This window comes from Pseudomonas sp. SJZ080, assembly GCF_007828295.1.
Classification (GTDB): domain Bacteria; phylum Pseudomonadota; class Gammaproteobacteria; order Pseudomonadales; family Pseudomonadaceae; genus Aquipseudomonas; species Aquipseudomonas migulae_A.
Window position 1 is genome coordinate 1 of the sequence record NZ_VIUK01000018.1, and the last position, 57671, is coordinate 57671.

The 57671-nt window shown below is 57.0% G+C and carries 47 protein-coding genes and 1 pseudogene (1 of these 48 running past the window's edge); 31 read left to right on the top strand and 17 right to left on the bottom strand.

Annotated elements, in window-relative coordinates; genetic code table 11:
- Nucleotides 1-134: 134 nt before the first annotated feature.
- Complete coding sequence (locus FBY04_RS21460) at nt 135-563, top strand: hypothetical protein (protein WP_145316750.1); 429 nt, start codon at nt 135-137, stop codon at nt 561-563.
- Nucleotides 564-956: 393 nt separating this feature from the next.
- Here the strand turns inward: FBY04_RS21460 and FBY04_RS21465 are convergent, their stop codons facing one another.
- The 5 genes from FBY04_RS21465 to FBY04_RS21485 all read right to left on the bottom strand — a co-directional run bounded on the left by FBY04_RS21465 (nt 957) and on the right by FBY04_RS21485 (nt 7661).
- Entirely contained in the window at nt 957-2321 is a 1365-nt protein-coding gene (locus tag FBY04_RS21465) for a DNA-processing protein DprA (RefSeq protein ID WP_145316752.1), read from the bottom strand.
- Nucleotides 2321-4396, bottom strand: a complete 2076-nt coding sequence (locus FBY04_RS21470) for a RecQ family ATP-dependent DNA helicase (protein WP_145316754.1) — start codon at nt 4394-4396, stop codon at nt 2321-2323. The genes FBY04_RS21465 and FBY04_RS21470 overlap by 1 nt, the downstream gene beginning before the upstream one ends.
- A gap of 450 nt (nt 4397-4846) precedes the next feature.
- Nucleotides 4847-5182 carry a DUF6527 family protein gene (locus FBY04_RS32810; RefSeq protein WP_145316756.1) on the bottom strand — a complete coding sequence of 112 codons (336 nt, stop codon included), beginning with the start codon at nt 5180-5182 and terminating at the stop codon, nt 4847-4849.
- Complete coding sequence (locus FBY04_RS21480) at nt 5182-6579, bottom strand: ThiF family adenylyltransferase (RefSeq protein ID WP_145316758.1); 1398 nt, start codon at nt 6577-6579, stop codon at nt 5182-5184. Before FBY04_RS21480 ends, FBY04_RS32810 begins: the two co-directional genes overlap by 1 nt.
- Nucleotides 6576-7661, bottom strand: coding sequence for a multiubiquitin domain-containing protein (locus FBY04_RS21485; protein ID WP_145316760.1), 1086 nt, complete (start codon nt 7659-7661; stop codon nt 6576-6578). Before FBY04_RS21485 ends, FBY04_RS21480 begins: the two co-directional genes overlap by 4 nt.
- A gap of 538 nt (nt 7662-8199) precedes the next feature.
- Between FBY04_RS21485 and FBY04_RS21490 the strand changes: the two genes are divergently transcribed.
- Together FBY04_RS21490 and FBY04_RS21495 are read left to right on the top strand one after the other, a co-directional pair.
- Nucleotides 8200-8499: a helix-turn-helix domain-containing protein gene (locus tag FBY04_RS21490; protein ID WP_178118307.1), complete on the top strand. Its 300-nt coding sequence runs from the start codon at nt 8200-8202 to the stop codon at nt 8497-8499.
- A gap of 2 nt (nt 8500-8501) precedes the next feature.
- Nucleotides 8502-9386, top strand: a complete 885-nt coding sequence (locus FBY04_RS21495; RefSeq protein ID WP_145316764.1) for an ImmA/IrrE family metallo-endopeptidase — start codon at nt 8502-8504, stop codon at nt 9384-9386.
- A gap of 311 nt (nt 9387-9697) precedes the next feature.
- Here the strand turns inward: FBY04_RS21495 and FBY04_RS21500 are convergent, their stop codons facing one another.
- From FBY04_RS21500 to tssI (FBY04_RS21525), 6 genes are all read right to left on the bottom strand, one after another.
- On the bottom strand, nt 9698-12898 hold the full coding sequence (locus FBY04_RS21500) for a type I restriction endonuclease subunit R (protein WP_145316766.1): 3201 nt from the start codon (nt 12896-12898) through the stop codon (nt 9698-9700).
- Complete coding sequence (locus FBY04_RS21505) at nt 12898-14271, bottom strand: restriction endonuclease subunit S (RefSeq protein ID WP_145316768.1); 1374 nt, start codon at nt 14269-14271, stop codon at nt 12898-12900. The genes FBY04_RS21500 and FBY04_RS21505 overlap by 1 nt, the downstream gene beginning before the upstream one ends.
- Entirely contained in the window at nt 14268-16247 is a 1980-nt protein-coding gene (locus tag FBY04_RS21510) for a class I SAM-dependent DNA methyltransferase (RefSeq protein WP_145316770.1), read from the bottom strand. Before FBY04_RS21510 ends, FBY04_RS21505 begins: the two co-directional genes overlap by 4 nt.
- An 894-nt stretch (nt 16248-17141) precedes the next feature.
- A complete protein-coding gene (locus tag FBY04_RS21515; RefSeq protein ID WP_145316772.1) occupies nt 17142-17537 on the bottom strand; it encodes a DUF6124 family protein in 396 nt (131 codons plus the stop codon).
- A 385-nt stretch (nt 17538-17922) separates the two neighbouring features.
- A complete protein-coding gene (locus tag FBY04_RS21520; protein ID WP_008030682.1) occupies nt 17923-18609 on the bottom strand; it encodes a DUF2931 family protein in 687 nt (228 codons plus the stop codon).
- Nucleotides 18602-22021: a type VI secretion system tip protein TssI/VgrG gene (gene tssI / locus FBY04_RS21525; protein ID WP_145316774.1), complete on the bottom strand. Its 3420-nt coding sequence runs from the start codon at nt 22019-22021 to the stop codon at nt 18602-18604. The genes FBY04_RS21520 and tssI (FBY04_RS21525) overlap by 8 nt, the downstream gene beginning before the upstream one ends.
- A gap of 675 nt (nt 22022-22696) precedes the next feature.
- On the opposite strand from tssI (FBY04_RS21525), the gene tssA reads away from it, so the two are divergent.
- Genes tssA through FBY04_RS21560 form a run of 7 tightly spaced genes read left to right on the top strand, consistent with a single transcriptional unit; the run spans nt 22697 to nt 28633 of the window.
- A complete protein-coding gene (gene tssA, locus FBY04_RS21530) occupies nt 22697-24253 on the top strand; it encodes a type VI secretion system protein TssA (protein WP_084317728.1) in 1557 nt (518 codons plus the stop codon).
- Between the two features lie 32 nt (nt 24254-24285).
- Nucleotides 24286-24789: a type VI secretion system contractile sheath small subunit gene (tssB, locus tag FBY04_RS21535; protein ID WP_046045012.1), complete on the top strand. Its 504-nt coding sequence runs from the start codon at nt 24286-24288 to the stop codon at nt 24787-24789.
- 25 nt (nt 24790-24814) lie between these two features.
- The gene (tssC, locus tag FBY04_RS21540) at nt 24815-26290 is read left to right on the top strand and encodes a type VI secretion system contractile sheath large subunit (RefSeq protein WP_017341541.1); all 1476 of its coding nucleotides are present in this window, start codon (nt 24815-24817) and stop codon (nt 26288-26290) included.
- A gap of 14 nt (nt 26291-26304) precedes the next feature.
- Nucleotides 26305-26712 (top strand): type VI secretion system baseplate subunit TssE, encoded by a 408-nt coding sequence (gene tssE, locus FBY04_RS21545; protein WP_145316776.1) that lies wholly within the window; start codon nt 26305-26307, stop codon nt 26710-26712.
- 10 nt (nt 26713-26722) lie between these two features.
- Entirely contained in the window at nt 26723-27247 is a 525-nt protein-coding gene (locus tag FBY04_RS21550) for a PAAR domain-containing protein (RefSeq protein ID WP_145316778.1), read from the top strand.
- 10 nt (nt 27248-27257) lie between these two features.
- A complete protein-coding gene (locus tag FBY04_RS21555) occupies nt 27258-28229 on the top strand; it encodes a DUF6402 family protein (protein ID WP_145316780.1) in 972 nt (323 codons plus the stop codon).
- A 2-nt stretch (nt 28230-28231) separates the two neighbouring features.
- Nucleotides 28232-28633: a hypothetical protein gene (locus FBY04_RS21560; RefSeq protein WP_145316782.1), complete on the top strand. Its 402-nt coding sequence runs from the start codon at nt 28232-28234 to the stop codon at nt 28631-28633.
- Between the two features lie 102 nt (nt 28634-28735).
- Here the strand turns inward: FBY04_RS21560 and FBY04_RS32405 are convergent, their stop codons facing one another.
- Nucleotides 28736-28885 carry a hypothetical protein gene (locus FBY04_RS32405; protein ID WP_178118308.1) on the bottom strand — a complete coding sequence of 50 codons (150 nt, stop codon included), beginning with the start codon at nt 28883-28885 and terminating at the stop codon, nt 28736-28738.
- A gap of 35 nt (nt 28886-28920) precedes the next feature.
- Between FBY04_RS32405 and FBY04_RS21570 the strand changes: the two genes are divergently transcribed.
- The 19 genes from FBY04_RS21570 (at nt 28921) to FBY04_RS21660 (ending at nt 53271) form a co-directional block, all read left to right on the top strand.
- The gene (locus FBY04_RS21570; protein ID WP_145316786.1) at nt 28921-29346 is read left to right on the top strand and encodes a hypothetical protein; all 426 of its coding nucleotides are present in this window, start codon (nt 28921-28923) and stop codon (nt 29344-29346) included.
- A gap of 115 nt (nt 29347-29461) precedes the next feature.
- Nucleotides 29462-31249, top strand: a complete 1788-nt coding sequence (tssF, locus tag FBY04_RS21575; RefSeq protein WP_145316788.1) for a type VI secretion system baseplate subunit TssF — start codon at nt 29462-29464, stop codon at nt 31247-31249.
- The gene (gene tssG / locus FBY04_RS21580) at nt 31213-32220 is read left to right on the top strand and encodes a type VI secretion system baseplate subunit TssG (RefSeq protein ID WP_084317736.1); all 1008 of its coding nucleotides are present in this window, start codon (nt 31213-31215) and stop codon (nt 32218-32220) included. Before tssF ends, tssG begins: the two co-directional genes overlap by 37 nt.
- Before the next feature lie 13 nt (nt 32221-32233).
- Nucleotides 32234-34882, top strand: a complete 2649-nt coding sequence (gene tssH, locus FBY04_RS21585; protein ID WP_084317737.1) for a type VI secretion system ATPase TssH — start codon at nt 32234-32236, stop codon at nt 34880-34882.
- A 10-nt stretch (nt 34883-34892) separates the two neighbouring features.
- A complete protein-coding gene (locus tag FBY04_RS21590) occupies nt 34893-36410 on the top strand; it encodes a sigma-54-dependent Fis family transcriptional regulator (RefSeq protein WP_084317738.1) in 1518 nt (505 codons plus the stop codon).
- 93 nt (nt 36411-36503) lie between these two features.
- Complete coding sequence (locus FBY04_RS21595; RefSeq protein ID WP_008030659.1) at nt 36504-36644, top strand: hypothetical protein; 141 nt, start codon at nt 36504-36506, stop codon at nt 36642-36644.
- 17 nt (nt 36645-36661) lie between these two features.
- Nucleotides 36662-37858 carry a type VI secretion system-associated FHA domain protein TagH gene (gene tagH, locus FBY04_RS21600; protein WP_145316790.1) on the top strand — a complete coding sequence of 399 codons (1197 nt, stop codon included), beginning with the start codon at nt 36662-36664 and terminating at the stop codon, nt 37856-37858.
- A 5-nt stretch (nt 37859-37863) separates the two neighbouring features.
- Entirely contained in the window at nt 37864-38364 is a 501-nt protein-coding gene (gene tssJ / locus FBY04_RS21605) for a type VI secretion system lipoprotein TssJ (RefSeq protein WP_084317740.1), read from the top strand.
- Nucleotides 38365-38366: 2 nt separating this feature from the next.
- Nucleotides 38367-39698, top strand: a complete 1332-nt coding sequence (gene tssK, locus FBY04_RS21610) for a type VI secretion system baseplate subunit TssK (RefSeq protein WP_008030656.1) — start codon at nt 38367-38369, stop codon at nt 39696-39698.
- A 5-nt stretch (nt 39699-39703) separates the two neighbouring features.
- Nucleotides 39704-40579 (top strand): type IVB secretion system protein IcmH/DotU, encoded by an 876-nt coding sequence (gene icmH, locus FBY04_RS21615; RefSeq protein ID WP_017341530.1) that lies wholly within the window; start codon nt 39704-39706, stop codon nt 40577-40579.
- Between the two features lie 13 nt (nt 40580-40592).
- Nucleotides 40593-44132, top strand: coding sequence for a type VI secretion system membrane subunit TssM (gene tssM, locus FBY04_RS21620; RefSeq protein ID WP_145316792.1), 3540 nt, complete (start codon nt 40593-40595; stop codon nt 44130-44132).
- Nucleotides 44132-44860: a PP2C family serine/threonine-protein phosphatase gene (locus tag FBY04_RS21625; RefSeq protein ID WP_145316794.1), complete on the top strand. Its 729-nt coding sequence runs from the start codon at nt 44132-44134 to the stop codon at nt 44858-44860. The genes tssM and FBY04_RS21625 overlap by 1 nt, the downstream gene beginning before the upstream one ends.
- Nucleotides 44857-45873, top strand: coding sequence for a serine/threonine-protein kinase (locus tag FBY04_RS21630; protein ID WP_178118309.1), 1017 nt, complete (start codon nt 44857-44859; stop codon nt 45871-45873). The genes FBY04_RS21625 and FBY04_RS21630 overlap by 4 nt, the downstream gene beginning before the upstream one ends.
- A gap of 28 nt (nt 45874-45901) precedes the next feature.
- A complete protein-coding gene (tssI, locus tag FBY04_RS21635; RefSeq protein WP_145316796.1) occupies nt 45902-47968 on the top strand; it encodes a type VI secretion system tip protein TssI/VgrG in 2067 nt (688 codons plus the stop codon).
- 11 nt (nt 47969-47979) lie between these two features.
- On the top strand, nt 47980-48786 hold the full coding sequence (locus FBY04_RS21640) for a DUF4123 domain-containing protein (protein WP_145316798.1): 807 nt from the start codon (nt 47980-47982) through the stop codon (nt 48784-48786).
- Nucleotides 48787-48905: 119 nt separating this feature from the next.
- Complete coding sequence (locus FBY04_RS21645) at nt 48906-49352, top strand: DUF3304 domain-containing protein (RefSeq protein ID WP_256667109.1); 447 nt, start codon at nt 48906-48908, stop codon at nt 49350-49352.
- A complete protein-coding gene (locus FBY04_RS21650; protein WP_145316802.1) occupies nt 49337-49897 on the top strand; it encodes a DUF3304 domain-containing protein in 561 nt (186 codons plus the stop codon). The genes FBY04_RS21645 and FBY04_RS21650 overlap by 16 nt, the downstream gene beginning before the upstream one ends.
- A gap of 189 nt (nt 49898-50086) precedes the next feature.
- Nucleotides 50087-50668 carry a DUF3304 domain-containing protein gene (locus tag FBY04_RS21655; RefSeq protein ID WP_145316870.1) on the top strand — a complete coding sequence of 194 codons (582 nt, stop codon included), beginning with the start codon at nt 50087-50089 and terminating at the stop codon, nt 50666-50668.
- On the top strand, nt 50653-53271 hold the full coding sequence (locus FBY04_RS21660) for a DUF2235 domain-containing protein (protein ID WP_145316804.1): 2619 nt from the start codon (nt 50653-50655) through the stop codon (nt 53269-53271). The genes FBY04_RS21655 and FBY04_RS21660 overlap by 16 nt, the downstream gene beginning before the upstream one ends.
- A gap of 190 nt (nt 53272-53461) precedes the next feature.
- Here FBY04_RS21660 and FBY04_RS21665 read toward each other — a convergent pair whose 3' ends face one another.
- Nucleotides 53462-53842 carry a DUF6124 family protein gene (locus FBY04_RS21665; protein ID WP_145316806.1) on the bottom strand — a complete coding sequence of 127 codons (381 nt, stop codon included), beginning with the start codon at nt 53840-53842 and terminating at the stop codon, nt 53462-53464.
- A 333-nt stretch (nt 53843-54175) separates the two neighbouring features.
- Here FBY04_RS21665 and FBY04_RS21670 point away from each other — a divergent pair, with 333 nt between their 5' ends.
- Nucleotides 54176-54559 carry a helicase gene (locus tag FBY04_RS21670; protein ID WP_084317752.1) on the top strand — a complete coding sequence of 128 codons (384 nt, stop codon included), beginning with the start codon at nt 54176-54178 and terminating at the stop codon, nt 54557-54559.
- A gap of 47 nt (nt 54560-54606) precedes the next feature.
- Here the strand turns inward: FBY04_RS21670 and FBY04_RS21675 are convergent, their stop codons facing one another.
- Entirely contained in the window at nt 54607-55371 is a 765-nt protein-coding gene (locus FBY04_RS21675) for a Fic family protein (RefSeq protein ID WP_145316808.1), read from the bottom strand.
- The gene (locus FBY04_RS21680) at nt 55368-55625 is read right to left on the bottom strand and encodes a hypothetical protein (protein WP_084317754.1); all 258 of its coding nucleotides are present in this window, start codon (nt 55623-55625) and stop codon (nt 55368-55370) included. The genes FBY04_RS21675 and FBY04_RS21680 overlap by 4 nt, the downstream gene beginning before the upstream one ends.
- A gap of 96 nt (nt 55626-55721) precedes the next feature.
- Here FBY04_RS21680 and FBY04_RS21685 point away from each other — a divergent pair.
- Nucleotides 55722-55835, top strand: a pseudogene (locus FBY04_RS21685) (helicase); the annotation flags it as partial.
- A gap of 77 nt (nt 55836-55912) precedes the next feature.
- Here the strand turns inward: FBY04_RS21685 and FBY04_RS21690 are convergent.
- Nucleotides 55913-57313, bottom strand: a complete 1401-nt coding sequence (locus FBY04_RS21690) for an aminoacyl-tRNA deacylase and HDOD domain-containing protein (RefSeq protein WP_145316810.1) — start codon at nt 57311-57313, stop codon at nt 55913-55915.
- Between the two features lie 78 nt (nt 57314-57391).
- A protein-coding gene (recG, locus tag FBY04_RS21695; RefSeq protein WP_084317756.1) for an ATP-dependent DNA helicase RecG crosses the window boundary here: on the bottom strand, nt 57392-57671 show its end. It continues 1796 nt past the right edge of the window; 280 of the gene's 2076 nt are visible here — the last part of the coding sequence; the start codon falls outside the window, past its right edge — the gene reads right to left on this strand; it ends in the stop codon at nt 57392-57394.

Sequence of the window (57671 nt, forward strand, 5' to 3'; positions counted from 1 at the left end):
TTTGAATTCTTCGGGATAACGCTGGTTGCTCATGGCACCTCCTAATGGGCCTCATTTTAAGGCTTGGAGGTGTCTACGAAACTAGGGGCGATTCACGTTGAAGTAGTCATCGCTGAACTGAGGAAAATATTGAGATGAGCCTCGAATCTATCAAATCACTTGTTGACGAACTGACGGCTCTTCACATCAGTCGAGGCGTTCAGCCTAGCGATCTCATCGACAACGTGTTTGAAGACGCATATGTCGATTCAGCGACCCGTAAGACGTTGGGGGGCATGGTGTTTGAGATTACGTTTCTGGAAAACGACGAAGACGAGCGTCCTGTCAAAGTGATGATGCGGTACACCTACGACAGTAATCGTTACCTTGTTCTCATAGAGCAGAAGGTGGCAGCCAAGAGATATGCCACTCAGTGGGATCGTGGGGTTTCAGTCCGGCAGCGAGTTGAGAAACTTGAGACCATGTTGGTAGCCAAGCTTCCACGGGACAAGGTTGCTGACATACTTTCCACCATCCCAGATGACTTTGTGGCCATGTTCCCTCGGCTGAAGCTCGTCGCTTAATCTTTGTAGGGGCCTGCCCACCAAAGCCTGCAGAGCGTTAAATCTACTTGCGCATGTGGTCTCCCGCACCATCCGGGAGATCACCGCGGGCGACGATCAGCCAAACGTCCCTTGACCTAAGGGATCTGGTAACACAGATACCAGTTTTCTCTGCCTTGCCACGCTCCCTAGACCATGCCGACCGGCGTTGCGATGAGCTCGCGTATTCAGGCTGATTCACAGGCGTCTCCGGTCTAGGATGACGATACGGCCTTTGGCAAGATGCCGTGCCATAAACTGAGGACTGGTGCTTTGGCCCTACACAAAAAAAAGGATCGTAGGTGCGGAGTATGGCCTCTTCGAAGAGATAGAGCTGATCCACCAGCTTCACTGCGGGCGACAACGCCTGTACCACTACTTGAATAACTCCGAATGTTTAACGACGTAACCTACAGGTTTCTTCTGTTTTTCGATTACACCTTCGTCAACGAGACGTTGAAGCCATACTTTAACTTGACCGCTTGTTACATTTAAGGCTGCGGCGATATCAGCGTCTTTAGTCGGCGTCTTTAGTAGTTTTTTAATCAGGTCTCTAACAGTCGCAAAAAGTAAGTCCGCGTGATTCAGTTCCACTTCGGGGGCTGGCATTACTGCTTCAGCAATTACGTTAAGTTTAGGCTCCACTGCGCTTCTGTCAGTTCTTGAACTTTCAGGTGTCAAGGGCTCATGCGACACCTCAAGCGATGTGCGCGGCTCCGTCGTCGCCCGAGGATTCGGCGCATTTTCAATTTCATCAGAGGACGACAATGAGAGTCCTGGCTGCTGAGGCACCTCAGAAATAGAAACCTTGATAGCGAATATTTGGTTAAGAGATTCGGCATCCCGAGGGTTCGGCCAGAGTGTCGCCCCCCGACCACCCAGAGCATCAAGGCCGGCCGAGGGGGCACCCGTCGACCGAATAAATACAGGCACATATTGCAGCTTATCCAGTTGCTCCACAGCACCAGCCCACGTCCCGCCTTTATTAAGGTCCGTGTTAACTACCAAGGATGCATCGGCAAGCGCATAAATGAGTTTATTACGCTGCATAGCATGACCGACGTTGAACCCAGCATTAGGATCATATGCAGAAACGAGAACTAAATTACCATCACGCAGGGAGTTTCTTTCCTCGCGGCTCATAGCCGTTCGCTCTAAGTTTTCCGCGAGAACACCAATAACCTTGCCACCCGACTGCAATGCACCCCGCATAGCAGCCAGATCAACCCCCTTGGCCCCTCCTGAGATAAGCGTTCTGTTGGCACTAGCTGCTAGCCGGCCTATGAACATGGTGTAGTCGACCAATGCATCGTCAATTTTTCTCGACCCGACGACAGCGAGCCCACCAGTTTCAAGTAGAGAAATGTCACCACATCCGTAGAGTACTGCTGGTGCATCAGAACGAAGACGAGCTTTAAGGCGTCGCGGATACTCTGGGTCAGCACGACTGATGACCCAGATAGCCCGCGCCTGCCACCTCTCGACTACCTGGCTCAACAAGAAGCCCCGCCCTAACAAGCGTTGTAGTCGACTTTCATCAGCAACTGGCCGACATAGACGAAGAATCTCAGTGGACTCTGCAGTAAGAAGATCGGCAGGCTGCTTCTGGATTTGATGTAAATGACTAGCTAAACGCTTATATTCTGCCGGTGATAGTAAGTCTGGTGATTGCACACCACGCCCAACAATTAGCGGTGCAGTGAGCAGCAGTATCGCCTGCGTATTGGGTGAAAGAGACATCATTCATCGTGGCCAGTTAGTGAAAGGGCCATCGGCCAAACTTCATCGCAACCGGCGTCTCGTAACAGCCAGGCTGCGACAGTTAGAGTCCATCGAGAGTTGACGATGTCGTCAACCAAAAGCACCGGTCCCTTGGGAATTATCTGATCGATTTTAAGAGACCCATCAATGTTGCGGGCCTGCTGAGTAGAGTTTGCCATGGTTTTTTGCTCTGGCCTGTCTTCCGTCTTCGCGAGGACATTGTAAAACGGTAGACCTAACGCGCTGGCTAGTCTTTTCGCAAAATTGGGTACGATCTCTGGGTGCTTCAGAGACGGAATTGCAGCAACCCATTCTGGTGCAGGATTTGGCCCCCAGCTTTTAATCATTTCGACACATGCCTGAACGAGTTCATCGGAAAAATAGCCGTGAAGATATCTGTTATCTCGCACAATGCTGCCCCAGCCAGCGTCTCCCCATACACAAAGAGCTTTACCGGGACTCGCTTGACGATTGGCAGGAATCAGCCCCCTTACGCCATACAATGGCATCCCTCCGTCAGGCCACTTTTTGCGAGGCTCAATGTGGAGACTCGTACGCCGCAGGAAGGCGACCGCAGCTTTGACGAGGTCAGGATTCACCGCACTAGGCAGTGGGGGTAAAGCTGGCCTGTTGACCGTGCCAGGAACTCCATCCAACGCATCAATCAAAAACGCCATATGTTCGCCGAATGGTAACCTGACATAGTCCTTCATCTGTTGGTGTTCGTCCTGTCGCAGTGCGGTAAGCCGCTCCGCGCGATCCCAAAAACCTTGGTTCAGGCTTGCCGCTGTAAGTTGCCACTTAGCACCCTGCTTCGCGATAGGTGCTGGAGCTTCCAGTGAAAGCAACGCCACAGTTTTTTCGACCCGTCCCTTACTCAAATTGACTTCGCTGAGTATCTCCGGAACAGACAAGCCACCAGGTGCATTTTCAAGCGCTCCTAGAATTTCAGCGACCTCCTCTTGCGTTGGAAAAGCGCTACGAATAAACCAGTCGGTGATTTCAGTCTCCTCCTCTCCACTGAGCAGTACACCGTACGCAGCATTCAACGCACGCCCCGCACGACCAACTTGCTGGTAATAGGCGACCACAGAACCTGGCATTTGGTAATGGATCACAAACGCCAGATCGGGCTTGTCGTAACCCATACCTAATGCCTGGGTGGCGACAAGAGCCTTAACTTCGTTGTTAGACAGGGCTTGCTCAAATTCCTCCCGACGATCGCCAGTCTGCCCTGTATAGGCTTCGACGATAAAGCCGCGAGATTTCAACCATCCCGTCACTAGGAGGGCATCTCGCACGGTCAATGTGTAAATTATGCCGTGCCCATCCAATGCGGCCAATCGCTCAGCAAGCCATGCAAGACGCTCTTCCTGACGAGGAAGGCAGATTGTCTGTAACGCAAGCGATGCACGATTTAGGTCTCCACAGACAACCTCGATGTTGGGACCAAGCACCGCCTTTAAGTCTTCCATAACCCGATTGTTCGCGGTAGCGGTGGTAGCAAGCAAGCGAAGGTTGGGAGGCATAATTTTGACCATCCGCTCCAGCAATCGATAGTGTGGACGGAAGTCATGCCCCCAATCGGAGATGCAATGCGCCTCATCGATAACTAGGAGGGAGATTTGCGCAGCGATAAGCGCCAAGACCTGGGTACGGAAACGCTCATTAGCGAGGCGTTCGGGTGAAATCAGGAGGATATCAATGCTACCGCCAACAAGCTGGCGCTCAATTTTTGCCCAGTCTTCCGTGTTGTCTGAGTTAATCGTGGCCGCTCGGACTCCCATTCGCTCTGCCGCTACTACCTGATTTCGCATCAGAGCCAGCAATGGCGAGATCAATAACGCGGGTCCAGCACCAGCTTCTCTTAGCAGCCTCGTAGCAATGAAATATACGAAGCTCTTTCCCCAACCGGTTTTCTGAACGACTAACAAACGCCCCTTACCCTCAACAATGTGGCGTATAGCTTCTTCTTGGCCTTCCCGGAAGGTGGCATCGAGTCGCCCCGAACCTAAACGTAGGAGCTCCAGAGCACGCGCCGCATTATATTCCATGGTATTGCTCTCCTTTTACTGTCACTTGGGTAATTCCTGATCCATTGAGCAAGGTTCGAGATGCGTCATCTACGACACCCTACTGATTACTCATTTGGAACTGTTTACTCACAACGGTTGAATGCCTGGAACCCTCGCCGCCCCGCATACCCTACCAGAGCGTATCGGGCGAAGTAGGTCAACTTTTGAAGCGGCGTTTTTGCACAGGCGTACTTCGTCACGAATGCGATACTTCACCGTGACGAGTGCTTTCGACTGGAGTCACCTTTTGAACACTTTCTGCGCGTCACGAAGGGCCGAAATGAAACCAAAACCGGCGGTCACACGCGCAGAAAGTGGAAGGAGACAGAGATCTCAGTTGACGACCACGCTCTAGGGGCACTATCCGAGGTTTCCCTAAAACACCGGCGGCGGAAACGAAATTACCCTTGGGCGTAAAGAGACAGCAAATCATACCCATATAATCCTGCCGCCTCTCACCCAAAAGTGCGATTCGCACCCGCTCTTCAGCCAGACGGAAGGATGCAGTGACGGACGTCCCAGTAGATCTATGCTGCATGTCCATCTTGGTTTTACATCCTGGGGCAACAACAGCTCTATTGTCCTACCGCATCCACAGGGGCATTTGAAACCTACGCACCAATCCTCGGAGCCATCCCTGACAAGAACCAGCTCGCGAAACGGCATCTGCTTAGGGAGCACGTCCCCCTCGACAACCCGCAACCCTCGTGCGGGAAGCAGGCTATCGATCCAACGATAGAGACGTCTCTTGCTTGCGCGGAACATTAGAAGCCACCCGAAAGGTCAGCGATACCAAGAAGAGGCTCTGCCGCTCCCAGCGCAAGCCCAGAATCTGGAGTGTGCCGAAAGCCGCTCTCTGCGGTAAATTCCTGTTCCGCCTCCCTGAACTTGATCAAAGTACGCGCGTAATTGGCGTTTGATTCCTCCCGCATTGGGAATGCGCGAGCGAGGAACTCCATCACACAGGTTGATGCCGCCAACATGTTCAGCGAGATCACGGCGGGAGCTTCTTCGTGAAAGCCTTGGATGTATCCGTGCTGAAGCTGTTGTTGATATACCTCAGGGTTTGCAGCTCGCAGGCTTTCCGCGCGAAGCGACTCGCCGGTATAGACCTCACGATCGGCGAGCGAGGCGCCACCAGGTTTCACGTAGTCGATGCGGCCATAAACGCCGGCAATCGTCATGCCCACGGCCTCAACCTTCATGGTAGGAATCAACACGCCTACATCGAAGAGTGGGATGAGAAAACGGCTGGCTAGTCTATCGGCGATCATCCTGGCAAACCGCGTATCTACACAGCAGAACAGGATGTCTGCATCGGCGGCAGCCAATACTGCCTCACGCGTGCCCACCGACTTGGAAACTGGGTATGCGACCCCTTTACCCCGGACACGCTCGATGGCATCGGCGAACATCTCTACCTTAAAGGCTGAAGACTCGGCGTCAGCCGTCGTGCTGTTCAATATCCTGTTGAGATTTCGCGGCTCAACCCGATCGTGGTCGATCAGGATGATCTCGCCAAAGCCCAACCGTGTGACTTGCTCGGCAACAACAGAGCCAGTACCGGAAACCCCAATCACCGCCACGCTGAGCTTCGAGAGCGCCTGCGTCATCTCGCTTGTGAAAGCCAAGGGCACTCTGGACTTACCGTCGATGAGTGCACAGCCATCAATGCCGTTGAAGTACAAGCGGATGTCATCCCCTATCACCGAGACCAGTGCAATATCGGTAGGACACTGCGAAGCATCGTAGAGCCGGGCCGCAATGGTGCCATCAGGAATCATGATGGCAGAACCATGGATCACCTCTACACCAGCGAAAAGCGAGCGCATCGTTATACGATCGCTTTCGTCATCCAGCTCCGAAAAGCCCAAGAAGCCGCCTGGATGAGAGTGGATAAGCATAATCGACAACTGGGCTGCTTCACTCTCACTGATCGCCCGCTCAAGGTAGTCGCCAGGCCAACGCAAAAAGTCTCCCCTTCTCTCGCATACATCATACGGTACCGAGATCATGGATTTTGCGATCAGCTTGGTGCGTTTGCCTTCATAGCGAGTGCAAAGAACAATTGCCGCTGCTTCCAAACCGTCCCCCGGGAACAGATGCTCCCGGAGTGCGGTGTGCAGGGCTTCGGTCATGACGAACGTCGCCCCGGTTTTCATTGGCCAACCTCCTTGTGAAGGCAGCCTTCAACAAGTGCCATTTGGGAGATGACGTTGTCGGCTTGCGGGTTCCAGGGCGTGATGGTGCGGTGGCGAGACCATCCCTGAAAAACAACACCATCAATCTGTGCAGTCAGTTGCACATTCGGAGGTAGCACGCCTGACATCAGCGACACGTGCGGATAGATATAAAAGCTGTCCAACGGCTCCACTGGATAACCTGGCAAAACCTGCAGCGCGAGCTGAACATGTCGATGGCTGTACCCGGCTGGCAACTCAAAGTCATGGATCAACAAGTAGCGCAGGCCGTCCGTGCCAATGCAGGTTTCCCAACGCAGCCCCAACTGATTGAGGTAGGCCACGTCCAGCGGCAGCAAGTTGAAAACACGGCGGGGAGCTGCAGCAGCTTCACCGTTGCCGACATCTTTTGGAGTGAACCGCAGTTTCTCGATGCCTGGGGTACGAAGGTCGATGGTGTCGTCAATGGCCACGTCTTGCGAATTGTGGCCTTGGACGGTAAGGGTGATTTTCCAATGGAGCGAGAGATCGATCCCGGCACGTTGAGCCGCTTCACGAACAGTCACTTCATACTTGTCGAACTCAAGCGGCACACCCTGCACCTTGAGCTTCCAGGTAGCTTTACGGCTCACAAAGCGCTCGATGCCCTCATCGCCCAGATTGATTGTTTCCGTGTCTGCGAGTTCGCGATCCGGTTCGTCTTCGAGTTGCTGCAGGAGACGCATGTTCTCAGCAACCTGCGCCAACTTGCGGATGGTGCTCCCGTTGATGATCCGACATGGCCACTCGTAGCGCTGCCCATCAACAGCCAAGAAATACGTGCGATCAGACTCTGCGACGATGAAGCGACGGGACGTTTCAACCAAATTAACGATCTCGTCAGGGCGGATGTTTTCAAACACACCGGATGGCAGCGCCTGCAGAACTATTGCCATCTGATCTGGGCTAAAGCCACCAGCACGCGCAATCTGTGTGCCTATCGGGGTGCCGTCATTGATGAGCACCGGTTTGAATTCCAGATCCAAGCCTGCGATGAAAATGTGTTTCTGGTTTATTTCGTTCATAACAGTATCTCCACGCGCTCACTTGGAAACGCGATTAGGTGCCCTGACGGGCTTTTTAGGTATGTCAGAGCACCGAGCAGCCTTGACTGCCCGATGGCGCATGAAGATACTGAATCTGTGCTTGCATACTTCATGCACTTGCTGGGACGCAATTGCAGTTGCGTTTCCCAGCACCCCCCATTTCGTTAGAGCGTTACGTTTTTTCTTCGCTAGGCAACCCCCTTCCTTTTTCGCCGTTTAGTCTTTCGCCCATTAGTCGCGGTGTTACCTTCCAGCTCCCAAAAGGCCTAATCTCATTATTTGGCCGAGCCACGCTGCCATTCAGTTGTTAGTGAACGAGCTAGAACCAGGCAGTCGCCGCGGGCGGCTGTATCTGATGAGGTCCTGTAAAACGAACGGTTGAGTGTGTCTGTACCGAACGATGACTGAACTCTGCGCCTGAACTTAACACCCTGTCAAGAGGGTTTTAATTGTTCGGTACAGTGGTACACTGACTAAACGACTTAGGGAGGTAGGAACGTTGGCATCTAGCCTTGGAATGAAAATCGCCGCCCGGAGGCGAGAACTGGGTATATCTTTGGATCGCTTAGCGGAGCTGACCGAATCCAGCAAAAGTTACCTGTGGGAGCTTGAGAACCGGGACAAGCCAAACCCCTCACTGGACAAAGTGAACAAGATTGCGCTCGCACTGAACATCACGACGGAAATGCTGCTGGGAAGTTCTACTGAAAATCCCGAGGCGGAGACCGACAGCGCTTTTTTCAGGAAGTATCAGGCGCTTGAAGAAGCGGACAAAAAACGCCTTCGCAAGATTGTGGACGATTGGTGGGAGGACTGAAGATGCGCAAGAGCCCGAAGAGCGAGGCGAACAAAATCACCACTGTCCTTCGCACACTCGGGGTCGACCAATTTCCGGTCAAGGTACGAGACGTCGCGCTGGAGTACTCAAAGGCCGTATGCCCTCAGGAGCCCATAACCTCCATTAGGCCGGTACCGATTCCCAATTTCGAGGGAATGCTGAAGAAAAGTCCCAAGGGCGATCAATGGATCATCGGCGTCAACGAGGATGGTGCTTCCTCAGGGCGCATCAATTTTACGATTGCTCATGAGTTCGCTCACTACATCCTTCACCGTGACCTACAGCAAGACTTCCGGTGTGTGCAGAGGGATATGCACACTTGGGATGCACTCGGGAAGAAAATCGAAATGGAAGCCGATGTCTTTGCTTCGTATCTGCTGATGCCGGCCGACGATTTTCGAAACCAGATCGACGGCCATGAGCTTTCTATAGAGCTTCTCAGACATTGCGCAGACCGCTACGACGTATCTCTTACTGCCGCAGCATTAAAGTGGCGAGAGCTTGCGCCGGGGCGTGTGATTGTTTTCTCAGCGAAGGAGGGCTTTCTCGACTGGTCATCCTCCAATGAACGTGCTTTCAAATCCGGAGCGTATTTCGCTACAACGAAGCAAACCATTGAAGTGCCTGCATCCTCATTGCTTTCACACGCTACTCGTTTGGCCTCGGGGCAAGTCGCAAGAATTGACGCCAGGGTTTGGTTTCCGTCAGAGCCTGAGGGTCTAGAAATCGTGGAGCATGCTTTCGTGGTTAAAGGCGATGGGTTTGACTACACGCTCGGTATCTTGATTCTGCCGGATAATGATCGCACTGAAGTTGAGGACGAGGACCTTCTCTCCCCACTTACCGGTAATATGAGCTTTCGGTGACCCTGGCTCAGTTGTCCCAGCTATCGTTAACGGATTGACCGCTATTGGCCGATTCTGTTGAAAAAGTCGGTCTGCCCAAACTGCCTGATCATTGACTGGTGAAGATGCCTTTTTTGCACGCTGCTACGTGAAATCCGAGTCCGGAAGCCTCTGCCAAAAGTAAAGATTTCAATCTCGGACGCGTACTTTTCTGATGCGCAAACCATGGCCGACTTTTTCAACACAATCGGCCGATTGCTGTCGGTGACGAAGGGCAGAAATCGGCAAAAAGTAGATGTCGGCGCCTATTTCGTTGATGCGATTATAATGTTTCAGGCATCGCGCAAGCCGGATTCATCGAGAACGGCTGCCGATTTCAGCATCTTCAAAATCACCAAGGCAAAAGCACGGCTCTTGGTCTCGTTATCCAGCACTTCCAGCGACAGCTTCTCGTGGTCGGTCATTGCATCCAGTACGGTGTCCAGAACACGCTTGGGGAACAGGCCGTGCATTACTTGATCCACCGAGTGATTATTCACCTGCGCCATCACATCTTCTTGGCGGCTAATGCGTTGTGCGATGCCGGTGAGGAACTGCAGCTGGTCGTCATCGCTCACCTCGGCACCGAAGATATCGTTCAGCGCCTCGATGATTTCCGACAAGCGCTTCTTTTCCGGGTCATGGGGCTTGCCGCTACCCACATCACTGCCAGGTTTGAGGGTGTATTCGCCACCTTCCTCGTTCAGTCGTATCTGGTGTTCAGCGCGCTTGCTCAGGCGGTAGTGGCTCAGCTGCAGCTCGCCCACGTCCACGTCGTCTTGTTGCAGGCGATCCACACGTAGCAGAGGATACAGGTGCTTGGCGTACACGCAGAGCTGCTCCAACTCGCGGTCCTCATAGGGCACGATTTGTGAGAGGAATTCGTACAGGCGCACAAAGCTCTGCAGGTTCTTGCGGAACAGGTCTAGTTGATCTACCTGCTCGCCGGCCTCTTTCACCGCGTGTTCGGCTTTTTTCAAGCCAGCGCTGTCGCCATTGGCTTCGGCTTTCCGCTTGTAATCCAGCGCTTGCTCGCGCGACTCCATTGAGAAGGCGTAGCGCTTGGCAAAGCGCTCCTTTGCCGGAGTGCAGTAGTAGCTGAGCTTGCTGGCCGCCGCCTTCGGGTCGAAGAAGGCCGTGGCGAACGCCTCGACCTCCTGCCAGTGATAGATCCCCTCGGCATCCAGCTTCTTCTGCAGGTCATAGATGATCAGCGGGTCGGTTACATCGGTCAGCTCAGCCTTGGTGTAGTACGGCAAGAAGGCGTCGAGAATATCCTGCGGCTCGTTGAAGAAGTCGAGGATGAAGGTTTCCTTGCTGTCACCGAAAGTGCGGTTCAGCCGCGACAGGGTCTGCACACAGTCCACGCCTTGCAGCTTCTTGTCCACGTACATTGCACACAGCTTGGGCTGATCGAAGCCGGTCTGATACTTGTTGGCCGCGATCATTACGTTGAAGTCTTGGGTGTCGAACGCCATCGCCAGGTCACGACCATTCAGGCCGGGGTTGATCAGGTTGCTGTTTTCCGTCACTTCTTCGGGGATTACCTCATCCGGTAGCACGCTGCCGGAGAACGCCACCAGCGGGTGTACATCGTTGTAACCCATCTGCTGTACATAGGCTTTCACTGCCAACTGGTAACGCACAGCTTCTTGGCGGCTGCTGGTCACCACCATAGCCTTTGCCTGGCCATTGAGTAGATTGCGGATATTGGCGCGGAAGTGTTCGACGATCACTTCAACCTTTTGACTGATGTTGTATGGATGCAAGCGCACCCAGCGCGCTAGCTTGATGCGCGCCTTCTTGCTGTCTACCTCTTCGTCTTCGCCATCCGGGTGGGCGATTTTCCAGGCCGTGCTGTAAGTGGTGTAGTTACGAAGCACGTCGAGAATGAAACCCTCCTCGATAGCCTGGCGCATGGAATACAGATGAAAAGCCTCCGGCTTGTTGCTGGAACTGGCCGGCAGCGTGAGGTCGGTCGGGCGACCGAACAGCTCCAGAGTCTTGGCCTTGGGCGTGGCGGTGAAGGCGTAGTAACTGATGCGCTCATTCGGTTGGCGCGCCTGTACTGCGGCGTCCAACAACTCTTCGGCGCTGACTTCCTCGGCGTCCAACGCATCGCTGCCTAGAATCTGTTTCAGCTTGCTGGCCGACGAGCCAGTTTGCGAGGAATGCGCCTCGTCAGCGATTACTGCATAACGTCCGCTAGCGAGTTTTGGGTACTTGTCTAGGGCATCGAACAACGCTGGAAAAGTCTGGATGGTGACGATAATGATGCGCGTCTGTGCAGCCAGCGCCTCAGCCAGCTGTTCGGACTTGCTTTGGTTGCCGACATCACGACTGATCGGCTTGACCACACCCTGGGCGTGCTCGAACTGGTAGATGGTGTTTTGCAACTGGCTATCCAGCACCGTACGGTCGGTGACCACAATCACCGAGTTGAACAGGCGTTGGCCGTTGGCGTCGTACAGCGAGGCCAGTTGATGTGCTGTCCAGGCGATAGAGTTGGACTTGCCCGAGCCGGCGCTGTGTTGGATTAAATAGCGCTTGCCAGGTCCTTCGGCTCGGGTGGTGTTGACCAGCTTGTTGACCACTTCCCATTGGTGGTAACGCGGGAAGATCATCGTTTCCTTGGTAACCAGTGTTCCATCGAAGCCTTCGCTGGTTTTTTTGTCCAGGTGCAGAAAGCGCCCAAGTACTTTGAGCCAGGCATCTGGCTGCAAGAGCCGTTGCCACAGGTAGCCGGTGGCGTACTGGCTATCGTCGGCAGGCATTGGGTTGCCAGCACCGCCTTCCTCGCTGCCGAGGTTAAAGGGCAGGAAGAAGGTGTCCTTACCCGCCAGCTTCGTAGTCATCGCCACCTCATTCTGCCCTACGGCGAAATGCACCAGCGCACCACGCTTGAAGGTCAGCAGCGGCTCGGGCTTACGCGTCAGCGGGTCTTTCACCGGGCGGTCGTCACGGTACTGGCGCTTGGCGTTCTCGACCGACTGCTTGAATACGCTTTTCAGCTCCAGCGTGGCGGTGGGGATGCCGTTGACGAACAGCACGAGATCTAACCGAGGATTGTAGCTTTGCCCGCTGCTTCCTGTTTCACGTGCATGCGGAGAGTAGGCTACTTCCGGCACCACGCGCAGGCGATTGCACTGGTAGCGCTTCAAGGTATCCGGGTTCATGACATGGTCGGGTTGGAAGCTGCACAGCTCCACCTTCACCGCTGGCAACTTAAAACCATGACGCAGCACATCCAGGGTGCCGCTCTGCTCCAGTTCGCGCACGAGCTTCTGCACCAGAACCTCTTCTGGGGCATTGGGGTTGGCCTTGGCGAACTTGTCCCAGCGCTCCGGCCAGGCGTCCTTTAAGTAACCCAGTACATCTTCGGTATACAACGCCGTGCGGCGGTCGTAACCACTGGCCGTGCCCACCAGCCATCCTAGGGCGGCCAAGGCGCCGATAATGTCCTGCTGGAATTGCGCTTCCTTGCTATCCGCCATTACACGGCCTCTTGCTCTAATTCACGGGAAGGTGCACTAACCGGCGACTGCCAGCCGCGCACATCAATTTTGCCGGTGACGGCGGAGGAGATTAGAGCGGAACGGCGTTCTTGCATCAAAGCAATTGAGCTCTGGGCGTGAGCTTCTAAGGTTTGGAATACGCTCAGCCTATGTGCTACGAATTGAATGATCTTAGACTGCTCTTCCAGAGTCGGTAGAGGAATACGCAATGCTGAAACGAGTTCGCAATTCAGTGCCGCCTGATTTGCTCCACGACCAAAATCTCTCATAGGCTCATAAAGACTGTGAAGGTAAAGGTGCAGAAACTCTGACAAAACTTTTTGCAAGTTAGGAATAACAGCGCAAACATTCTGATTTATCGTAGCATCAATATTTAGAAGGGCAGCCAAACCCCGAGTCTTACCTTGTCCAACAAGCCCGACTAAAACTGCTCCTCGCGGGACTATTTCTACTGAGCACTCGGCGAGTGCTTTTTTAGTAATGAACTCGGAGGCGGAATTGATTTGGTAGTCGTTCAATGCGCCTGAGGCTACCCAAGGAATATCTCCGTTGCTCCAATATTCGTTATTATCTCGACTAGGTGTTGAGCCGTTTATTACCCGCGCCAGATGCCCCAGCTTCGGTAATGTCCAGTTGAAGGGGATTTTTCCGAGCCACTCTACGCCGGAGTTTTTCATTGGTACTGAGGGATCGAGGCCTTTGGTGACGGCGTTGGAGATCAGGGCCTGCCGCTTTTCCTTGAGCAGTTCGATCAGGCGCTGCTGCTGTTCGATCAGGGCATCGATGCGGGCAGTTTGGTAGTCGAGGAAACGGGCGATTTGGGTTTGCTCAACAATTGGAGGTAAAGGAATGCGTAGGTTTTCGAGTACTGACATTCCAATATTTTGCTGCGTCCCATAGTTCCAATTAAGCCTAACGCTCTCTTGAAAATTACGAGATCTCATTGCTTGTAGTACGTAGCGAGGTAAAGCTAACCGAGAGCACCGTACAACTGCCAATGGCGACCAGATATTAAAATCCTGATCAGTAGAAACAAGAGCCACCACGCCGGTAGTAGCTCCGGACTTCACCATAAAAATATCGTTTCTATGAGGTTTGTATTTTTTTGAATAGCGGTCATGATCCGCCTGAGAAATAAATCGGGATTTTGAAAAATTTATCTCACCCGTCGAAACAGCTTCTGCAGATACGAATGGGATACCGTCAGCAATGAACTCAGGTGTTTCATGAGGACCGTCAGTGATTGGGTCTTCCACAATATGCTTCAAAGGGGATACATCCCAATGCGCCGGAACCGCTCCAAGCTCAGGTAAGCCAGTGTCTTTGTAATCCCCATAGGAAGAAAAACTCACGTGGAAAGCCCCTCGATTATCTGCTTGATGCGGTCAGTACAGGCTTTGAGGTCGCGGTCGATTTCTTCCAGGGGGCGCGGCGGCTGGAATACATAGAAGTGACGATTGAAGGGAATCTCGAAACCAACAAGGCCGACCTCGCTGTCCTGAGCGTCGGTTTTGCTCTCGTCGATCCAGGCGTCCGGCACGTGGGGGATGACTTCGCGTTGAAAGTAGTCATACACCGACTCGCCCAGCGGCACGTTTTCGTTGTCGCGCAGGGCAGTGTCCGGCTCAGGCTGGCCCTTGGTTTTGCAGATATCCGCTTCGGGGTCGCGCTCGCTCAGTCCATTCAGCAGCGCTTTTAGTTCCGCCGTGGCGGGGAACACATCTTGGTCGCTCAGGGTCTTTTTCAGCAGCTTGGTGAACTGCTCGCGGTTGCGATGCAGCACGCTGTCTTCTATCGCTTGCAGGGCCTGGATCAACTGTTGCTGGGCGGTGCTGCCAAGCTTTTTAATAGCTTTATCTTCCAACACTTTTGCGATGCGCTCGGCACTGGTTTGGAAGTTCAGGCGTAGCGGGCGCTCGACGGTGATTCGCCGGTAGCCAAAGGCTTCAATCGGAAAAATCTTGCTCTGCGCGGTTTGCTCGAAACGGCCATACAGGCGTACCAGCTCGTCAATCTGCTCGTCGCTGATGAATTGCCGCTTGCTGCCAAGGGATTTGCGCATTTTGGCGAAGTGCTGGCTGCCGTCGATCAGCTGTACCAGGCCCTTGCGTGCTCCGGCCTTGTGGTTGCTTAAAATCCACACGTAGGTGGCGATACCGGTGTTGTAGAACATGTCCGTCGGTAGCGCGACGATGGCTTCAATCAGGTCGTTTTGCAGTAGGTAGCGGCGAATCTCCGACTCGCCCGACCCCGCGCCGCCGGTGAACAGCGGCGAGCCGTTGAGGATAATGCCGATGCGCGAGCCACCGTCGCGCGGGTCACGCATCTTGCTGACTAGATGCAGGAGGAACAGCAGCGAGCCGTCGGACACGCGTGGCAGACCGGGGCCGAAGCGGCCGTCGAAACCCTTGAGTCTGTACTCGTCGGTGATCTGCTTTTGCACCTTCTTCCATTCCACGCCGAATGGCGGGTTGCTGAGCATGAAGTCGAAGTGCTTGTTGGCCAATTGGTCGTTAGATAGGGTATTGCCGAGCTTGATGCTGGCCACGTCCTGGCCCTTGATTAGCATGTCCGCTTTGCAGATGGCGTACGACTCGGGATTCAGCTCCTGGCCGTGCAGGGATACGCTGACTTTTTCGCTGATGGACTGGATGTACTCATCACCCTCGGACAGAAATCCACCCGTACCCGCCGTTGGGTCATAGATGGTAACGATGCTATTGGGCGCGAGTTTGTGGTCTTGATCGGTAATCACCAACGAAGTGGTGAGGTGCACGATATCGCGCGGGGTGAAATGCTCACCCGCAGTTTCGTTGGAGCTTTCGGCGAACTTGCGGATCAGCTCTTCGAAGATGATGCCCATGCCGAAGTTGCTGATGCGCTCGGGGCTCAGGTCGGTGGCAGCAAATCGTTGTACAACCTGATAGAGCAGGTTAGCGCTGGCTAGCTGCTGAACAAAGTCTTCAAAGTGGAAGTGTTCGAATATCTCGCGAGCGTCCTTGCTGAAGGACTGCACGTAGCTCATCACATCGGGCGAGGTCTGGGTATCGGACACAGCGCCGAGGGTCAGTGGCGAAGCGTTGAAGAACTGCAGGCCGCCTGCTGCACGCAGCATATACATTTCACGTACGGTGTCTGGGCGACCTTCCTGGGCGTAGGACTCGCGAATCACGGCATCCTTAGTCGACGCCAGCACACACTCCATGCGCCGAAGCAGGGTGAATGGCAGGATGATGCGACCGTACTGAGACTGCTTGAAATCACCACGCAGCAGGTCGGCAATCGACCAGAGAAAGGCGGCCGTCTGGGAATGATTTTCCGTATTCACGCAACAACACCTTGGAGTAGGGGCAAAAGCGCAAGTCTAACACCCGAGGGTGCCCATCAGGAGCGTCCGCCTTAGGTTGTGGCAGCCGCGGAGCGTGGGGCCGCTTTTGGCCGCTCTCTGCCGATCATGGTTATAAAGCGTGCTGGTCAAATCCGATGCAATCGGTGGTCAGAACGAATGCAAATGACTAGTCAGCTCGAATGCAAACGGGGAGTCAAGGTGAGTGCAATTTTGCAGTCATTGCTGTCGTGCATCATGAACAGCATGCCAACCTGGTTGTTCTAGGCGTTTCAAAACCGTACTGAAATGGTGGCTTTATGCGATTAATTTGTGTTTTCGCGGCAATTTGAAACGCGGATGCACGCGCGATACTTTAGCGTTGCCTTGGAGTGGCCTTGGACAGTGGGTCAAAGCTCATTCGCATGGTAATGAAACGTTTTCTTCTATAGATATTGAAAGACAGCGTTAATCCGTAACACCGACCGACTTCCCGCGTAGCGCGGGAGCGGAATAAAAAATGGGCACGCCAACTGGGTTGGGTGCCCATTTTTTTGTGGTCGCGAAGGTCATGCCGGTCACCCACGGATCAGACTACACAAGACCCTCGCAGGAGCCGGCTTGCTGGCGATAGCGGCTTACCAATCAACATTGAAGTCGCCTGACACACCGCCATCGCCAGCAAGCCGGCTCCTACAGTTAGTGCGAAAGGCGAATCACCCGAAACTTCCCGCGCAGCGAGGCAGGGGTAAAAAAGGGCATGCCATTTGGAGGGCGTACCCATTTTTCGGATGACAACATTCATTGTAGGAGCCGGCTTGCTGGCGATAGCGGCTTACCAATCAACATTGAAGTCGCCTGACACACCGCCATCGTCAGCAAGCCGGCTCCTACAGGTCAATCGACGCGGAGTTGTTGCTTGGCAAAAATCGCTGCCATCTCGGGTTCATCCAGATGATCCAGCGCACGCTCCACCAACAAATGCACCCCGTCGGCCATGCGGCTAAGCGCCAGGGCTACGGAGCGGCGTGAACCGTCCACATCGTCGGCAAGGTCGGCGGCGATGGCGCTGATGGACAGCAGGTCTTCCGAGGCGTTGGCGAGGAGGGCTTCGGTGTTGATGCCCGGGCAGACGCTGAAGAGTTGGCCGTTGCGTTTCGGTGGTTTTGGTTCGGCTGGCGGGAAGTGATGGTCGAGGGCGCGTTCGGCGGCTTCGTTGAGTTTGTTTGAGTCGGGGCTTTCGTATGGGGAGATTGGGTCGGTGTCTGGCGGGTTGGGAGTTACCTTGAACATGATCTTCAATTCCTTGAATGATGCCGACACCACTTCGCCGACTAAACGAAGGGGTGGCAGCTGTACGCAGGTTAGTCGGACCGGGGAATTGAAGAAGCCGGCGCACCCGAAGGTGCCCTACGCACAGCCACCATCAAATGCAGGTTGGAAATACCTGCCTGACGGACGCTTGTGCATCTTCAATTACCAGCGAGCGACTAAACCCGATCACTGATGAGCAGTGACACGAACCAAGTTACCGACCGACCCCAAAGCGCACAAGCCGGCGGATTCTGGCGTAGCCGTAGGCAACGGCGCAAGGTGTTGTAGCTTGCAGGACGTAACCTTGAGGCGTTTTAAACAAGCGCTCTCTGGCGATGTTTAATCATTGCGATCTTGATGTTCCTTACCAACTTCCATAGGGGATTCCGAACTTTTCGATATAGGCTTTTGACTCTTCTGAAAGCGGCCGATGTTTTCCATTGGACGTTCCCCCGTAGGGGCCTTTGGGACTGATCGTGCCTTGGACTCGAGTGACTTCGGTCGATTTAAGACAAGGCCCACCTAACCACACCTTGGCGATTCCTCCTGGCGCCAGGCCGATAGTCAAAAACTTTCGGTAATCGGTTTTCCATTTGCCTACCGCGCCGCAATAAGCTCTTTCACCCTTGAGCATGGTGTTCCGCGCAGATTCGGGGATTTCGATGTAGGCCCCGTAGGTCTGCGGTTCTGCCATGGACTGCCAGCGCACATAGACCAAACGAGGCAGGTCAGCCCCGGTAACATACCGGCCTTTTCCTCCAGGATCTTCTCGCCATCCCGCTGGCTTACCTCTGAACTCGGACGGTACGCCTTTGCTCATGGCTCGTGGATACCCCATAGCCGGTATACCGCTGCCCGCGCGAAGGAACACGCGCTCATTAATATCAACGACACCGGCCGTTTCGATCCAGACTTCCATATAGTCAGGCGAAAAAAAATCTAGGCTCCATGCGTCATAAGGTAATGATCTGCTCTCGACAGAGGCACATCCTCCCAACAACACAAATAGCAACGCAAAGCCGGACTTAAGCAAGGGTGAGCACCTATGCATTGGGATGCACCACGCGTTTATAGTTTTCGGCGGGGCGATCGATAAACACGATGTTCAGGTCACTATTGTTCCAGCCTTTGGCTGCGTTCCATTTCGCAGACAGATGGATATAGCGGCGGTACAGCAGCTCCTCTTCGTCGAGGCTCAGGCTCGTGCGGCGAGTTTCGCCTAACGCATAAACCATCAATTTTTCGGCAATCGGTTTCAGCTCTGTTGGTAATGCGTACGTCTGATCCTCTTCGTCAATGACCTTGAACGGGACGTCGTGCCTGGCCCCCAACTCGCGCATGATTCGCAGGTAAACCAACGCCAAATCGTTGCGCACAATCCGCTCGCTGTGGACCGCCGCATAGACATTCTTCGAATTGGATCTGTCGCCTTTTGCGTTGTTGATCATCTCCACCGCCCAAGTTTTCACCTCCAATGTCAGCCCATACAGATTGAGTTGATCCTGAAGGCGACCTAGCTCTTGCTGAGCCCAACGATAGGCGGTTGACGCTGTGGAAGGCACGTAAAGTTCCATGTCGCGGCTGCAGCGCGGCTTGCTAAGCAAAACTCGTTCAATGACGTGGGGTATATACCCTCCACCCAAGTCGGAGTGGACGCCGGGCAGCTCGATATCAGCAGCGCCGGCGCTGTTGAGTGAAAAGTTATGGCGGCGCTCGTCCCGCGACACTAAATGCACGACCTTTTTTGCCACATCGGGTGCCAAGTACAAATTGACCCCGGGGTTATTGGCGTCGTGGACGCTAAAGTCGCCGTCAGACACGCTGCCTACTGCAGCAGCGGTGTCGAAAATGCCGATAAAGTTGATAGAGGCATCGGTGTTGGCGCGCCAGGAAAACTCCTCGGTAAACAACGTAGCATTGGCGGGTAGCTGCGCCGCCAATGGACTCTTCTCTCCTTTCTGTACTTCATTGGCAAAATGCCGCGCAGCTGCGGCACCGCGACTGAAACCGAAGATATCGAACTCGACACGTTCAACCTTTCGATCAGGATTGGATCGCTTGAACTGTTCAACCCTTTCGAGAATAAGCGTTGGACTCTGCGCAACCCGCGCTGATACACCGTGTTCACCCACGCCGGTTGCTAGTGAAAAAAGTGAATCCTGTTCGCCACTGCTAGTACCGATGCCATCCAGATAAACGGGGATGTACCCGATGGTTTCTTCAACAGCCAATAACCGCTTACTGTCATCGGTGTACAGCTCATACAACTTCGCCACATTACTCGTGTCATTCCCATAGCTGTTATCCGGTGTATTCCCCTTGCCGTCATAACCCCTCGCCTGACAAAACTGCAGAATATCCTCAGCCTCCTCCAGCAGATTCACATCCCGCGCATAACACCCGGCAACCATTTCACTGTTGGACCGATTATTCCCAGTCCCATCAAAAAACACCCCAATACGTAAAGTAATTCCTTCTTCTTCAACCTCTTCTTCCTCCTCCTCCAGCTCATCCGACTCATTCTCTTCCGACGACGGGGGCTCAGGCACAACCGCCGCCAACAACCCCGCGACCGTCCCCGGCAACAACGCATGCGCCGCCATCCCCGTTCCCGGCGAACCACCGACCTCAACCTCGCTACTGCTGAACACTCCACCCGCATCGATCACGACGTGGTGACCACCGGCCTTCAACGTAATGCTGGCGCCCGCGTCCAGCACCAGATGGGCGCCAGCCTTGATGTGAACGTGCTCACCGGCCTCAACCACCCACGCTTCGCCAATCTGGTTGTGGCTACTCCCGGCAATTTGCAGATAGTCATTGGCCTTGAGCTGAACCTTTCTATCCGCCGTAACCGTGCGATGTTCTTCCGCGCCGAGCACCGCGATGCTGTTGCCCTTGATGGTTTCCCGACGCTCATTCCCCACGTCCAGTCGACTGTCGTTCCCGACCTTCTGCTCCATGTCCCGCTGTGCTCGCAGGTAGATCAACTCCAGCCCGGCGCGGTCTTCGATCGACAGTTCGTTAAAGCCACCGGTATGCGGCGAGCTGTGGCTGCGCAGCACGGTTCTGGTTTTGTTTTCGGGCAAGGGGTAGGGCGCCGGTGTGACCTTGTTGATCAGGCAACCGGTTATGAGAGGGTTATCTGGATTGCCTTCGAGGTAGGTGACGAGGACTTCCATGCCGATGCGCGGAATGGTCACCGCGCCGAAATGATCCCCCACCCAACTGGACGCCACCCGCAGCCAGCAACTGCTTTGTTCGCTGTTGTGCTCCGCGCGGTCCCAATGGAATTCGACTTTGACGCGACCGTCTTCATCGCAGTAGATCTCTTCCCCTACAGGCCCGGTGACACGGGCGGTCTGGCAGACGAGCACGGGGCGTTGTGCGGGCATCGGCGGCCGATAAAACACGTCCCAGGGAATCGCGCAGAAGCTGTTTTGGTAGCCCTGGGTAAAACTCCCCTCCGCGTCGGTGATTGACTCTTCCAGCACCTGCGGCTGTTTTCCGATATGAGTAACGCTGAGCAACAGCCACAGGTCGTTGTACGTGGCGCGTGGGTGATCCGTCAGGCTGAAAAAGTGGCCGCTGCGCAGGCACGGTTGATCGCTTTTGCCCTCGGCCAATTGATAGTCGGCGCGGTGCCGCTCCAGTGCTTGTCGGGCGAGCTGTTTACCGTGCTTTTCGGTCTCGAAAAACAGCGGGTAACGATAGTCTTCAAGCTCGGGGCTGAACTCGACGATGAAGCGACTTTCCAGCAGCAAGCTCGGGTGTTTCGGGTCGTAGTTTCGGCGGGTGACTTTGCTGGGGCGAGTGCTGTAACGCATGGAAAATTGGCTGACGACCGGATGCTCCGCCACCATGCCGGCGCCTTGCAGGTAGGGCGTTCCGCCCAATTTCGCAAAGGCGGTCTGATCATCGCTGAACACCAGCACATGGCCATCCCGGGAGTGCTGGTGATGCCACGCAATGCCATCCTCGGCGCACAGTCGCCGGACGAACTCAAAACAACTTTCCCCATATTGGGTGCAGTATTCGCGCTCGGGACTCGTTCTGACGTGGAAGCTAAATGCATCGGCTTGAATGCCGTGCCCCTTGAGTACCTGAGCGATGATTTGCGGCGCCGTCAGGCCCTGGAAAATTCGCTGATCGTGACTGAACTGCAAGTCATGCAGCGCGGGCACCAGGTGCATGCGATAGCGGGTCAGGCGCTTGCCGACTTCGCCCACGGACACCCTGGTGACATGGCCATGAATGCCCTCGCCGTTGAGGCCGAATTGAAGAAAGGCGGGTTGGTTGAGCAAGCTTTCCAGATCGAAATCCGGATGCTCGCTGACCAGGTCGACCTGAATCGAATACAAGGCGCTGATGGTTTCCGTGCCTTCGAAGGCCAGCACTTTGAAGTCGTTGCGAATCGTCGGGATCAGGAGGGTGAACTGGGCAAGATTGGCCGATGCAAGCATGCGCTTATCCTTTTGCTTCGTAGTCGCTCGTCCTTAAGCTGAAAGAAAAAATCGGCGAAACCGGGCCATACGTGCCCGGATTAAGTCGCCAAAATGCCGGGCACGCTAACAAGGCATGCAAAGTATTGATGTAGGAAGGATCTTGAAGAGTGGTGTGATATTTCCCAGATACCCGAAGTTCCATTTTGGAACTTTGTTTTAAGTTCAAAGTGGCCATCATAGTGATGGCACTTTTCTTATCGGCAGTTGTCACTCGTCGTTTTATTCATCGATGCCGTAACATTTCGGAATGCTCCTACATTTATATTTTTTAGTTTTTGGCATGCTGCGCGCCTGCCAAAGGGAGCAATCGGCAATGAATATGCGGTTTATTCAGGTGAAAGAAGCGGAGGCCTCTACCTCAAAGGTTTCAGGACGTTGGGTCGAGCGCTGAATTATTAAACTGACATCAGGGATCCCCTTGCTACATATAGGGAGATCTCCTACGAGAGATAAACGCGCTTCGTCTTATTGTTTAATCGGGTGCTTGCTAGTGGCCATCATCGTGAGTACGATGCGCCCACTTTGAAAGAGCACGATCTCAATTGGATGAGAAATTTCGCAGCTCTTTGATTCTGTCTCACGCCGTTGGAACTCCAATGAGCGTATGACCGTAATCCAAACTAAAGGCCATGGATGTCCTACTCAAGCAAACTTTCTGCTCATTACCTCGATCTCGCAAAAGCCTCTGTTTCCAAAGAGAATTTCGCGGGCGAGGATGTTCGCTTTTCGAGCGAATATGAGGCATTGGAAAGCGAGCTGGCGAAAGCTTCGTCCATGCACGAAAGCGGTCAGATCGACTGGCTGAAAATCCGTGAAACCAGCGAAAACCTGTTGCGCACCCAATCCAAGGACTTACGCGTCGGCGCCTGGCTGACCTGGGCCCTGTATCAGCGCGAATCCTTTCAAGGCCTGCTCGCCGGCCTCGGTTTGTTGCATCACCTGTGCGAAAACCACTGGGCTGAAGTCCACCCGAACAAGGCCCGCACGCGCTCCGCTGCGATCAGTTGGCTGGTGCCGCGTCTTGAGCAGGTGCTGACCGAAAACGTCGCGATTAAAGAGCAGTTGCCGATGTTCCGCCGTCTGGTGGAACACCTGGAAGGCCTCGACGCCGCGTGCACCGAGCACCTGGGTGACGACGCGCCGTTGCTGCTGCCAATCTCCCGCCGTCTGAAAAACATGGTGCAACGCGCCGCCGACAACCAGCCGGAACCAGGCGTGGTCGGTGCGGCCGTGGCTCAGGTCAAACAAGTCGCGACGCAACTTTTAACGCCCGGCGCGCCGATCGACAACGAAAAAGAAGCCCACAAAGCCCTGCGCGCGCAGCAAGAAAGCGCCCGGCCGTTGTGCGCCTGGTGGCTCAAGCAGAAAGCCACCGACCTGCGTGCCCTGCGCCTCAATCGCACGCTGTTGTGGTTGCCCATCGACGCTGTCCCCGAACGTAATGCCGAGCAGATCACCGTGCTGCGCGGCTTGCCCGCCGACAAGCTCAAGGCCTATCAGGACCGTTACGACCAGGGCAAATACGCTGACCTGTTGGTGGAACTGGAGGCGAGCCTGGCGAAGGCGCCGTTCTGGTTCGATGGCCAGCGAATGGTCTGGGAATGCCTCCAGGCATTGAACGCCGACATGGCAATGCGCGAAGTGGAAATCCACTTCGCGCTTTTGGTTCAGCGCCTGCCTGGCATCGTCGAATTGCGCTTCCATGACGGCGCTCCGTTTGCCGACCCGGCCACCCGCGCCTGGATCAGCGCCAACGTCATGCCACACCTGCAAAGCGCCAGTGCGCCGCGCAAGGTCGAAGTCGCCGACACCCAACCCGCTTGGGAACTGGCCCTCGAAGAGGTTCTGCCGATTCTGCGCAAGGACGGCCTCAAGGCTGCTGTGCAAATTCTCAAGCAGGGCCTGCAAAGCGCCCATGGCGGGCGCGTGCGGTTCTTCTGGCAGTTCGCCCTCGCGCGGCTGTGCTTCATGGCCAAGAAATACGAACTGGCCAAGACCCAACTCGAAACCCTCGACCAAACATTACAGGACTCAGGCCTGCACGCCTGGGAGCCCGATCTTGCGCTGGAAGTGCTGCATTTACTGCATAGCTGCTGCGAGTTGTTGCCGCAGAACCATGCCGTACGTGAACGCAAGGAAGAGATTTATCGCAGGCTGTGCCACCTCGATCTCGAAGTGGTACTCGAATAGGCCCCAGGGCCACAACCGCAAGGAGAAAAGCCATGGCCAAAGAAGGCTCGGTAGCCCCCAAGGAACGCATCAACGTCACGTTCAAACCTGCCACCGGTGGTGCCCAGGAAGAGATCGAACTGCCGTTGAAACTACTGGCAATCGGTGACTACACCCACCGCAAGGACGAACGCAAAGTCGAAGATCGCAAGCCGATCAGCATCGACAAAATGACCTTCGACGAAGTGCTGGCCAAGCAAGAACTGCAGCTGACACTGAGCGTACCGAACCGTCTTCAGGAAGAAGGTGACACTGAAGAACTGGCCGTGAAACTGCGCGTCAACTCGATGAAGGACTTCAACCCGGCCTCGCTGGTCGAGCAAGTGCCCGAGCTGAAAAAACTGATGGAACTGCGCGACGCGCTGGTGGCCCTCAAAGGCCCGCTGGGTAACGCGCCTGCGTTCCGCAAAGCCATCGAAGGCGTTCTCGCCGACGACGAATCCCGCGGTCGCGTACTGGGTGAGCTGGGCCTGAACGCCGCCGCCCAGGACGCCTGAGTCTCCATCAGCCAAGGAAGCCAACATGAGCACGAGTGCAGCGCAGCAAAAGAGTAACGAGAACGGCGAATACAGCATTCTCGACAGCATCATCGCCGAAACCCGCCTGACGCCGGACGACGAAGCCTACGACATCGCCAAGCGCGGTGTGTCGGCCTTCATCGAAGAGCTGCTCAAGCCGCAGAACAACGGTGAGCCGGTCAAGAAAGCCATGGTTGACCGCATGATCGCCGAGATCGATGCCAAGCTCAGCCGTCAGATGGACGAGATCCTCCACCACCCGGACTTCCAGTCCCTGGAATCGTCGTGGCGTGGCCTGCAGTTGCTGGTCGACCGCACCAACTTCCGCGAAAACATCAAGATCGAAATCCTCAATGTCTCCAAAGAAGACCTGCTGGACGATTTCGAAGATTCGCCGGAAGTGATGCAGGCTGGCCTGTACAAGCACATCTACACCGCGGAATACGGTCAGTTCGGTGGTCAGCCTGTGGGCGCGATCATCGCTAACTACTTCATGTCCCCAAGCTCGCCAGACGTGAAGCTGATGCAGTACGTGTCCAGCGTTGCCTGTATGTCCCACGCGCCGTTCATTGCCGCGGCCGGCCCGAAATTCTTCGGCCTGGAAAGCTTCACCGGCCTGCCGGACCTGAAGGATCTGAAGGATCACTTCGAAGGCCCGCAATTCGCTAAATGGCAGAGCTTCCGTCAGTCGGAAGACTCCCGTTACGTTGGTCTGACCGTGCCGCGTTTCCTGCTGCGCAACCCGTACGACCCGGAAGAAAACCCGGTCAAATCGTTCGTGTACAAAGAAACCGTCGCCAACAGCCACGAGCACTACCTGTGGGGCAACACCGCCTACGCGTTCGGCACCAAGCTGACCGACAGCTTCGCCAAATTCCGCTGGTGCCCGAACATCATCGGCCCGCAGAGCGGTGGCGCGGTTGAAGACCTGCCTTTGCACCACTTCGAAAGCATGGGCGAAATCGAAACCAAGATTCCTACGGAAGTATTGGTCAGCGACCGTCGTGAATACGAACTGGCCGAGGAAGGCTTCATCTCCCTGACCATGCGCAAAGGCTCCGACAACGCGGCGTTCTTCTCCGCGAGCTCGGTGCAGAAGCCGAAGTTCTTCGGCATCAGCGCAGAAGGCAAGGCGGCAGAGCTGAACTACAAGCTCGGTACCCAACTGCCGTACATGATGATCGTCAACCGCCTGGCTCACTACTTGAAAGTGCTGCAGCGCGAGCAACTCGGTTCGTGGAAAGAACGCACCGACCTCGAGCTGGAACTCAACAAGTGGATCCGCCAGTACGTGGCCGACCAGGAAAACCCAAGCGCCGAAGTCCGTGGCCGTCGTCCACTGCGCGCTGCCCAGATCATCGTCAGCGATGTCGAAGGCGAGCCTGGCTGGTACCGCGTCAGCCTGAACGTGCGTCCGCACTTCAAGTACATGGGTGCCGATTTCACCCTGTCGCTGGTTGGCAAGCTGGACAAAGAGTAAGCGGAGCCTAACTCATGACTGGATACGGCAGCCTTTTCGAACGCCTGGGTGGCGACGCGGACAAACGCGTCGGCTGGAGCCGCGAGGTTTCCGCCATGGCGTCCGTGGCTGCCCATCTGGCCAAGATGCTCAGCACCCGTGCGGGCAGCGTGCAAACGCTGTCCGATTACGGGCTACCCGATCTCAATGACATGCGCCTGAGCCTGCACGACTCCCTGAGTCAGGCCCGCCTGGCCATCGAAAGCTTCATCGAAGCCTACGAACCACGTCTGAGCGATGTGCGTGTCATTTCACTGCCGCGTGAACACGATCAGCTTCGCCTGTCCTTCAGCATCGAAGGCCTGCTGGAAGTTGATGGTTTCAAGCGTCAGGTCAGTTTCGCCGCGCGCCTGGATGGCAGCGGTCAAGTCAAGGTCAACTAAGGAGATTCGTATGTCCGGCAAACCCGCAGCCCGCGTATCCGACCCCACCGCTTGCCCGCTCCCCGGCCACGGCACCAACCCGATCGCCGCCGGTTCCGGCGACGTCTTCTTCGACGGCCTCGCGGCCGCCCGCCAAGGCGATGCCTCGGCGTGTGGTGGTGCGATGTCGGGCGGGTTGGCGACGACGGTTTTGATCAACGGGAAAGCGGCTGCGACGGTGGATTCCGTTGGGACGCATGGCAACAAGGTTACGGCCGGGGCCGGGACGGTGATTATCGGGAACTCGCATTCGCCGGTGCCGTTTGTGGCGCCGGTGCCGGTGGATATCAAGTGGCCGTTCACCGAGCACTTCGTTGTGACTGATCCGGAAACAGGTCAACCGGTTGCGGATCGCGCTTACACAATCCGTACAGACTCAGGAAAAGAAATAACCGGTGTTACGGATAGTGCAGGCAAAACCTCGGTCATTGGCTCCTCGATTGCTGAAGGGGTCACTTTGTTGTTAGAGCCCCAAAGCTCCATCGCCATTTATTGAGGTTCATGTTATGCCCGCACCGATTGCCGCACCATTGACCCCAGCTCAAAATAAAGAAGGCCAGAACGTTCAAGCCAAGATGTTTCCGCTTTCCTCAATCCCTAAAGTTATGGCCAAGTTGGGGTGGACGGTTTCCGCTCGTGTCATGAACAAGTGGTTCTCCGGTGCTCCCTATGAGCTGCCAAAGGCGGTTAAACAAGGCGATGTTTCAGCGAGTACCTTGAGTGCGGAAAAGCTGATAACCGATATACCGTTCGAGTGGTTGTTTACCGCGTCAGATCGTGTGAAGCCGAAGGTTGATGAGTATATTTCTGATTTTTCCTCAACATCAGAATTCAACGGAAGTGCCGGTAGAGTTAAAGGCTCGCTTGATGAGCTTTCGAGGGGCTTGGTTGTATTAATGACTCGCCTTCAGCGACTTGGGCTGTTAGACGCAAAGTCGAAAAAGCTTAAAGGCGCATATCTGGATTACAGCGATAAAACCGCCATTGAGTTGGAAGATATTTCTCAGTTCAACCTGATCAGGTTTGGGGCGTCGGACTGGGAGAAAGCAACTGATGCGTTGGACGACGTATACGGTGCACTGGGAACATTTGTAATTAAGGTCGCGGCCACTAAATTTCGGACTATCGAGAATGATCATGGATTTCCCGCGATTGAGGTTGAGCAAGTTGGGCTTTATGTTCGAGATACCTACGATTTTCTCAACGTTGGGGATGACCAGCTGCTGGGCTACTGGTCGCCTGAGGGAGTAATCCGGCCAGGCCCGATTGACTATTTTACTGAGCCTGCAGTGATTGAAAAATCAGGTGTTGAATATTACAAAGTCACCAACGGTCATTTTAATAGGTATCGAAAACTACATAAGAAGGGTGGTGATTTGATGATCTATACGACTGTTAAGTTGTATGACGTGTCTTTCATTATTCATCTTGGACCCATCGATTTTGATGAGTATCTGTCGCGCTCTGGATCTAAGTAATTATGAAAAAAATACCGTTAACCCTGGTTTTTATTGTTTTTGTGCTATGCGCGATGGGCTCCATTTGGTTGTATGTTAAGCAAGGAGCTGCTGCGGCAGCTATGGTTTATTCAACAACCTGGAATGACTCGAAGACTTGTTATATTAATTCATATATCCCCAAGTATTCGAAATTTGGTGTCGTTGGGAAATTCGTGAAACTGTTCACCAGCGAAGCTTTTTTTCGGGTGTATACCGATAAAGGAGAACTGCTGAAGTCGTCTGAGTGGCTGCTTTGGCAGAATGAGTTTACGACAGATGAGCGCTCGCAATGGGTTAATGGTCATGCGATTTATCCAACTTCAAGCGGGTATGAAGGTTGGAATATTTCAGAATGCGCGCCGTTAGATGACAGTAAAGAGTAACCAGACGCGGAAAGTGGCAATAGTTCATCAAATGAACGTTGAACTTGCGGCTGAAGAATTGAAGGGCCAGTGATTATGGGATTGATGGATTTGCAGGAGTATTTAGCCGTAGTTGCTGACAGTGATTTGTTCGGCTGTCTGGCATTGGCGAGTCTGACGCTGCTCATCACTGCCTTGAACAGGCGTGTTCGGGAATCGCGCATGCATCGCCTCCTGTGTCTCATTGTTTTGGCTTGTGTTGTCGCCATCCATACGGCGGGCACCTGGTACGGGAACCTGAAGCCAGCATGAACATCTACGTCCGCTTTGCCATGTGCTTGGCTTTCCATGCTGCTGGATGCATCGCCTACGTGTTCCTGAATGACGTTGTTGTCGTTGCCTATAAAGCGTTCAACGGCGGGTTCACCACCCGTGGCGTGGGGATTGGCATTGCTCATTACATGTTCATTTATATTTTTTTCGGGGTGAACCTGGTGGTCGCGCTGTTCCCAAATCTGTGGGCCAAGCTGGGCGTCCTCTCGGTAATGGTCAGTTGGATTCTGTTCACCATGGTGCCGGACAACCCGCTGCGTGCGCTCTTCTACACCGTGGCCCAGGGCGGTGTGACGTTGTTGGCGATTCTGGTAACGCAGGTCATTGAGCTGCGCTGGGAAAGACGCGCTCTGATTCGGCAAGCGATGCCTGTGAACTCTATGCAAGGGGCGGTTGCATGATCAGCGCATGGCTTATGTTCCGACTCCGCTCGTCGTGGGTGACTTAGTGTCAGGTCTGACAGTCGTGCTCTACAGGACGTTTTTTTCATGAGTTCCACTACCAGGAAGGTACCCCGTGTCCTTTAACCACTACTACCAAAGCGAACTCACCGCACTTCGCCAGTTAGGTCGTCGATTCGCCGAGCGTAGCCCGGCGCTGGCGCCTTTCCTGGGTCAGGCCGGCCGAGATCCAGACGTGGAGCGGTTGCTGGAGGGCTTCGCATTCCTGACCGGCCGCCTGCGTCAGAAGCTCGACGACGAATTGCCAGAGCTCAGCCATTCCCTGATGCACCTGTTGTGGCCCAACTACATGCGGCCGTTGCCGGCGTTCAGCATTTTGCAGTTCGACCCGCTGAAGCGCTCCGGGCCTGCGTTGATGGTCGAGCGCGACACGCCGATCGAGAGCGTGCCAATCGATGACGTGCGTTGCCGCTTCCGCACCTGCTACCCAACCGAAGTCTTGCCGCTGGATCTGGCCGCGCTGAATTACTCGGTGAAGGGCGACGGCTCGCTGTTGAGTCTGCGTCTGGAGATGAGCGCCGACGGTCACCTCGGTGAGTTGGAATTGAGCCGCCTGCGTCTGCACTTCGCGGGTGAGCGTTACATCAGTCAGATGCTTTACCTCAGCCTGTTGCGGAATCTGGAAGGCATCGAGCTGATCCCGCTGGACGGCGCCGGCAAGCCCATCAACGGCGTCAACGGCACGCCGATGGCATTCAAGATGCCCGGCGACCGTGTGCAACCGGTGGGTTTTGCCGAAGAAGAAGCGTTGATCCCGTATCCGCTGAACACCTTCCGTGGCTATCGCTACTTGCAGGAATACTTCGCCTTCCAGGACAAATTCCTCTTCGTTGATATCAACGGTCTGGACCTGCTGAAAGCGCTGCCGGAAGACACGCTCAAGCAAATGCGCGGCCTCGAACTGCGCTTCGACATTCGCAAGAGCGGCATCATGCGCATGCGCCCGACACTGGACAACGTGAAGCTCTACTGCACGCCCATCGTCAACCTGTTCAAGCATGACGCCTTGCCGATCCGCCTCGACGGCAAGCAAGACGAATACCTGCTGCTGCCCGCCGAATTCGATCTGCAAAACTGCGGCGTGTTCTCGGTGGAAACCGTGACCGGCTGGAAGCCCGGCGGCCTCGGTTATCAGGAATACGTGCCGTTCGAATCCTTCGAGCACGACCCGAGTTTCGACGTGCCCAACAGCCGTCCGCATTACAGCATTCGCCAGCGTTCGTCCTTGTTGCACGAAGGCCTCGACACGTACCTGAGCTTCGGCATTCGCCACACCGAAGCCCATGAAACCCTGTCGATCGAGCTGATGTGCACCAACCAGAATCTGCCGCGCAAACTCAAGCTCGGCGACATCAGCAAGGCTTGTGAAGACACGCCGGAGTTCCTGAGTTTCCGCAACATTACCCCGGCCACCTCGAGCTTTGCGCCGCCGCTGAACCGCGACTTCCTCTGGAAGCTGATCAGCAACATGTCGCTTAACTATCTGTCGCTGGCCGACGTCAATGCGTTGAAGGTAATTCTCGAAACCTACGACCTGCCGCGCTATTACGACCAACACGCTGAAAAAGTCAGCAAACGTCTGCTCGGCGGGCTCAAGTCGATCAAGCACCAGCATGTCGATCGACTGCACCGAGGGTTGCCGGTTCGCGGGTTGCGCACCGAGCTGACCATCGACCCGGAAGGGTATATCGGCGAAGGCGACCTGTTCGTGTTCGCTTCGGTTCTCAACGAGTTTTTCGCGCTTTACGCCAGTCTCAATTCGTACCACGAGCTGCGGGTAAAAAGTACACAAGGAGAGGTGTACCAATGGACACCACGTATGGGCCTTCAGCCGCTTCTTTAAGCGGACTGACCCGAGGAATACGCGAGTACTCGCTGTTTCAGGCCGTGCTGCTGGTGGTTGACCGGCTGCGCGAGGCCCACCCGCACCTGAGCGAAGACGACCTGTACGACCAGCTGGAATTCCAGGCCAACCCGAGCCTGGGTTTCCCTGGCAGTGACGTCGATCGCGTGGAGTTTTTCCAAGAGCACGGGCAGATGCGCGCGCGCCTGCGTTTCAACCTGATCGGCCTGGTCGGTTCCGGTTCGCCGCTGCCGGCGTTCTACGGCGAGCAGGCGCTGGGCGACAGCGAAGACGGCAACCCGACCCGCCACTTCCTCGACCTGTTCCACCATCGCCTGCAACGGCTGATGCTGCCGATCTGGCGCAAGTATCGCTACCGCGCCAGCTTCCAGAGCGGCGCGCTCGATCCGTTCTCCGCGCAGCTATTCGCGTTGATCGGTCTCGGCGGCGAAGAGATCCGCAAGGCCCAGGAGCTGAACTGGAAGCGCCTGCTGCCGTACCTCGGTTTGCTCAGCTTGCGGGCGCACTCGGCGGCGCTGATCGAAGCGGTGCTGCGTTACTACTTCAAGCACGCCGAATTGACCATCGAGCAGTGCATCGAGCGCCGCGTGGAGATTCTCGACGAGCAGCGCAATCGTCTGGGCCGCGCCAACAGCCTGCTCGGCGAAGACCTGGTGCTGGGCGAACACGTGCGCGACCGCAGCGGAAAATTCCGAATTCACATTCGCGAGCTCGACTGGCAGCGCTTTCACGAATTCCTGCCGATCGGTTTCGGCTACCAGCCGCTGTGCGCGCTGGTGCGGTTCACCCTGCGTGACCCGCTCGATTACGACATTCGCCTGGTGTTGCGCCAGGAAGAAATCCGCGAACTGCGTATCGGTGAGCAGAACGCCTGTCGCCTGGGATGGACCAGTTGGCTCGGCCGCGAAAAAGCGGACGGCGTGGTGACCCTGGGCAGCAAAATTCATTAAGGACAGATGACCAATGATCAACGTAGACCTGCAACAACTTATCCAGGCGCTGGACGCCGAAACCCGTCGTGATCTGGAAAGTTCTGCCGAGCGCTGCGTCGCCCGTGGCGGCAGCAAGATCCTCGTCGAAGACTTGTTGCTGGGCCTGCTGGAGCGCCCGCAAGGCTTGCTCGCACGCGCGCTGCAAGACGCCGAAGTGGATGCCGGCGAGTTGAGCGCCGCGTTGCAATCGCGGGTCGAGCACAGCGCCTCGCGCAACCCCGTGTTCGCCCCGGAACTGGTGCAGTGGCTGCAGGATGCGTTGCTGGTGGCCAACCTTGAACTGGGCCAGAGCCAGGTCGAGCAAGCCGCGTTGATCCTCGCGCTGCTGCGCAACCCGATGCGCTACGCGGGCAGCCGCTATCAGTCGTTGCTGGCCAAGCTGAACATCGAGCGCCTGAAAGAATTTGCCCTGTCGCAGAAAGAACAACCCGCGACCGGTAAGCCTGCCGTGCCCGGCGAATCACTGCTGGAGCGCTTCACCCACAACCTGACCCAACAGGCCCGCGACGGCAAACTCGACCCGGTGCTGTGCCGCGATGGCGCGATCCGGCAGATGGTCGACATCCTCGCCCGTCGCCGCAAAAACAACCCGATTGTGGTTGGTGAAGCCGGCGTCGGTAAAACCGCCATCGTCGAGGGCTTGGCTTCGCGCATTGCCGCCGGTGAAGTGCCGCAAGTCTTGAAAGGCGTGGAGCTGCTGTCGCTGGACATGGGCCTGTTGCAGGCCGGCGCTAGCGTCAAAGGTGAATTCGAACGTCGTCTCAAAGGCGTGATCGACGAAGTCAAAGCCTCGCCGAAACCGATCATCCTGTTCATCGACGAAGCGCACACGCTGATCGGCGCGGGTGGCAATGCCGGGGGTTCCGACGCGGCTAACCTGCTCAAGCCTGCATTGGCTCGTGGTGAGTTGCGCACCATCGCCGCCACCACGTGGGCGGAGTACAAGAAGTACTTCGAAAAAGACCCGGCCCTGGCCCGTCGTTTCCAACCGGTGCAACTGCACGAACCGACCGTCAGCGAAGCGGTGACCATCCTCCGTGGCCTGGCTCAGGTTTACGAGAAGAGCCACGGCATTTACCTGCGCGATGACGCGGTGGTGGCGGCGGCTGAATTGTCCGCCCGTTACCTCGCCGGTCGTCAGCTGCCGGACAAGGCGGTCGACGTGCTCGACACCGCGTGTGCCCGCGTACGCATCAGCCTCGCCGCTGCGCCGGAAAGCCTTGAGCGCCTGCGTGGCGAACTGGCTGAAGGGGGCCGTCAGCGTCAGGCGCTGCGTCGTGATGCTGAAGCCGGTTTGCTGATCGATCACGAAGCACTGGACGCTCTGGAAGATCGTCTGGCCGAGGCCGAGGACGAAAGGGTCGCCCTCGAAACGCTGTGGACCGAGCAGAAAGAACTCGCCGAGCGTTTGTTGGATCTGCGTCAGCAACTGGCCAAGGCTCGGGAAACCGCTGCCATCGAGCCGACCGTTACGGTCGAGGAAGACGCCGAAGGCACCGTGATCGAAACGCTGCCGGTGGACGAAGCGCAAAGCGTTGAAACCCTGGAAGCCGCGCTCAACGAAACTCATAAAGCCCTGACCGATGCTCAGGTCAAAGAACGCTTGGTCAGCTTCGAAGTCTGCCCGCGTCTGGTTGCCGAAGTGATCAGCGCCTGGACCGGCGTGCCACTGGCGCAACTGGCCCGCGAACACAACGCCAAGGTCGCCAGTTTCGCCACCGACCTGCGCACCCGCATCCGTGGTCAGGAACAAGCCGTTCACGCACTGGACCGCTCGATGCGCGCCACCGCTGCCGGCCTGAACAAACCGGACGCACCGGTCGGCGTGTTCCTGCTGGTCGGCCCGAGCGGCGTCGGCAAGACCGAAACCGCGCTGGCCCTCGCCGACTTGTTGTACGGCGGCGATCGTTTCATCACCACCATCAACATGTCCGAGTTCCAGGAAAAGCACACCGTCTCGCGCCTGATCGGTGCGCCGCCGGGCTACGTCGGTTACGGCGAGGGCGGCATGCTCACCGAGGCCGTACGTCAAAAGCCGTACTCGGTCGTGCTGCTCGATGAAGTCGAGAAGGCCGACCCTGACGTGCTCAACCTGTTCTACCAAATCTTCGACAAAGGCGTGGCCAACGATGGCGAAGGGCGCGAGATCGACTTCCGCAACACGCTGATTCTGATGACCTCGAACCTGGGCAGCGACCGCATCAGCGAGCTTTGCGAAAACGGCGCGCGGCCGACCGCCGAAGTGCTCGAAGAAACCATTCGCCCGGTGCTGAGCAAACACTTCAAACCGGCGCTGCTGGCGCGCATGCGCGTGGTGCCTTACTACCCGGTTGGCGGCCCTGTGTTGCGCGAGCTGATCGAAATCAAACTCGGTCGTCTGGGCGAGCGCCTGAACCGTCGTCAGCTCGATTTCACCTACTCGCAAGACCTCGTCGATCACCTGGCCGAGCGCTGCACCCAAAGCGACAGCGGTGCGCGTTTGATCGACCACTTGCTTGATTTGCACGTGCTGCCGCTGGTGGCCGACCGTTTGCTCGACGCGATGGCCACAGGGGAAAGCCTCAAGCGTGTCCACGCGACGCTCGACGGCGGCGCCAGCGTGACTTGCGAGTTCGCCTGAGGTGGGTGTGATGTTCACTCAAGTGCCGCAGCCGCTGGTGTATGCCGAAGCCTTGCTGGCGCAGTTCGCCAGCCTGTCGCGGGCGGCGGACGGCGCTGCGCTGCTGGGTGATTTCGTGCGCGGGGTGGCGGAGCTTAGCGGGTGCGAGTTGACGCAGCTGTATCTGCTGGACGCGACCCACACGTGCCTGGGGATGAACGCGGAGTGCCTGAACGGCATTCTGCAGCCGCGTGAATCGGCGAGCCTGCCGGCGGATTACAACGGTGAACAACTGCTGCAATTCGCCCTGTGCCAGAACCGTGTGGTGAGCCTCGGCGAACTGAGCGGCAGCCTGCACGAAACCAGCTTTCTGCCACCGCAGGCCACGCCCTGGCAGTCGCTGTTGTGCGTGCCGCTGGTCAATCAGCAGAAGGCTGTCGAAGGCTTGTTGCTGTGTGCGAGTCGCCGGCACCTCGACCTGCAAGGTTTCGCCGATTCCCTCGGTCAACTGGGTTCGTTTGTGCTCGGCCAACTGCATTTGCTGCACCGTCTGCGCCAGCCGACCGGTGATGCGCGACCGATGAAAGTCAGCGTTCCGAGTGCCAGTGGTTACGGCCTGATCGGCAAGAGCAAGGCCATGCGCGAGACTTATTCGCTGATCAGCAAAGTCCTGCACAGCCCTTACACCGTGCTGCTGCGTGGTGAAACCGGCACCGGCAAGGAAGTGGTCGCTCGCGCCATTCACGACTGCGGCCCGCGCCGGTCCCAGGCGTTCATCGTGCAGAACTGCGCAGCGTTCCCAGAGAACCTGCTGGAAAGCGAGCTGTTCGGCTACCGCAAAGGCGCGTTCACCGGTGCTGATCGCGACCGCGCCGGGCTGTTCGACGCGGCCAATGGCGGCACCTTGTTGCTCGATGAAATCGGCGACATGCCGTTGTCGCTGCAAGCCAAGTTATTGCGCGTGTTGCAGGAAGGCGAGATCCGTCCGCTGGGTTCCAATGACACCCACAAGATCGATGTGCGCATCATCGCCGCGACGCACCGGGATTTGTCGGTGCTGGTGAGTGAAGGCAAATTCCGTGAGGACTTGTATTACCGCCTCGCACAATTCCCGATCGAACTGCCGGCCCTGCGTCAGCGCGAAGGCGACATCCTCGATCTGGCCCGGCATTTCGCCGACAAGGCTTGCTCGTTTTTGCAGCGCGACGCAGTGCGTTGGTCCGATGCGGCGCTGGATCACCTGTCCGGTTATGCGTTCCCCGGCAACGTGCGCGAACTCAAAGGCCTGGTCGAACGCGCGGTGCTGCTGTGCGAAGGCGGCGAGTTGCTGGCCGAGCATTTCTCCCTGCGCATGGAAGCGATGCCGGAAGACAACAGCCTGAACCTGCGCGAACGCCTGGAGCAGGTCGAACGCAGCCTGCTGCTCGATTGCCTGCGCAAAAACGACGGCAACCAGACCCTCGCCGCCCGCGAACTCGGCCTGCCACGCCGCACGCTGCTGTACCGCCTCGGGCGCCTGAACATCAATCTGGGTGACTTCGATGGCTAGGCGAAAGACCGTCGATCTCACCTCATTCGCTTCTGATAGCGCCGCCCGAACGGGTCGGCGCTTTGTGCTTTGTCTATCCATGGAGACCCTCTGATGTCTGTTCGTCACTGGCAAGCCGTCCTGCTGACCCTCGTCGTTCTATGCGGCCTCGGCGGCTGTAGCGGCAATTACAAATTCAACGACAACACCTATCGCCCATTGGGTGATCCGCAGGCGGTCAATCGCGGCAAGTGACCGCAAGGAGTATCACCATGGAACTGGTTTTCGAAATGCTCAACACCAAGCAGTTCGTGCCCACGGAGCTGTGCCAGAAGACCTTCAAACAGGCCGGTGGCGTGATCGGCCGGGGCGAGGATTGCGACTGGATCATCCCGGACCGCAAGCGTCATCTGTCCAATCACCATGTGGACATCAGCTTTCGCGAAGGGACGTTCTTCCTGACCGACACCAGCAGCAACGGTGTCCAGGATGGCGGGAGCGGCGCACGCCTGCGCAAGGGCGAACCGATGCGCATCGAGCATGGCAGCACCTACGTGCTGGGTGATTTCGAGATCCGCGCGCGGCTGGTGCGCGACCCGGCGACTTTCGACGTGGAAGTCGGTCGCCCGCAAGCGGCGGGCAGCATCATTCCGGACGACGCGTTCCTCGACCTCGATCCGCTGAACGCCCTTGATCAGCAAGAGCGCGTGTACTCGGAAATCGAAGAGTTGATCACCCCGAGCACGTCCATCGAGGACACCCGTCAGCGCGCCGACTACGCGCGCATCGACATGGAAAGCCTGATGGTACCGGAGCTGATCGACGCCCCCGCCGAACCAGCCCCAGCCCCTGTGCCGAAAGCGCTCGAGCGTCAAAGCGAAGGTTTCTGGGAGCACTTCGGTGCGGCCTTGGGCGTGGACCTCAAAGGCCTCGACCACGACGCCCGCGAAGCCCTGGCGCTGAACGCTGCACGCCTGCTCAAGCAAAGCGTCGGCGGTTTGCAGCAGAGCCTGCGCACCCGCAGCGAACTGAAAAACGAACTGCGTCTGGCCCAGACCACCGTGCAAGGCACTCACAAGAACCCGCTGAAATTCGCCGTCGATGCCGGTGAAGCGCTGGGCATTTTGTTGCAGCCGAACAAGCCGGGCCAACTGCCGGCGGAGCAGTCGATCTCCCGCGCGTTCCGCGATTTGCAGGCGCATCAGGTGGCTTTGCTGACCGCCAGCCGCGCCGCCGTTCGCGGAACCCTGGAGCACTTCTCGCCGCAGCAACTGACCCTGCGTTTCGAGCGCGACAACAAGCCGTTGCTGGCCACGTCTGGCAGCCGCTGGAGGGCGTACGGTCGTTATCACCAGGCCCTGCGTCAGGACGATGACTGGAGCGAGCGCCTGCTGGCCCGCGACTTCGCTCAGGCGTACGAAGAACAGATCCGCCTGATTTCCACCCTTCACACCGACCACCAAGGATGATGCGCATGTCTCGCTGCTCGACCGCTTTTTTCAAGACGCTGACGGCGCTCATGGCCGTGGTGCTGCTGGCCGGCTGCTCGTCGCTGTCGCCGTATTCCAAAGTGACCAAAGTCAACCTGAAGCTCACCGGCAGCGATCAGCTGAACCCGGACCTCAACGGGCGCCCGTCGCCGATCGTCGTGCGTCTGTTCGAGCTCAAGCACCCGGTGACATTCGAGAACGCCGACTTCTTCAGCCTGTACGAGCGCGCCAAGGAATCCCTGGCCCCGGATCTGGTGGCCAGCGAAGAACTCGAACTGCGCCCGGGCGAAACCATTGAGCTGAAACTCAGTGTGGAGGAGGGCAGCCGTTACGTCGGGATCCTCGCGGCTTACCGCGACCTGCCGGAAACCAAATGGCGCTACACGGTGCAAGTCACGCCGGTGGAAGTCACCGAGGCTGACCTGACCCTCGACCAGGCCGGCATTCGCAACAGCAACGAAACGCTCGCCAAGGCGGATGACTGATCATGAACTCCCATAAAGTCATTTGGCAGGAAGGCATGCTGCTGCGTCCGCAGCACTTCCAGCACAACGATCGCTACTACGATCACCAGATGAAAACCCGCACCCAGCTGCTGGGCAGTTACACCTGGGGTTTCCTCAATCTCGACATCGATTTGCAGTTCCTCAACATGGGCAAACTGGTGATCAGCCAGGCCTCGGGGATCCTGCCGGACGGCAGCCTGTTCGAACTCGGCGGCAACACCGAGCCGCTGGCGCTGGACGTGCCGCCGAACACCGGCAACACACCGATTTATCTGGCGTTGCCGCTGGTCACCGGTAACCACATCGAGTCGCGCCGTCCGGAGCAATCCGACGTGCTGGCGCGCTACACCGCGTACGAAGCCGAAGTAGCCGACTCCAACGCCGGTGACGATTCTGCCAGCCAGGTCAGCTGCGGCCGTCCGGACTTCAAGCTGTTGCTCGGCGAGCAGCAGAGCGATCAGGCCTACGTGAAGCTGAAGATCTGCGACGTGCTCGACACCACGCCCGACGGTGTGATCAGCCTCGATCCGGATTTCGTGCCGACCTACATTCAGGCGCATTCCTCCAGCTACCTGCTGTCGTGCCTGAAAGAAGTGATCAGCATGCTCGGTCACCGTGGCGACACCATCGCCGAGCGCATTCGCTCCAACGGCAAGGTCGGTGGCGCGGAAGTCGGCGACTTCATGATGCTGCAACTGATCAACCGCACCGAGCTGTTGCTGCGTCACTACCTCGGGCTGGAACAGGTCCATCCGGAAGAGTTGTACCGCACGCTGCTGACCATGCTCGGCGATCTGGCGACTTTTTCCAGCGACAGCAAACGTCCGCGCCTGGACAGCCGTTACCAGCACAGCGACCAGGGCGCGAGCTTCCGCAAACTGATGGAAGCGATTCGTCAGGTGCTGTCGATGGTGCTCGAACAGCACGCCATCGAACTGGTGCTGCAAGCGCGTCAGTACGGGATCATCGTGTCGCCGTTGCACGACCACAAACTGCTGGGCTCGGCGTCGTTCGTGCTCGCGGCCAGTGCCAACTGCGACTCCGAAGAACTGCGCCACCGCTTGCCGGCGCACCTCAAGGTCGGCCCGGTGGAGCGCATCCGCCAACTGGTCAACCTGCATCTGCCGGGCATCAAGGTCAAACCGTTGCCGGTGGCCCCGCGACAGATCGCGTTCCACTCCAACAAAACCTATTTCATCCTCGAACTCAGTTCCGAAGACCTGGCGCAACTCGAGCGCTCCGGCGGCTTCGCGTTCCACGTGTCCGGCGAATTCGCCGAGCTTGAACTGAAATTCTGGGCCATCAGGAACTGACCGACATGATCAAGGACATGGAACACCATCAGGACGATAAAACCGTCTTGCTCGACCGCCAGGGCCACGGCCCGGCGCAAAGTCCGCTGACTGACTTCGCCGCACCACCGCGTTTCGAGCAGCTCGAAGAACGGATGATCTACGCCGCGCGCCTGCGTCCGGCGGAGTCGTTCAACATCAGCCTCAATTCGCTGGTGGCCGCCGGTTCCGACCTGTTGTCGGAAGTGGTGCGACTCAAACACAGCGACACCCGCGAAGACATGTACGCGCTCAACGAGCGCCTGACCGCCGGGTTGAAACTGTTTGAAGTGCGCGCACTGCACAACGGCGCCGAAAGCAGCCAGGTGATGGCGGCGCGTTACGTGCTCTGCACCGTGGTCGACGAAGCCGTCGTCACCACGCCGTGGGGCAACGAAAGCGAGTGGTCGCAGATGAGCCTGCTCAGCAGCTTCCACAACGAAACCTTCGGTGGCGAGAAGTTCTTCCAGCTGCTGGATCGCCTGTCGAAAAACCCGGTCAAGCACCTGCCGATGCTGGAGCTGATGTACCTGTGCCTGTCCCTCGGTTTCGAAGGCAAGTACCGCGTGCAAGCGCGCGGCATGCTCGAACTCGAAGGCATCCGCGACGCCTTGTATCGGCAGATTCGCCAGCTGCGCGGCGACGTGCCTCGCGAACTGTCGCCGCATTGGGAAGGCTTGAACGATCAGCGCCGCAGCCTGGTGCGCATCGTGCCGGCGTGGATGGTGGTGTTGTTCACCGTGGTGTGCCTGGTGGTGATGTATTCGGGTTTCGCCTGGGTCTTGGGCGAGCAACGCGACACCGTTCTGCAACCTTATCAGCCGCTGGATTCCGCCGCGGTCCAGCCGCAGTCGCAGCCGTAAACAGGGACGTGTGATGAAAAAGTTTTTCAAGAAAGTCGGCGCGTTCGTGCGCCAGACCTGGGTCTGGACCTTGCTGCTGGTGCTGTTCGTCGCACTGCTGGTGTGGTTCGTCGGGCCGCTGCTGGCGGTCAATGACTACAAGTTCTGGGAAGGTTCGACCTCCCGCCTGCTGACCATCAGTGCGCTGTTCCTGATCTGGGGCCTGACCATGGTCTTCGTCAGCTGGCGCGCCGGTGTGCGCAAGAAAGCGGATGAAGAGACTGAGGATGGTCAGGATCGTATCCGCCGTGAAGAGCAGATCGACGAGGAGCAGAAGGAGTTGAAGGAGCGTTTCAAGGACGCTCTGAAAACCCTGAAGACCTCGAGCCTGTATCGCGGTCGTAGCGAACGCTGGCGCAGTGATTTGCCGTGGTACTTGCTGATCGGCCCTCAGGGCAGCGGCAAGACCAGCCTGCTGGACTTCTCGGGTCTTGAGTTCCCGATCAACAAGATTGACCGCAAACTGACCCGCGACACCCTCGGCACCCGTCATTGCGACTGGTATTTCGCCGACCACGGTGTGCTGATCGACACCGCTGGACGTTACCTGACTCAGCCGGATGCCGAAGTCGACGGCAGTGCCTGGAGCACCTTGCTCGACCTGCTGCGCAAGCGTCGTCGCAACCGTCCGTTGAACGGCGTGCTGGTGACCATTCCCGTGGAATTGCTGCTGGGCGCTAACGAGCAGGATCTGGAGACGCTGGCGCGTCAGGTGCGTGCGCGCCTGCAAGACGTGCATCAGAAACTGCACGTCGATGTGCCGATCTATCTGGTCCTCAGCAAGGCTGACCAGTTGCTCGGTTTCGACGAGTTCTTCGATCAGCTGACCCGCGAAGAAAGCGATCAGGTGCTCGGTACCAGCTTCCGTAAAGAGCAGAGCGGCACTGACGTCACCGTCCTGCGCGCCGAGTTCGAAGAGCTGCTGCGTCGCCTGAACAGTCAGGTGATCATGCGCATGCACCAGGAGCGCGACACCCAGCGCCGTGGCCGCATCCTCGATTTTCCGCATCAATTGGGGCAGATCGGCGAGCGCCTGTGCCTGTTCGTCGACATGGCGTTCACCGGCAACCGTTATCAGCGTGTCAGCCAGTTGCGCGGTTTCTACCTGACCAGCGCACCGCACCTGACCCAGGAAATGGACCAGACCACCGCCGGCATCGGCGCGAATCTGGGGATCAACTCCGGCGTGTTGCCAACTCTGCGCAGTGGCCGCTCGCGGTTCATTCATCACTTGCTCAGCCGGGTGATCTTCCCCGAGGCCGATCTGGCCGGTCTGGACAAGCGCGAACGCAGCCGCATCCATTGGGGCCAGCGTGCGTTGTACGTCGGTGCCTTGGCGGCGTTGGGCTTGTTTGGCCTGCTGTGGGCGAGCGGTTTCTCGGCGAACTACGAACGCCTGGAAAACCTGCGCAACCTGGCGCAAACCTGGACGCAACAACGCTCGGCGCTGACCGCGCGTGATGATTCCATGGCAGTGCTGAAAACCCTCGACACCAGCTACGCGGCGACCCAAGTCTTCCCGAAAAAGGGTGACGTGGGTTACCACGAACGTGGCGGCCTGTATCAGGGTGAAGACGTCAACCCGGTGGTCAGGGCGGCTTACGATCGGGAGCTCGAAACGCAGTTGCTGCCCAAGGTTGCGACCCTGCTGGAAGGGCAGATCCGCGCCAACATGAAGGACCGTGAACGCCTGCTCAACAGCCTGCGTGCGTACCTGATGCTGAACATGAAAGATCGCCGCGACGGCCCATGGCTCAAGGATTGGGTCGCCACCGAATGGTCCCAGCGTTACGCCGGCAACACCGCGGTGCAGAACGGTCTGAACACGCACTTCGAGCGCTTGCTGAAGCAGCCGTTTATCTACCCGCTGAACGATCAACTGGTGGCTCAGGCGCGGCAGGTCTTGCGCAGCGAGTCGCTGGCCAACGTGGTTTACCGGATGCTGCGCGAGCAGGCCCGCAATCTGCCGGAATACCGTTTGAGCCAACATCTGGGCCCACAAGGTGCGCTGTTTGTCGGCACCGATTACGCGATCCCGGGCTTCTACACGCAACAGGGTTATCAGCAGTATTTCTCGGTTCAGGGCTCCGCGCTGGTCACCGACATCCTGCGTGACAACTGGGTGTTGGGCGAAGGTTCGGGCATCAGCGGCATGGACTTGCGTCGCCTGATGGTCGAACTGGAGCAACTGTACTTCCGCGACTACGCCAATTTCTGGAGCGAAGCCGTGGGCCAGGTTGCACTGCCTCCGATCAGCGATTTCAGTGAGGGCGCCGAGCAATTGGCGGGCCTGACCTCGGCCAACTCGCCGGTGCTGCAACTGCTGGTGGAAGTGCGCGACAACACCCGTTTCCCGGCGGAGGCCGAGGCGGTCGATCAAGCGGCTGATGCCGCTGCCGCACTGGGCGAGCAGAAAGGCAAGTTGGGCAAGCTGGGCAAACTGGCGTCTGCCGCCGCGGACAAAGCCTCGGACATGGCTGCGACCAAAAACCTGCCCGACACCGCGAAGAAATCCCTGCAGCGCCGCTTCGAACCGCTGCACCGTTTGCTGGATGACAACAACGGCCCGGCCGCTGATTTGACCCCGGCACTGAATGCGCTCAACGACCTGCAAATGCAGCTGGCGAGCCTGGCGCGTGCCAGTGCGCCGGAGCAGGCTGCATTCGAAATGGCCAAGACCCGCATGAGCGGCCAGCGTGATGCGCTGAGCAACCTGCGCAATGCGTCGAACCGCCTGCCGCGCCCGGTCAGCGTGTGGTTCAACGTGCTGGCCGAAGACACCTGGCGTCTGGTGCTGAACGATTCCTACCAGTACCTGAACCAGCGTTATCAGAGCGAGCTGTACAGCTTCTACGGCAAGGCGATCAACAAGCGATATCCGTTCAGCGCCCACAGCACCAGCGACGTGGCGATCAGCGACTTCCGCGAGTTCTTCAAGGCGCAGGGCATTGCCGATCGCTTCTTTGATACGTACATGCGTCCGTTCGTGAGTGGCGACCCAGGCAACTATCGTCTGCGCAGCATCGACGGTCACAGCATGCCGATCTCCAAGCTCTACCTCGACCAGATGGCCGCGGCCCAAGTGATTCGCCAGAGCTTCTTCTCGATCAACCCGGCCGAGCCGCAAGTGCAGTTCAAACTGGAGCCGTACACCCTAGACCCGGCGGTCAGCCGTTCCGAGTTCAAGTTCGGCGACAAGACCATCGAATACCGCCACGGCCCGATCGTGCCGGTGTCGTTCAAATGGCCGACCGATGCTGAAGACGGGCGCACCAGCCTGGTCCTCGACAAAATGGCCGGCCGCCCGATCGGCATCGAGAAGAACACCGGCCCATGGTCGCTGTTCCGCCTGTTTGACCTGATGCAGACCGAGTACCTGAGCGGTCGTGATGTGCTGGTATTGAAAGCCGACGTGGGCGGCCTGCGCGCCAACTACTTACTGTCGAGCCAGCGCACGCCGAACCCGTTCGACATGGGCGTATTGCGCACCTTCCGTATGCCGGTGCAGCTCTGATGCTGGTTGCCAGTCCTTGGCGCAGCGCTGCGCGCACCGATGCCGGCAAGGTTCGGGCGCGCAACGAAGATGCTTTTCTCGACTGTCCACAGCAGGGGCTGTGGGTGGTTGCGGACGGCATGGGCGGTCATCAGGGCGGCGACGTTGCCAGCCAGTTGATCGTCGCCAGCTTGGCGGAATTGCCGGTGCAGGATGACTTCGACGAACGACTCAAAGGCATTCGCCAGTGCTTGCACTGGCTCAACCGCCGCCTGGGTCAGGAGTTGACCGTCACCGCCGGGCGCCACGACAGCATCATGGGCAGCACCGTCGTGGCGCTGCTGGTGGAAGGCAATCGCGCGGCCTGCATCTGGGCCGGCGACAGCCGTTGCTACCTGTGGCGCGGCCAGCGTTTGTATCAGCTGTCCAAGGACCATTCGCTGCAACAGCAACTCATCGACGAGCAACAAATGAGTCTCGAAGACGCCCGTGCGCATCCTTCGGCCCACGCCTTGACCCGTGCGGTCGGCGCGGCTGAGCTACTGACGCTGGACGTGCTCGAACTCGAGGTTTACCCCGGCGATGCGTTTCTGTTGTGCAGCGATGGTTTGTACAACGGGTTGAGCTCCGATGCCTTGGGCAATGCCCTGAGCCTGACCGCGCCACACGTCGCGCTGGAGCGTCTGTTCGACGGCGCGCTGCGTGGCTCGGCCCGGGACAACCTGACTGCCGTGGTGATCCGCCAATGACCCAACTCATGCCGCCGCTCGACGACCTGCTGGTGAGCGAAGAGCAAGACAGTAACCTGACTTACTTTGCGTTCGCCAAGTCTCTAAACGGAAAGCCGCATAAAGCAGAGCCCGCGTTGGCGCCTACAAAGGCCAGTGTCGGTGCAATGCCGGACGTTCTGGCAGGCCGTTACCGCATCGAGCGCCTGCTCGGTGCCGGTGGCATGGGCGCGGTTTACCGCGCACGGGACTTGCTGAGCGAACAGTTCGGCGATCCCGACCCTTACATCGCGCTGAAAATCCTCAGCGAAGAATTTGCCGAATCGCCGGACGCCAGCGCCTTGCTCTACAGCGAGTTCGCCCTGACCCGACGCCTGCGCCACGACAACGTGCTGCGACCGCACACCTTTGAAGTGGACACCGATTGCCAGCGCGCCTTCATCACCATGGAACTCATGCGTGGGCTGACCCTGGACAAACTGCTCTGCGAGCGGCCCCTGGGCCTGCCGTGGAAAGAACTGCGTGACATCGCGCTGCCGCTGCTCGACGCACTGGCCTACGCCCACGCGCGCGGCGTGCTGCACGGCGACATGAAGCCGAGCAACGTGATGCTCAGCGAAGAAGGCGTGCGCCTGTTCGACTTCGGCCTGGGCCAGGCCGAGGAGGGCATCCTCCCTGGCTTGCCACACCTGAGCCGCGACCGCTTCAACGCCTGGACCCCAGGCTACGCCGCACCGGAACTGCTCGAAGGCCAGCCGCTGTCCGCCAGCGCCGACGTCTACGGCGTGGCCTGCGTGCTTTACGAATTGGGGGGCGGCAAACACCCGTTCCGCCGCTTGCCCTCGACCCAGGCCCGTGACGAACACCTGGAGCGCGAGCTGCACGCCCCGAAAAATCTACCGAAACACTGCTGGCCAGCCCTGCGAACGGCGCTGGCATTCGATGCGGCCGATCGAACGATCACCGCCGCACAACTGCGTGACGCCATGGGCGCCACTTTGTCTTTGCTGCAACGTCTGCGACTTCGGGCGTAACGGATGACTACCGAACAGGGAGCAAGCAATGTTCAACTCAGCTAACGAAACGCACTTCAGCCTGACTGTCGAAGACTACGTCGGCGACCTGCAAGTGCTGTCGTTCACCGGCACCGAAGGCATCAGCCAGCCGTATCGCTTCGACCTCGAACTGGTCAGCGAAAACCCCGATCTGGACCTGGAAAAACTCCTGCACAAGCAGGCGTTCCTGGCATTCGATCCGCAGGGCAGCGGCATCCACGGCCAGATCTACCGCGTTGCCCAGGGCGATGCCGGCAAACGCCTGACCCGCTACAAAGTCTCCCTGGTGCCGCACCTGCAATACCTGCATCACCGCACCAACCAGCGCATCTACCAGCAGATGTCCGCGCCGAAAATCATCGCGCTGATCCTCGAAGAACATGGCATCAAAGGCAACGCCTACAACTTCCAGCTCAGCCAGCCATGCCCGGACCGCGACTATTGCGTGCAGTACGACGAAACCGACCTGCACTTCGTCCAGCGCCTGTGCGAAGAAGAAGGCATTCACTACCACTTCCAGCACAGCGCAAAAGCTCACCTGCTGGTGTTCGGCGACGACCAGACCGTGTTCCCGAAACTCGGCCAGCCAACGGCGTACGTGCAAGGCAGCGGCATGGTCGCCGACGAACCGGTGATCAAAGGCTTCAAACTGCGCCTGGAAACCCGCACCAGCCGCACCACCCGCCGCGACTACGATTTCGAAAAACCACGCCTGCAACTCGAAGCGGCCTACAAACCCGATGTTCAGAGTGACGAACCAGACCTTGAAGACTACGACTACCCCGGCCGCTTCCTAGACCGTGCGCGCGGCAAATTTCTCAGCCAGCGCGTCCTCGAACGCCACCGCGCCGACTACCAGCAAGCCGAAGGCCACGGCGACCAGACCCGCTTGATCAGCGGCCACTTCCTGGAAATGTCCGACCACCCACGCACCGAGTGGAACGACCTCTGGCTGCTCACTGAAATCGTCCACGAAGGCAAACAGCCGCAAGTCCTCGAAGAATCGGTGACCAGCGACACCACCGACAACAAAGACGACTTCCACCAGGGCTACCGCAACCGCTTCCTCGCCACCCCATGGGCCGTGTTCTACCGCCCGGCGCTGGAACATCCAAAACCCCGCGTACTCGGCAGCCAGACCGCCAAAGTCACCGGCCCCGCTGGCGAAGAAATCCACTGCGACCAATACGGCCGCATCAAAGTGCAATTCCACTGGGACCGCGAAGGCCAGGCCGACGACAAAACCAGCTGCTGGATGCGCGTCTCCTCAAGCTGGGCCGGCGACCGCTACGGCGCCATCGTCATCCCGCGCATCGGCATGGAAGTCCTCGTCACCTTCCTTGAAGGCGACCCCGACCAACCGCTGGTGACTGGCTGCCTGTACCACAAGGAAAACCAGGTTCCCTACGACCTGCCGGCGAACAAGACGCGCAGCGTGTTCAAAACCCTCAGCTCACCGGGTGGTGGCGGGTTCAATGAATTGCGGATTGAGGACAAGAAAGGGGCGGAGCAGATCTTTATTCATGCCCAGCGGGATTGGGATGAAAACATCGAACACGACCAGAAGATTCGCGTCGGCAATGAACGCCACGACACGGTGGTGAAGAACACCTACACCGAGCTGAAGGCTGAAGAGCATCGCACCACTGTGTCCGACCGTAAGGTTGAAGCGCGAGTGGATGATCACCTGACGGTTGGGCAGAACCAGCATGTGAAGCTCGGCACTGCACAGCTGACTAGCGTTGGGAAAGAGATTCACCTGAAGGCTGGGGCGAAAATCGTCATCGAGGCCGGCTCGGAACTGACCATCAAGGGCGGTGGCAGCTTCATCAAACTGGATGCCGGCGGCGTGACCGTGGTCGGTCCGATTGTGAAAATCAATGCCGGCGGTTCGGCAGGCTCGGGAACCGGAATCGGCATCAAACCGCCGATACTGCCGGGCGCAGCGGACAAGGACATCGCCGGCGCCGTGCCACCTCAGGCGCTCGGCAACGCGCCGATGGCACCGCCCCCGGTTTGCAAGGAATGCCTGGCCCGGGCCAAACGTAACGCCCAGGCCCTGGCCGCACGATAAAGGACGACTTCATGTACACAAGCAACGTGCACTGGCTGGATGAGTTATGGGTCAACGCCCAGCAATTGAAACAGTCGCACCTCGACCTGTTGATCGACGCCACAAGCCTCGACTACCCGCTGCTGCAAGAACTGGCGGAGCAGCCCGACGGGACAAAACTGGCCAAGCTGTTTGAAAACACCCCGGAAGTCGCCATCGCTGATTTCGGCCCGCTGCTGCTGCGCGTCGACACGGCCCAACGAGCCTGGCTGAAAACCTTCATCAGCGCCGTCGACTGCAACAAACACGTCGTCGCCCTGTTCAGCCCTTGGGCGTTCGATGCGCTGGCCGAACACCTGCGCGGCTACACCCAGGCAAAATGGAACCAGGGCCGCTCCGAAGGCGTGCTTCGCTACTACGACCCGCGCATGCTGCTGCCCGTCGCCGAAACCCTGACCCCGGTACAAAGCAACGCCTTCCACGCCGCCGTCATCTCCTGGCACTGGCTCGACCGCGACCAACATCCACAAAGCCTGCCCGGCAACTACGTCCGCCACGCCCCCACACCGGCCAACGGCCCTGTCATGTTCGACCACCCACAAGTCGCCAACCTGCTCGCCTGGACCGAAGCCGACGCCTACCGCGTCGACCGCTGCGCCGTGCCGCAGAACTACGGCTTGAGTCGTAATGAGAGCCTTATTCGTCATCTGTATCGCAGCCAGATCGCGGCGAATCAGAAGGGGTTGAAGGAACCGGAAGAGCGGGAGCCGTTTATTGAACAGTGGTTGGTGGAGAATTCGCCGTTTGTGATTGATGAGCCGCCGAAGGCGTTGATTTGATGAGCGGGGGTGCTTGTGGGCCGGTTGAGGTTGCGGGGGCGGCGATGTCTTTGTGGTGGGTTCGTGGGTGGGTTTTGATGGGGTTGGTGGTAGTGAGTGGGTGCCGTGCTGGACCTGAAATGGTCGGTGCTCCTATTACTGGTTATAACCATACATCTGCAGAAATTATACGGTTCAGTATTAATGGGGCTGGTGGCCCCCGAATCCCACCAAATGCCGGTGGAGGAGCTGAAGTTTGCTGTGGCGTACTTCCTGTTCAGTGGAATCTGGGGCTTAGAGCGATTATCGAGTGGGACAAAGATCCAAATCCTTACGAATCGGTCGAGCGTGACCAGTACGGACAAATTACAAAAGAGATAGTTGCTCGTCATTCAGCTGGCTACTCTCACCATAAAACGACGGTCGAAATTCCTAAGTACGCTAAAGAGCTTTGTGCTTTGCAGGTTCATTTTTTGCCGTGTGATCAGGTGCGGGTTTCTACAACTTGCTACACGCCTTCAAATCCGAAGTATCCCGATCGGGCCTATTTTGACGTTAAGGAGTCGGTGGCATGTTCGGTTCTTTGATTGGTTTGATTGATCGTATCGGATCAATGAGAAATGTTGGCCTTCTGTTGCTAGGCATGCTCGCCGTGAGTGGATGTGGCAGCAGCCGGACCGAGATGTTGGGTACGTCGGTGTCCGGGTACAACCACACTTCTGCGGCCATTAACCGGTTTAGCATTAATGGGGGAGGAGGACCAAACATTGGACCTTTTCAGGGTGGTCTTGCCTCTCAGGTTTGTTGCGCCGTTATCCCTGCTGTCTGGACACCGGGGTTGAAAGCGGTTGTGAAGTGGGAGAAAGATCCTGACCCATATGCTCAGATCCGACGCGACCAAAATGGCCAAATCGACACTGATGCTTACAGGCGTCATGCAGCAGACTATTCATCGCATGAGGCAGTCGTTGAAATCCCTAAATACGCTGAAAATATTTGCGCGTTGCAGGTTCATTTCTTTCCGTGTGATCAAGTGCGGGTTTCGACCACATGCTTTACGCCGGAACACCCGGACTATCCCGATCATGCATATTTTCAGTTAAAGGAGTCCACGGGATGTTCGGTTCTTTAAAGAGGTGCGGGTACATAATATCGAGAGCAGGAAAGACGGTTTTAACTCGCGATCAAATACGTACATTTACAGGAAGCAACGAACCCGGTTCTCCGGGTGTTTCTTTAACTACCCGATGAACATGGAGGAACCGAAGGTATGCCCGCTCACATAAAGACAGGTATCAGTGCGCGAATGTTCGCAAGGTTTATGACCTGCGCATTTTTGCCATGGCCTCAAACGCCTAAATTTAATAATCAAACTAATCTCCGTTTCGCAAACATTTTTATTTTTCTCACCGGTTTATTGGTCCTGAGCGGCTGCCAAGCCGAGTCGAAGATGCTCTCAGCACCGATCACTGGCTATAACCATACCTCGGCAGCAATTAACCGCTTTACCGTCAACGGTGCCGGTGGACCGAACCTTGGTCCGCAGTTGGGGGGAGGTGCTGAAGTTTGTTGTGGAGTGCTTCCTCGGATTTGGACCCCCGGACTTAAAGCTATAGTCGAGTGGCAAACAGATCCTAATCCTCATGCATCAGCAACATGGACTGAGCGCCCTTACTCAGACGCATGGCGTAAACGCATGAGTGAAAAAAAGCAAAAGTATTCGAACCATAGATCCGTAGTCGAGATTCCCCAATACGGAGAGCAAGTCTGTGCATTACAGGTTCACTTTCTCCCTTGTGATCAGGTCCGCGTTTCGACTACATGCTTAACACCTTCAAACGAAAATTATCCAGACAAAGCCTACTTCCAAGTTAAGGAGCCTGCCTCATGCTTGAGTCGCTAACTAGTGCTGGACCAAAACTTTCTCCAGTCACTGGAATGGTTGCCCCATTTTTTCCTGAAAACCGGCGTCTGCCTACTGATCCGGGACAGTTGACAAAAAACATTAACCTACAAAAGCGAGATGAGGTTGCGTTCGGAAATCAACAGCGGAAAAAAACCGAAGCGTCAGGTGCTGCTTACAGTGGGTTGCCATGTTGTAAAACTCTGCACATCACCATTGCATTCGACGGTACCAACAACAACGACGACGCGGATAGCGCATCGGTACCTTCATCAAGTAGCAATATTGCTCGGCTTTTTCACGCCAGTTTGGGAGGGAATCCGGCAACTGAAGACCAAGGGTTTTTCCGGTACTACAGCCCTGGAGTAGGCACGGTGTTTCCCGATATTCGCGAGTACTCTCCTAGTGATGGCGGCTTGATGTTCGCGAGTGGTGGCGAAAACCGTATCAATTGGGGACTAACACGGCTAATTGACGCAGTGAAGCAGACGATCGATGGAAGTCGACTTGGATTGCCCGAAACTCAAGCGCTTCTAGATTCAATGGCCACTGGGCTCACTACATTCCTAACGGGCGGTTTACTTGAGAATGGGGAGAAGAAACGTGAAGCCGCCTTGCGTCCAGAAATCCAAAAACTAGAAGAAGCTTTATCCAAACGTAGCGATGCAGAAACAAAGCCACATATTCTTGCTATGCGTCTTTATGTTTACGGATTCTCACGTGGAGCAGCGCAAGCGCGAACCTTTGCGAATTGGCTACAGGCGCTAACTCGCACACAAGGTTCAGAAGGACAAATCGAGTATCGTTTCGCCGGTTTACCAATATCTATCCAGTTTCTTGGCATCTGTGACACAGTCGCAGCTGTCGGTATGGCCGACAGCATGCCATTTGCTGCGGGGCATATGGGGTGGGCGGACGGTACCATGCGCTTACCTGACGAATCTTTGGCAAAGTGTATGAGTACCGCTCTGCCAGATGATTGTCACTTTTTAAAGCGCTGCGTACATCTGGTATCAGCACATGAGCAACGTGCCAGTTTTCCTCTAGATTCTATACGGCGTAGACCAAAAAACGCCGAAGGTAAGCGTGATACTAGTCAAGCCTCTGGCTATCGTGAAAATACCGTTGAGTTTCTTTACCCCGGTGTTCATTCGGATGTGGGCGGTGGGTACTCGCCTGGAAACCAAGGTAAAGCTCTCCCAGGTACAGCTTTTTTACTCTCTCAGATTGCCCTGCAACACCTTTTCGCAGAAGCCTTTCAGTTTGGTGCCCCGCTACAAGTTCCTCCCTTAGTGCGACAGGAGGGGCTCCATGAAAAATGGCGTGCGATGACAGATGAAGTTTGGGAAGAGTTTGACGTTTCTGACGAATTAATTAAACGCTTCAACGCGTGGCAGTCTCAAGTCAAAGTCGGCACCCTCGAAGAAATGATCAAGCGAGAGCAGGCACTACTTACAGGCTGGCGCATCGACCGTTATGCCGGTGGCCTGGCGCAGCGTGGTTTCTTTGCGAACGTCGACAAAGACATGCCCGTGGCTCAACAGGATGCATGGAAAGCGATCTATGCACGTCGCTCCGCTGAGTCTGCTGCCGCCGCCCAAGGGCAGCCGCTGCCGACGTATACCGAGGCGCAGGAAAAAGAATATCAACTGAATGTTCAGATTGTCGGAGGCCAGGAAAAGGTCGACAACATTCGTCTGGAAAAAGCCTTCGATCCACCCCTGGACCAAGTACAGCTATTGGGTGCTGCTGCTGAATTCCGCCATGACTACCTCAAAGAATGGGGCATTTTGGATGACTGGAAAATCGGCAGCACGATCATTGATATGTTGGTTGGCGGCACGGTCTACGCGATCAACGAGGAGGATGAGGCCGAGGAGTACAACTACCTGTACGACAATGGCACGGCGCGTTACAAGGAGATGTTCAGCGCACCAAACAAAGTACGGCAGGGCCAGGAAGACCTGGTTGCACTGTTCGATGATCAGGTTCACGACTCTCGTGCATGGTTTATGAACACATCCGGCATTGGTCCCCGCGAACCCTTTACGGATTACTTCCGCATACGTCTGGTGCATTTCGATAACGAGTCCAACAAGCAACTGTCTCTGGTTGCCACAGCGGGTCGCGTCATCGGTATCGGTATCGCGGTGGCCAGTATTGGCTTGAGCATTAAAAAGCGTGATCCGCGAATGTTGCTGGCACTCCCTCTCATGAACGTGGCTCGTCCTATTCTTACCGGGAAGGTTGGTTTACCTGAGATCAGCGCGTTCGATCCGCTTACCGGTATTGCAATACCAATGCTCGATAACCTGGACTCTCTACGGACCTTCACGAAGGCGCCGGGTGATTTGGTTGCCAAAGTCGCAGCCTTGCCACCGCTGAAACCATTGACCGAAGCAAACGCGAACACCCCGGCGCTGCAGAAAATTCTGGTAGCCCATCAGGCGCTTGAAGCAGTCGAAGCTGCTCGCAAGAAAGACGTGGGTGCATTGGCCGGTATGCTGGCGAATGCGGCGAACGAAGAGGACAAGCCCAGTGGCTGGCTCGACTTGGTGGCTGATCAGGCCAGTAACTTGAAGTCGTCTGAAAAGAACGTGTAGCTGTACAAAGATATGGGCGGCTTTGGTGAGCAGCCCTTTTAGTTTGGTGCCCAATTACCCTGACAAAGCCTGTTTTGAAGTGAAGTAACCAAAGGTTTGTCCGGGTTCCTGAGCCAGAAAAGAACACGGCCCCGATTGTTGGCAACATCAATCGGGGCCGTTTTTGTTTGCTTGGTTAGCCAGTTCCGTCTTACGCCTTGGCGCGATGCTCTTCCGAGGGCGCCGAATCAATGTGGTCCAGCGCTCGCTCCACCAACAGATGCACGCCATCCGCCATTCTGCTAAGTGCCAGGGCGATTGAGCGGCGGGAGCCTTCTACACCGTCGGCCAGGTCGGCGGCGATGGCGCTGATGGACAGCAGGTCTTCCGAGGCGTTGGCCAGGAGGGTTTCGGTGTGGACGTCAGGGCAGACCATGAAGAGCGGGCCCATGCCTGTAGAGGGTTTTTCTTGGTGCGGAGCGAAGTGATGGTCGAGGGCGCGTTCGGCGGCTTCGTGGAGTTTTTTGGAATCTAAGGATTCGTAGGGGGAAGTGGCTTCATTTTCGGGCGATTTGGATGTCGGATTGGTCATAGGTGTAAATCCTTGGAGTTAATAAAATGTTTTCTCCGATTTCGGACTTGCACATCCGGTCGCCGATTTCGCGGCGACGGGCAAAGGTTATCGGTGAAGTCAAAGGTTGCCTAGTTCATGGACAGCTCGGCGTTTAGCAGGAAATGTCTGATAGGGGTGAGCGTAGAAAGCTCAAAAGAGCACGGCTTTTAAACAGAGTCGTTTAGTCAATGACTTGGTAGTCATCAGCGTCAAAAATACCGGCATCTTCTTCTAACACTACGCAACAGTGGCGTTCTCACTCGAAGCCGCTACACTGCGCCGGCCGTTCATTTTTCTCTTGAGGCTGCACGCATGAAATTTCGTTTTCTTCTGTGGATGCTGGGTTTGTTGATGGGTAAGGCCAGTCGGACCAATCCTGCGTTTCAGCAGCAGTTGGGTGACAAGGAATTGGTGTTCCAGCTACAGACCCTGGACGGGAAAGTGGCGCGGCATTTCTTTGTGAAGGATCAGCGGATTACCAGTAAGTCGGGCGTGTATGCCGAGCCGGCGTTTGCGATTGCGTTTAAAGATGCGGCGTATGGCTTTGCCACGATGCAGGCGAAGAACAAGCAATTGGCGTTTATGACGGGGATTCAGGACAAGTCGATTCAGATCAAGGGGAATCCGGCGCTGGTGATCTGGTTTCAGGGGTTGACCAAGTATTTGAAGCCGAAGAAGGCCAAGCCGAAGGCATAGGTCCTTCAGACAGTTCGCCGGGGTTCTTCGAGAGCAGGCTCGCCTCTTCAGCCATCCGGTTCAGGAGGCTCGAGGGTATCGAGTGGCAGGGCTCGGTACGTCTTGTAGATCTGCTGGACTTCCGGATTGTCCAGGCTCTCGTAAGTGATACCTTCCTTGTCGAGACCATCCAGGCCCCTGATGCCGCTGATCGTTGCTGGCCAGTCGTCGCGACTGGATATATCGACGATGAACGGTTTCAGGTAGTTATCGAGATATTCCTCACAAGGTTCTCGGATCTCGTCGCTGAGTGCCCGCAGGTAGTCGTCTTTGTTTGTCTTGGACCAGTCGATGGCGAACCTGGCCCGATAGCAGAGCTCCATGAAGACCAATAGGATCGTGCGTCCATTGCCGTCGAGGAAGGGGTGGGCGAAAGCCAGCTGCCCCATCACCCCGCCGGGATGATCTTTGAAGCGTTTCTTGTCCGCTGCCAGCTTAAGCGCATAGTCGACAGACATTTTGATGGTGTCCGGGCGCTCGAAGACTGTGCTTCGGGGATCGTCATGGGAGCCCTTGAAGACTGCCAGGTGAGGGACAAGCTCGTTCCGGTCTTTTCCTGCCCAGTGATAGAAGCCGGAGAACAGGATTTCGTGAACGTTGAGTACTGCCTGGTAATCGATTGGCTTTTTTTTGGCCAAATAGGCAAGCGCATCTTCGATGCTTAATTCGAATGAAAGATGCTCTGACTCTTTTACTTCGGTGGGATCTTTCAGTTGCAGCGAATTTTGCAGATATCCAGCCGTTTCGAAGTCGCCGAACGGATCAAAAGTCATGCGCTTTGTTTCTTTGAGCGTCTTTCCTGAAGGTAGCGTCCTTGCAGTGCCATGGTTTCAGACTTGCTCAGAACGCCTTTCTTCTTGAGGTTTACGAGCAATTGTTCGACGCCGTCCAACTCAACGACATCGCCTGCCATACGAGTAATGGTCACCGCCATGAGGCTCATGCCGTCAGGATCAGCAGAGACCATGTGATCTTTTGCAAGCTTGCGGACTTGGCTTGCAACACTGACAGCAGCTGTTTGGGTCATCAGAAAGCCCTCTATTTGCAGTCAAATCATAGCAGGGCACTTGCTCGTTGTCCTAGCTGGCCGATAGCCGCGGATTGAGCGAAAAACAAGCAGGCGGGGATTCAGGACAAGTCGATTCAGATCAAGGGCAACCCGGCGTTGGTGATCTGGTTTCAGGGGTTGACCAAGTATTTGAAGCCGCGGAAGGCGAAGGCTGTTGCCAAGGTTTGAGGTGGTCAGGTAGACCGAGGTGGATTCTTCGCGAGCAAGCCCGCTCCCACATTTGACCGAGTGTGGGAGCGGGTTTTTTATGCCTGGGTGAATTGCGACGCGAGTTCGCGCAGCAGCACTTCCGCTTCAAGCACTTTGCTGACGACGTCGTTGGCTTTGTCGCGGGTCAGGCCGACGCGCTCCAGCAGGGCATCCGGGATGTCTTCATCCGGGCCGGAGCCGATGCCGCGGCTGCGCAGCAGGCGCACCGCCAGGCACACGAGGTTCGGGTATTCAGCGTAAGCACCGTCATAGTTCGGGTCGTGCTGGAAGCGCAGCGCGGTGGCCAACTCATCGGGCATGTCCCAGTAGCGCATCAGCCATGAGCCGATCTGTTCGCGGCTTATGCCGAGCAGGTGCTGTTCGACGTAGCTGTGGCACAGGTGCGGGTTGACCTCCAGGTGGCGGCAGATCAGCGAGAAGTGCGGCGGGAACACGTGGGCCAGTAGCAAGTAGCCGAAGTTGTGCAGCAGGCCGGCGAGGTAGGTCAGGCCGGCTTCCGGGCGCTGGGCGCGCGGCATGGCGCGGGTCAGGCCTTCGATGACGGCGGCGGTGTAGATTGATTGTTGCCAGTACGGCGTGGTGTGTTGCGGGTGGTCTTTGGGCAGGCTGAGGGTTTTGCCCAGGGCCAGGCCCAGCGCGAGGTTGATCACCAGGTCGAAACCCAGCACCCGCACGATGGCGTCTTCAACGGAGCGAATCTTGCCCGGCGAGGCATAGTACGGCGACGCTGCCCAGCTCACGACTTGTGCGGCCAGGGCCGGGTCTGTTTCGACGACGCCGGTGATGTCGTCGATGGTGGCGTTGGGGTCGACGCGCAGTTTGATGATTTTCTGCGCGGTTTCGGCCAGCGGCGGAATTTCGATGGTCGATTCCAGGCGTTGCTGGATGCGCCGCGCGGTGAACGCTTGAACGGCTTGGGTGATTTCCTCGCGGTCATCGTCGGGGCGGTCGAGGTTCGGGCGGATGCTGGTCAGGTTTTCGCCGAAGCCAGCGGCGCTGGCCTTGGTCAGCATGCTCTTGAAGGCTTCGCTGGTGATTTCCAGCAATACGCCCGGCTCGCCCGAGTTGATCAGCAACTTTGGTTCGCGCAGCAGGCTTTCTTCGTACAGGCACGGCGAGCTTGTCAGCGCTGGCAGGCCGGGCAGCAGGCTCAAGCTGTGTTTGCCGAGCATCTTTTCCAGGCGCTCGGTCGACACGGCGGCGAGGCGGCGGCCAGTCAGTTCGGTGAGGCGGTTGAGGTCGAGCAATTGGCTTTGCGGAAACAGCACCATCAGCGCGCCCACGGCGTCGTCGAGCAATACCGCCTGCACTTTGCGTGAGGCGTTGAGGCCGTGGTGGTCGAGGACTTCTTCGTAGGTGATGCCCAGTTTGGCGAGCAGCAACCGAATAACAGACGGAGCGTGCGGGGTTTCGGGGACGAGGGCAGCTTCAGTCATGGTCTGTATCCGTATTCAAACAATTGCAGGAGTATAACCAGCTTGGTCAAAAGCATCGTCCAGAAACTGCGACGGTGCTCACACTTGGCCGTATTGCTGCCCATGGCGCAGCCAGCGGTCGAGCAGCGGGCTGACGTGATCCGGCCAGCGCTCCAGCAATGCCTGGGCGGCGTCGCGCACGGCGGGTAGAAGATCGGCGTCGCGCATCAGGTCGGCGACCTTGAATTGCAGCAGACCGGTTTGCCGTGTGCCGAGCATTTCGCCGGGGCCGCGCAGTTCGAGGTCTTTTTCTGCGATGACAAAGCCGTCGTTGGTCTCGCGCATGATGCCCAAACGCTGACGGCCGATTTGCGACAGC

Bases quoted from the DNA above. Each gene is read 5' to 3' on its own strand.
- tssG (WP_084317736.1), top strand. From the start codon at position 31,213: ATGGACACCACGTATGGGCCTTCAGCCGCTTCTTTAAGCGGACTGACC.
- FBY04_RS21665 (WP_145316806.1), bottom strand. From the start codon at position 53,842: ATGACCAATCCGACATCCAAATCGCCCGAAAATGAAGCCACTTCCCCC.
- tssK (WP_008030656.1), top strand. From the start codon at position 38,367: ATGAACTCCCATAAAGTCATTTGGCAGGAAGGCATGCTGCTGCGTCCG.
- tssI (WP_145316796.1), top strand. From the start codon at position 45,902: ATGTTCAACTCAGCTAACGAAACGCACTTCAGCCTGACTGTCGAAGAC.
- FBY04_RS21675 (WP_145316808.1), bottom strand. From the start codon at position 55,371: ATGACTTTTGATCCGTTCGGCGACTTCGAAACGGCTGGATATCTGCAA.
- FBY04_RS21645 (WP_256667109.1), top strand. From the start codon at position 48,906: ATGGTCGGTGCTCCTATTACTGGTTATAACCATACATCTGCAGAAATT.
- icmH (WP_017341530.1), top strand. From the start codon at position 39,704: ATGATCAAGGACATGGAACACCATCAGGACGATAAAACCGTCTTGCTC.
- tssH (WP_084317737.1), top strand. From the start codon at position 32,234: ATGATCAACGTAGACCTGCAACAACTTATCCAGGCGCTGGACGCCGAA.
- FBY04_RS21570 (WP_145316786.1), top strand. From the start codon at position 28,921: ATGAACATCTACGTCCGCTTTGCCATGTGCTTGGCTTTCCATGCTGCT.
- FBY04_RS21595 (WP_008030659.1), top strand. From the start codon at position 36,504: ATGTCTGTTCGTCACTGGCAAGCCGTCCTGCTGACCCTCGTCGTTCTA.
- tssE (WP_145316776.1), top strand. From the start codon at position 26,305: ATGACTGGATACGGCAGCCTTTTCGAACGCCTGGGTGGCGACGCGGAC.
- FBY04_RS21500 (WP_145316766.1), bottom strand. From the start codon at position 12,898: ATGGCGGATAGCAAGGAAGCGCAATTCCAGCAGGACATTATCGGCGCC.
- tssA (WP_084317728.1), top strand. From the start codon at position 22,697: ATGTCCTACTCAAGCAAACTTTCTGCTCATTACCTCGATCTCGCAAAA.
- FBY04_RS21555 (WP_145316780.1), top strand. From the start codon at position 27,258: ATGCCCGCACCGATTGCCGCACCATTGACCCCAGCTCAAAATAAAGAA.
- FBY04_RS21640 (WP_145316798.1), top strand. From the start codon at position 47,980: ATGTACACAAGCAACGTGCACTGGCTGGATGAGTTATGGGTCAACGCC.
- FBY04_RS21660 (WP_145316804.1), top strand. From the start codon at position 50,653: ATGCTTGAGTCGCTAACTAGTGCTGGACCAAAACTTTCTCCAGTCACT.
- FBY04_RS21655 (WP_145316870.1), top strand. From the start codon at position 50,087: ATGACCTGCGCATTTTTGCCATGGCCTCAAACGCCTAAATTTAATAAT.
- tagH (WP_145316790.1), top strand. From the start codon at position 36,662: ATGGAACTGGTTTTCGAAATGCTCAACACCAAGCAGTTCGTGCCCACG.
- FBY04_RS32810 (WP_145316756.1), bottom strand. From the start codon at position 5,182: ATGTTCCGCGCAAGCAAGAGACGTCTCTATCGTTGGATCGATAGCCTG.
- FBY04_RS32405 (WP_178118308.1), bottom strand. From the start codon at position 28,885: ATGGATGGCGACAACACAAGCCAAAACAATGAGACACAGGAGGCGATG.
- tssJ (WP_084317740.1), top strand. From the start codon at position 37,864: ATGTCTCGCTGCTCGACCGCTTTTTTCAAGACGCTGACGGCGCTCATG.
- FBY04_RS21515 (WP_145316772.1), bottom strand. From the start codon at position 17,537: ATGTTCAAGGTAACTCCCAACCCGCCAGACACCGACCCAATCTCCCCA.
- FBY04_RS21650 (WP_145316802.1), top strand. From the start codon at position 49,337: ATGTTCGGTTCTTTGATTGGTTTGATTGATCGTATCGGATCAATGAGA.
- FBY04_RS21485 (WP_145316760.1), bottom strand. From the start codon at position 7,661: ATGAACGAAATAAACCAGAAACACATTTTCATCGCAGGCTTGGATCTG.
- tssC (WP_017341541.1), top strand. From the start codon at position 24,815: ATGAGCACGAGTGCAGCGCAGCAAAAGAGTAACGAGAACGGCGAATAC.
- FBY04_RS21480 (WP_145316758.1), bottom strand. From the start codon at position 6,579: ATGAAAACCGGGGCGACGTTCGTCATGACCGAAGCCCTGCACACCGCA.
- FBY04_RS21670 (WP_084317752.1), top strand. From the start codon at position 54,176: ATGAAATTTCGTTTTCTTCTGTGGATGCTGGGTTTGTTGATGGGTAAG.
- FBY04_RS21490 (WP_178118307.1), top strand. From the start codon at position 8,200: ATGAAAATCGCCGCCCGGAGGCGAGAACTGGGTATATCTTTGGATCGC.
- FBY04_RS21690 (WP_145316810.1), bottom strand. From the start codon at position 57,313: ATGACTGAAGCTGCCCTCGTCCCCGAAACCCCGCACGCTCCGTCTGTT.
- FBY04_RS21680 (WP_084317754.1), bottom strand. From the start codon at position 55,625: ATGACCCAAACAGCTGCTGTCAGTGTTGCAAGCCAAGTCCGCAAGCTT.
- FBY04_RS21495 (WP_145316764.1), top strand. From the start codon at position 8,502: ATGCGCAAGAGCCCGAAGAGCGAGGCGAACAAAATCACCACTGTCCTT.
- FBY04_RS21560 (WP_145316782.1), top strand. From the start codon at position 28,232: ATGAAAAAAATACCGTTAACCCTGGTTTTTATTGTTTTTGTGCTATGC.
- FBY04_RS21630 (WP_178118309.1), top strand. From the start codon at position 44,857: ATGACCCAACTCATGCCGCCGCTCGACGACCTGCTGGTGAGCGAAGAG.
- tssB (WP_046045012.1), top strand. From the start codon at position 24,286: ATGGCCAAAGAAGGCTCGGTAGCCCCCAAGGAACGCATCAACGTCACG.
- FBY04_RS21465 (WP_145316752.1), bottom strand. From the start codon at position 2,321: ATGTCTCTTTCACCCAATACGCAGGCGATACTGCTGCTCACTGCACCG.
- FBY04_RS21460 (WP_145316750.1), top strand. From the start codon at position 135: ATGAGCCTCGAATCTATCAAATCACTTGTTGACGAACTGACGGCTCTT.
- FBY04_RS21590 (WP_084317738.1), top strand. From the start codon at position 34,893: ATGTTCACTCAAGTGCCGCAGCCGCTGGTGTATGCCGAAGCCTTGCTG.
- FBY04_RS21470 (WP_145316754.1), bottom strand. From the start codon at position 4,396: ATGGAATATAATGCGGCGCGTGCTCTGGAGCTCCTACGTTTAGGTTCG.
- tssI (WP_145316774.1), bottom strand. From the start codon at position 22,021: ATGCTTGCATCGGCCAATCTTGCCCAGTTCACCCTCCTGATCCCGACG.
- tssM (WP_145316792.1), top strand. From the start codon at position 40,593: ATGAAAAAGTTTTTCAAGAAAGTCGGCGCGTTCGTGCGCCAGACCTGG.
- FBY04_RS21550 (WP_145316778.1), top strand. From the start codon at position 26,723: ATGTCCGGCAAACCCGCAGCCCGCGTATCCGACCCCACCGCTTGCCCG.
- FBY04_RS21520 (WP_008030682.1), bottom strand. From the start codon at position 18,609: ATGCATAGGTGCTCACCCTTGCTTAAGTCCGGCTTTGCGTTGCTATTT.
- FBY04_RS21625 (WP_145316794.1), top strand. From the start codon at position 44,132: ATGCTGGTTGCCAGTCCTTGGCGCAGCGCTGCGCGCACCGATGCCGGC.